A 57,671-nucleotide genomic window follows, 5' to 3' on the forward strand; every position below is an offset into this window, starting at 1 on the left:
AGATTTATGCTAACCAGTCATTGCCGTTTGTGCCACGTTATGGACACTTTTTTACTTTTACTGCGAGGGTGATCGACCGGCTGGGATTAGATAAGGAAACAGGCTACACTTCGCCTTTGAAAACTCATCATCACGATAAACATAGAGGCGAAGTCCAACGTGGCTCAATTCGTTTATACCATGCATCGTGTCGGCAAAGTTGTTCCGCCGAAACGTCATATTTTGAAAAACATCTCTCTGAGTTTCTTCCCTGGGGCAAAAATCGGCGTCCTGGGTCTGAACGGCGCCGGTAAATCTACCCTGCTGCGCATTATGGCGGGCATCGATAAAGACATCGAAGGCGAAGCGCGTCCGCAGCCGGATATCAAGATTGGTTATCTGCCGCAGGAACCGCAGCTGAACCCGGAACACACTGTGCGTGAGTCCATTGAAGAGGCGGTTTCTGAAGTGGTTAACGCCCTGAAACGTCTGGATGAAGTGTATGCGTTATACGCCGATCCGGATGCCGATTTTGACAAGCTGGCCGCTGAACAAGGCCGTCTGGAAGAGATCATTCAGGCTCACGACGGTCATAACCTGAACGTGCAACTGGAACGTGCAGCAGATGCGCTGCGTCTGCCGGACTGGGAGGCGAAAATCGCTAACCTCTCCGGTGGTGAGCGTCGTCGCGTGGCGTTGTGCCGCCTGCTGCTGGAAAAACCAGACATGCTGCTGCTCGACGAACCAACTAACCACCTGGATGCCGAATCCGTAGCGTGGCTGGAACGCTTCCTGCACGACTTCGAAGGCACCGTTGTGGCGATTACCCACGACCGTTACTTCCTCGATAACGTTGCGGGCTGGATCCTCGAACTTGACCGTGGCGAAGGTATTCCGTGGGAAGGTAACTACTCCTCCTGGCTGGAGCAGAAAGATCAGCGTCTGGCGCAGGAAGCTTCGCAAGAAGCAGCACGTCGTAAGTCGATTGAAAAAGAGCTGGAGTGGGTACGTCAGGGGACTAAAGGCCGTCAGTCGAAAGGTAAAGCACGTCTGGCGCGCTTTGAAGAGCTGAACAACACCGAATACCAGAAACGTAACGAAACCAACGAACTGTTTATTCCACCTGGACCGCGTCTGGGCGATAAAGTGTTGGAAGTCAGCAACCTGCGTAAATCCTACGGCGATCGCCTGCTGATTGACTCCCTGAGCTTCTCGATCCCGAAAGGGGCAATCGTCGGGATCATCGGGCCGAACGGTGCGGGTAAATCGACCCTGTTCCGTATGATCTCTGGTCAGGAACAGCCGGACAGCGGCACCATCACTTTAGGTGAAACGGTGAAACTGGCGTCTGTTGATCAGTTCCGTGACTCAATGGATAACAGCAAAACCGTTTGGGAAGAAGTTTCCGGCGGACTGGATATCATGAAGATCGGTAACACCGAGATGCCGAGCCGTGCCTACGTAGGCCGCTTTAACTTTAAAGGGGTTGATCAGGGTAAACGCGTTGGCGAACTTTCCGGTGGTGAGCGCGGTCGTCTGCATCTGGCGAAGCTGCTGCAGGTTGGCGGCAACATGCTGCTGCTCGACGAACCGACCAACGATCTGGATATCGAAACCCTGCGTGCGCTGGAAAACGCCCTGCTGGAGTTCCCGGGCTGCGCGATGGTTATCTCGCACGACCGTTGGTTCCTCGACCGTATCGCGACGCACATTCTGGATTACCAGGATGAAGGTAAAGTCGAGTTCTTCGAAGGTAACTTTACCGAGTACGAAGAGTACAAGAAACGCACGCTGGGCGCAGACGCGCTGGAGCCGAAGCGTATCAAGTACAAGCGTATTGCGAAGTAATGCGTAAAATGCCGGATGCGGCGTGAACGCCTTATCCGGCCTACAAGCCCAGCGATTTCAATAGGTTGCAAAACAGTAGGCCTGATAAGACGCGTCAGCGTCGCATCAGGCATTGGGTCTTAACCCTGCTCCCCCATCATCTCCCGCACCAGCTCCACGCAGCGCAGGAAACGGCTGTCGTAATCGTCCTCTTCAACCCGCACAAATTCGATATTGTTCTCTTCCAGCATTTCCACCAGCAGATTCTGGAACTCTTTACGATCCACCGAACTACCGAGGCTGCGTAAACCATCCGCCACCCACGGCGTGTTATTCTCCAGCAGGATCACCAGATCGAAACGGTATTCATCAATCAGCGCCTGCACAAACGGATGTTCGCGTCCTTCGTACTTTTTGCAGAACGCTTGGGTGGTCACGAAATCGGTGTCGATAAACGCCACTTTATTGGCATATTTAACTGCAAAATCAATATATTGTGCGTGACCCAGCGCGATTTTATCGTAGTCGGAATACTGCAACGCAATCTCATCTCCGCCAAGGTGTGAAAAGACATAATCACGACCAAACTCCCACGCACTGGTGGTGTTGAAGATGTTGGCGAGTTTATTTACCAGGGTAGATTTACCGCTCGACTCGCCGCCGAGGATCGCCACGGTGCGCACAAAGAACGGCTTCACTTCGGTAGGAATATATTCCCAGTAGCGGAACGGGTTTTCGCGGATCTGCGCACCGCTGATACTCATAAAGGTACGTTTCGGATCGATAAGCACCGTTTCGATCCCCAGATGCTCCAGGTACTGTGGTGCGTCGGTCTCTTCCGAGGTGTAGATCAAATCCGGCTGAATGCCTTTTTCAGCCATAAACTTTTTGATGCCGTTGCTCCACACATCCCAACCGTGCGGATACGGCTCCATGCCCTCTTCGTTGAAGGCATGAATGCGGATATTTTTCTGATATTTAAAGGTTTGCAATAACCAGCGCAGACGATCCGGCACCGTTGGCTGCTGCGACATGGCGCTGTCTTCAAATAACGCGCGGTCGCGAGTATCGTCAAAGCCCATAATGATATGCAGCTCGTCAACCTGGCTACAGGCGCGCTGGATAAGGTAGATATGTCCGGTATGCAGCGGGTAGAACTTACCGAATACCACACCAATGGTTTTCTTCTGTCGGGGAAACTCAAGCCCCAAAAAACGGTGCAACGCCTCCAGCTTTTGCGCGCTGGGGCTTTTAATTTTGGCATTCAGTAACTGGCTTAAATACCCTTTGGTCATACCGCTGGCATCAGCCACCTGCTGTAACGTGCAGCCCTGTTGCTTGATGGCAGTTTTCAGGTAATCAAATGACGACATATCTCCCTCCGTATCTCTCATTATAAGTCGTCGAACACGCTAAGCGCGTCGGAGAGTTTTTTAACGCCAAAAATCTGCATCCCTTCCGGCGCTTTTTTCGGCACGTTGGCTGCCGGAACAATCGCCCGGCGGAAACCGTGTTTCGCCGCTTCAGAGATTCGTTCCTGACCGCTGGGCACCGGGCGGATCTCCCCTGCCAGCCCCACTTCGCCAAACACCACCAGATCCTGCGGCAGCGGTCTGTCACGCAGGCTGGAAACCATCGCCAGCAGTAACGCTAAGTCGGCGCTGGTTTCCGTCACCTTCACGCCGCCGACCACGTTCACAAAGACATCCTGATCAGCCATTTGCAGACCGCCGTGACGGTGCAGCACCGCCAGCAGGATCGCCAGACGGTTTTGTTCCAGCCCGACCGCCACGCGGCGCGGATTCGCCATCATCGAATGATCGACCAGCGCCTGAATCTCCACCAGCAGCGGGCGCGTCCCTTCCCATACCACCATCACTGAACTGCCAGAGGTCACTTCATCGCCACGGCTTAAGAAGATTGCCGAAGGATTGCTGACTTCACGCAGTCCCTGTTCGGTCATCGCGAATACACCCAGCTCATTCACCGCGCCGAAGCGGTTTTTATGGCTGCGTAAGGTGCGAAAACGGGAGTCGGCGTCGCCGTCCAACAGCACCGAACAGTCAATACAGTGTTCCAGCACTTTCGGACCAGCCAGCGAGCCATCTTTGGTTACATGCCCGACCATGACAATCGCCACACCGCGCGTTTTGGCGAAACGCGTCAGATAAGCCGCCGTTTCACGCACCTGCGCCACGCTGCCTGGCGATGACTGAACATCCGCCATATGCATCACCTGGATCGAGTCAATTACCATCAGCTTCGGTTGCTCTTCTTCGGCAATCAGGCAGATCTGCTCGATGCTGGTTTCCGACAACATATTGAGATTGTCAGTCGGCAGGCCGAGACGATGAGCGCGCATTGCCACCTGTTGCAGCGACTCTTCGCCAGTGACATACAGCGTTTTCATCTGCTGCGCCAGTTTGCACAGCGTTTGCAGCAGCAGCGTGGATTTACCGGCACCAGGGTTACCGCCAATCAGAATGGCGCTTCCCGGCACCACCCCGCCGCCTAATACGCGGTCGAACTCTTTAAATCCGGTAGAAAAACGCGGCAATTCCTCAAGGCTGATATCGGAGAGTTTCTGGACTTTCGCCACTCCGGCGCTACCGGCATAGCCACTGAGACGCTCGTTACGCGCCACCGTTGGCGACGCAGCAAGACGCACCTCGGTGATGGTGTTCCAGGCATGACAGGCGCTGCACTGCCCTTGCCAGCGCGGATAATCTGCCCCGCATTCATTACAAACAAAGGCGCGTTTTGGAGCTTTTGCCACGGTGTACCTCGTTAATGCTGTGCCGCCCGCAGGATGACGGGCGTGCAATTACTTCTGATTCAGGCTGCCGGAGAGGATGCAGAACACCCCCATCAGGTCAGCGTGACGGATGGTGACTTCCGTCTTTTCATTCACTTTTGGCTTGGCATGGTAGGCAATCCCCAGCCCTGCCGCTTTGATCATCGGCAGGTCGTTGGCACCATCGCCAATCGCCACGGTCTGCGCCAGCGGGATTTCATACTCCTGTGCCAGTCGGGTCAGGGTATTAGCTTTGTACTGCGCGTCTACGATGTCGCCGATCACATTGCCGGTAAATTTACCGTCCATGATCTCCAGTTCATTAGCTACCACGGCGGTCAGGCGCAGCTTGTCGCGCAGGTATTCGGCAAAGAAGGTGAAGCCGCCGGAGGCAATCGCCACTTTCCAGCCCAGCGTTTCCAGTTTGAGTACCAGCTGCGTTAAGCCTGGCATCAGCGGCAGATTTTCACGTACCTGAAGCAAAATGTTCGCGTCAGCGCCTTTCAGCGTCGCCACGCGACTGCGCAGGCTGGCGGTAAAATCAAGTTCTCCACGCATCGCCCGTTCGGTTACTTCCGCCACCATCTCGCCCGTTCCGGCCAGTTTGGCAATTTCATCAATACATTCAATCTGGATAGCGGTGGAGTCCATGTCCATCACCAGCAAACCCGGCGTGCGCAGGTGCGGAATTTTCCCCAGCGGCGCGACATCCAGCTGCGCTTCGTGGGCCAGGCGTGTAGCCCGTGCGGTGAGTGAACCTGCCAGACGAATCACCTGATAATCTTCCACGCACCAGGCGGCAACAATCACCATCGCCGCACCCAGTTTGCTCTGGTATTGGGTCAGACGTTGTTTATCCAGCCCACGACCATACAGCAGCCAGCCGCTACGACCTGCGTGGTAATCCAGTGGCATCACTTCATCACCACTTAATGAAAGAGGCAGACCCGGCCATAAAGAGACATCTTCAGGCAGGTCGCACCAGGTAATGTTAGGCATTAAGGCTCCTGTAAAATCGTTCGAAGCAGGGAAAATAACGCATGAGGCTACCTTGTATCCATTGCTTCTGGCAACATTAAGTCTCAAATTTTCAAAGGGTGGAAGATGGCTCGCACAAAACTGAAATTCCGGCTGCATCGGGCAGTGATTGTCCTGTTCTGCCTCGCCTTGTTAGTGGCGCTGATGCAGGGGGCGTCATGGTTTAGTCAAAACCACCAGCGACAGCGTAATCCACAGCTGGAAGAACTGGCCCGTACCCTGGCGCGTCAGGTGACGCTGAACGTTGCACCGCTGATGCGTACCGACTCACCGGATGAAAAACGCATTCAGGCGATCCTCGATCAGTTAACGGATGAAAGCCGCATCCTCGACGCGGGTGTGTATGACGAACAAGGCGATCTTATCGCACGTTCTGGCGAAAGCGTCGAAGTGCGCGACCGGCTGGCGCTCGACGGTAAAAAAGCAGGCGGCTATTTTAACCAGCAGATTGTCGAGCCAATTGCGGGTAAAAACGGCCCGCTCGGCTATCTGCGCCTGACACTCGACACCCATACGCTCGCCACCGAAGCCCAACAGGTGGATAACACCACTAACATTTTACGCCTGATGTTGCTGCTCTCACTGGCAATCGGCGTAGTGCTGACCCGCACGTTGTTGCAGGGTAAGCGCACCCGCTGGCAGCAATCTCCCTTCCTGTTAACCGCCAGCAAACCGGTGCCGGAAGAGGAAGAAGGCGAGAAAAAAGAGTGACCCATTACTACAAGAAAGGAAATCGTTATGTCCACATTACGCCTGCTCATCTCTGACTCTTACGACCCGTGGTTTAACCTGGCGGTGGAGGAATGTATTTTTCGCCAGATGCCCGCCACGCAGCGCGTTCTGTTTCTCTGGCGCAATGCCGACACCGTGGTGATTGGTCGTGCACAGAACCCGTGGAAAGAGTGTAATACCCGGCGGATGGAAGAAGATAACGTCCGACTGGCGCGGCGCAGTAGCGGTGGCGGCGCGGTGTTCCACGATCTCGGCAATACCTGTTTTACCTTTATGGCTGGCAAGCCGGAGTACGATAAAACCATCTCCACATCAATTGTGCTCAATGCGCTGAACGCGCTCGGCGTCAGCGCCGAAGCGTCTGGACGTAACGATCTGGTGGTGAAAACCGCCGAAGGCGACCGCAAAGTCTCAGGCTCGGCCTATCGCGAAACCAAAGATCGTGGCTTCCACCACGGCACCTTGCTGCTTAATGCCGACCTTAGCCGCCTGGCAAACTATCTCAATCCGGATAAAAAGAAACTGGCGGCGAAAGGCATTACCTCAGTGCGTTCCCGCGTGACCAACCTCACCGAGCTGCTGCCGGGGATCACCCATGAGCAGGTTTGCGAGGCCATAACCGAGGCCTTTTTCGCCCATTATGGCGAGCGCGTGGAAGCGGAAATCATCTCCCCGGACAAAACGCCAGACTTGCCGAACTTCGCCGAAACCTTTGCCCGTCAGAGTAGCTGGGAGTGGAACTTCGGTCAGGCTCCGGCGTTCTCGCATCTGCTGGATGAACGCTTTACCTGGGGCGGCGTAGAACTGCATTTCGACGTTGAAAAAGGCCATATCACCCGCGCCCAGGTGTTTACCGACAGCCTCAACCCCGCGCCGCTGGAAGCCCTCGCCGGGCGACTGCAAGGCTGCCTGTACCGCGCGGATATGCTGCAACAAGAGTGCGAAGCTCTGTTGGTCGACTTCCCTGAACAGGAAAAAGAGCTACGGGAATTGTCAGCGTGGATGGCTGGGGCTGTGCGGTAACTTGCTGAGTAAAATACCAAAGGAAGCGAATATGAACGATATGGAAAAGCAGAAACGGGAGATTATCAACTTAATGTTCAGCCAGCGTATTTCCTGGCTAGCCGCTGTGCGTATCATGCATAAATTATCGCTTGCTGAATTAAGTAAAATGTTAGGTATCTCGATTAACTCTCTAAAACGGATAGAAAAGACGGAGCGGCTTAGCTCAAACATCAAAAACAAAATGGCAGGAATTTATGGTTGTCCACCAGAGTTGCTGATATGCCCTTCATGGATGACGGCTGAACATACATGAATAGATACTTGAATGGATTTTATTTTCTATCCACATGAAAAATAATAGTAAATCTATAAATCAGTCGCTATTAATGAATAGATACTAAAAAGCCGGAGCAGTCTCCCGCTCCGGCTTAACACGACAATCGCCTTTCAGCGAAAAACAATTACTCTTTATCGCCCAGCAGAACGGATTCCAGTGCGATTTTGATCATGTCGTTAAAGGTGGTCTGACGCTCTTCAGCAGTGGTCTGCTCGTGAGTGCGGATGTGGTCAGACACGGTGCAAATAGCCAGGGCTTTCGCGCCAAATTCTGCTGCTACGCCGTAGATACCAGCCGCTTCCATTTCTACGCCAAGGATGCCGTATTTTTCCATCACGTCGAACATTTCGCCGTCCGGAGAGTAGAACAGGTCAGCGGAGAACAGGTTACCAACGCGCGCATCCACGCCCAGAGCTTTAGCCGCGTCTACCGCGTTACGCACCATGTCAAAGTCAGCGATAGCGGCAAAGTCATGGTCTTTAAAACGGATGCGGTTAACTTTGGAATCGGTGCAGGCACCCATACCGATAACGACGTCGCGCAGTTTTACGTGTGGCAGAACAGCGCCACAGGAGCCTACGCGGATAATTTTCTTCACGCCGAAATCGGTGATCAGTTCTTTGGTGTAGATGGAGCAGGACGGGATACCCATACCGTGACCCATTACGGAAATTTTGCGGCCTTTGTAAGTACCGGTGAAGCCCAGCATACCGCGAACGTTGTTCACTTCACGGGCATCTTCAAGGAAAGTTTCAGCAATATACTTCGCACGCAGCGGGTCGCCTGGCATCAAAACTACGTCAGCGAAATCGCCCATTTCTGCATTAATGTGTGGGGTAGCCATTGTTTTATCCTTATCAACATGTTTTCACCCTCTCCCTGTGGGAGAGGGCCGGGGTGAGGGCATCAAGCCGCACCCATTATCAGAACATGGCTTTGCCATATTCCATATCAGAAGTACCAAAATATTTTGCCAGAGTCTGGCCGATATCCGCGAAGGTTTCACGGTGACCCAATGAACCCGGTTTTACTTTCGGGCCGTAAACCAGTACCGGAATGTGTTCACGCGTGTGGTCAGTACCGGTCCAGGTCGGATCACAACCGTGGTCAGCAGTGAGGATCAGGATGTCGTCATCGCGCAGCAAAGACATCAGCTCCGGCAGACGGCGGTCGAACAGTTCCAGACCCGCAGCATAACCTGCGACGTCGCGACGGTGACCCCAGGAAGAGTCGAAGTCAACAAAGTTAGTGAAGACGATGGTGTTATCACCCGCTTCTTTCATCTCTTTGATGGTGGCGTCAAACAGCGCGTCCAGGCCGGTCGCTTTCACTTTCTTGGTGATACCGCAGTTGGCGTAGATGTCTGCAATTTTACCGACAGAAACCACCTGACCGTGTTTTTCATCAACCAGTTTCTGCAGCACGGTTGGTGCTGGCGGCTCAACAGCCAGATCGTGACGGTTGCCGGTACGCTGGAAGTTACCGGCTTTGTCGCCGATAAACGGACGGGCGATAACGCGACCGATGTTGTAGCCGCCGTTGGTCAGCTCTTCACGGGCGATTTCGCACAGTTCGTAAAGTTTATCCAGGCCAAAGGTTTCTTCATGGCAGGCAATCTGGAACACGGAGTCAGCGGAGGTATAGAAAATCGGCTTGCCGGTTTTCATGTGCTCTTCGCCCAGTTGATCCAGGATGACCGTACCGGAAGAGTGGCAGTTACCCAGGTAACCCGGCAGATTAGCGCGTTCGACCAGTTTATCCAGCAGTTCTTGCGGGAAGCTGTTTTCATGATCGGAGAAGTATCCCCACTCAAACAGAACCGGTACACCGGCGATTTCCCAGTGACCAGACGGGGTATCTTTACCGGATGACATTTCGTGCGCCCATGCGTACGCGCCGATAACTTCAGCGTTGCCGTCCATTCCTGCCGGAATGAAACCGGTAGAACCTTCGTGTGCTTTCGCCAGCCCCAGACGGGTCAGATTTGGCAGATTCAGTGGCCCTTTACGACCATTATCAGCTTCGCCTTTAGCACAAGCTTCTGCGATATGACCCAGGGTGTCAGCCCCGACGTCACCAAAGCGTTCTGCATCTTCTGTAGCGCCGATGCCGAATGAGTCCAGCACCATAATAAATGCACGTTTCATATGTTCTCCGTACTCAGTGCTTCAAATTTAAATGATCAGATCAGTATACAATTATTCACTGATACGACGATAGACGGTTGGTGTGCTTTCTGGTGCTTTATCGGCAAGTTTAATTGCCGCTTTCACCGCTTTCGCCGCTTCCTGCCAGCTGTTTTCGTCTTTCGCGTGGACAACTGCCAGCGGACGCTGACCGTCTACCTGGTCGCCCAGACGCGCCATATCAGTAAAGCCGACGCTGTAATCGATGGTGTCAGATGCCTGACGGCGACCGCCGCCCATTGCAACCACTGCCATCCCCAGCGCGCGGGTATCCATTTCACTGACAAAACCTTCGGTATCAGCATAGACTGCTTTCGTCAGCATCGCTGTCGGCAGATACTTCGCGTAGTTCTCAACGAAGTCGGTTGGGCCTTTTTGTGCCGCCACCATACGACCAAAGACTTCTGCCGCTTTACCGTTGTCCAGCACCGCCTGCAATTTCGCGCGCGCTTCAGCGTCATCTTTCGCCAGTTTGCCGGAGATAAGCATCTCCACGCACAGTGCCATTGTGACATCAAACAGACGCGGGTTACGGTATTCACCAGTCAGGAACTGCACCGCTTCACGCACTTCAACCGCGTTACCGGCACTGGAGGCCAACACCTGATTCATGTCGGTGAGCAGCGCAGTGGTGCGCACGCCAGCGCCATTTGCCACGCCAACAATCGCTTCGGCAAGGGCTTCAGAGAGTTCGTAGGTCGGCATAAACGCGCCGCTACCGACTTTCACGTCCATCACCAACGCATCCAGCCCTTCCGCCAGTTTCTTAGCCAGAATAGAGGCAGTGATCAGCGGGATGGAGTCCACGGTTGCGGTGATATCACGGGTTGCGTAGAAACGTTTATCCGCCGGAGCCAGTGAGCTGGTCTGGCCGATAATCGCCACGCCGACGTCTTTAATAATTTCGCGGAAACGGTTGTCATCCGGGAAGATATCGAAACCAGGGATTGATTCCAGTTTGTCGAGCGTACCGCCAGTATGACCGAGGCCGCGACCGGAGATCATTGGAATGTAACCACCGCAGGCAGCGACCATTGGCCCTAACATCAGCGAAGTCACATCGCCGACGCCGCCGGTGGAGTGTTTATCAACAATCGGGCCATTCAGATGCAGGCTTTTCCAGTCGAGAACGGTTCCTGAATCTCGCATCGCCATCGTCAGCGAGACACGCTCCGGCATTGTCATATCGTGGAAGAAAATGGTCATCGCGAGGGCGGCAATTTGCCCTTCGGAGATAGTATTGTCGCGAATGCCGTTGATAAAGAAACGAATTTCTTCATCGCTCAGCGCATGACCATCACGTTTTTTACGAATAATTTCTTGTGCGAGAAACAAGGTAACCTCCCGTGGAATAAGTTTGAAGGCGTTGTTGCCAGATGGCGGATGTTGTTATTGCCTGATGCTGACCGCTTCTTATCATGCCTACACGGCACTCGCCCCGTAGGCCGGATAAGGCGTTCGCGCCGCATCCGGCATCACTGCTGACAGCCTGATGCAACGCTGACGCGTCTTATCAGGCCTACAGGGGCACCCGACCCGTAGCATCCGGCATCCGCCCTCTGGCAAAAGGCAGCTTAGTAGCTGCTGGCGCTCTTACCGTCGCCGTGGCCCAGAGCTTTCAGCAGGCTTGCCAGCAGGCTGGAAGCGCCAAAGCGATAGTGGCGTGCATCTGCCCAGTCAGCACCGAACAGTTCATCTGCAATCGCGAGATATTTCTGAGCATCTTCCGCAGTACGCACGCCACCCGCCGGTTTGAAACCAACGGTTTTTTCTACGCCCATGTCGCGGATGACTTCCATCATGATGCGCGCGCTTTCAGGCGTCGCATTCACCGCGACTTTACCGGTAGAGGTTTTGATAAAGTCAGCGCCCGCTTTGATGGAGATTTCAGATGCTTTGCGGATCAGGGCTTCGTCTTTCAGTTCACCGGTTTCGATGATCACTTTCAGCAGCACATTCGCCGCTGCACAAGCCTCTTTACAGGCTTTCACCAGGTCAAAACCAACCTGCTCGTTACCCGCCATCAGCGCACGGTACGGGAACACCACGTCAACTTCATCGGCACCGTAGGCGATTGCCGCACGGGTTTCTGCCAGTGCGATGTCAATGTCATCGTTACCGTGTGGGAAGTTAGTTACCGTAGCAATACGGATTTCCGGGGTGCCCTGCTCTTTCAGAGTCTTGCGAGCAATCGGGATAAAGCGAGGATAGATACAGATAGCGGCGGTATTGCCGACCGGAGTTTTAGCCTGATGACACAGGGCGATCACTTTCTCGTCAGTGTCGTCGTCATTCAGAGTGGTCAGGTCCATCAATTTCAGTGCACGCAGGCTGCTTGCTTTCAGATCAGTCATTTCATTCTCCTGGCTTGTCGCCAATAAAATTCACCTTGCGAGTTTGTTAGTATTCTAACATCGACTCCGCAACACACTTCGATATACATCACAATTAAGAAAATCTACTTACAAATTTGCATTATGGTAATGCGATCTGGATCAAATAATTCACTTTCAAATGAATGCGCCAGTGGTGGCAAACGCATCAGGATCAAAGTGAACATCACGAAACCTCTTACAATGGCGCATCACCTTCGGCATAAAAGGAAAAGAAGATGCCCACTTCTCATGAAATGGCACTGCAACAACGTTGCCAGCAAATTGTCACCAGTCCGGTACTTAGCCCGGAGCAGAAGCGCCATTTTCTGGCGCTGGAAGCAGAAAACAATCTGCCTTACCCACAGCTTCCTGCCGAAGCCCGCCGCGCGCTGGATGAAGGCGTAATCTGCGATATGTTTGAAGGTCATGCGCCGTACAAACCGCGCTATGTCTTACCCGATTACGCCCGTTTTCTGGCGAACGGTTCTGAATGGCTGGAGCTGGAAGGCGCGAAAGATCTTGATGATGCGCTCTCCCTGCTGACCATTCTTTATCACCATGTCCCGTCAGTCACATCAATGCCGGTCTACCTGGGGCAACTGGATGCGTTGTTGCAACCGTATGTTAAAATTCTAACACAAGACGAAATCGATATTCGAATAAAACGTTTCTGGCGTTATCTCGACAGAACCCTGCCAGACGCTTTTATGCATGCCAATATCGGCCCGTCCGATTCCCCCATCGCCCGTGCAATTTTACGCGCAGATGCTGAGCTGAAGCAGGTTTCTCCAAATCTGACCTTTATCTACGATCCTGAAATCACCCCTGATGATCTGCTGCTGGAAGTGGCAAAAAACATTTGTGAATGTAGCAAACCGCACATCGCCAACGGTCCGGTGCATGATAAAATTTTCACAAAAGGGGGCTACGGGATCGTGAGCTGTTACAACTCACTGCCGCTGGCTGGTGGTGGCAGCACGCTAGTACGCCTTAACCTGAAAGCCATTGCAGAGCGCAGTGAATCGCTGGATGACTTCTTTACGCGCACTCTACCGCACTACTGCCAGCAGCAGATCGCCATCATCGATGCGCGATGTGAATTTCTCTATCAACAATCACACTTCTTTGAGAATAGCTTCCTGGTCAAAGAAGGGTTGATTGATCCTGAACGTTTTGTGCCGATGTTTGGCATGTACGGGCTGGCGGAAGCGGTTAACTTGCTGTGCGAGAAAGAAGGGATTGCCGCGCGCTACGGTAAAGAAGCCGCCGCAAATGAAGTCGGTTATCGCATCAGCGTGCAACTGGCGGAGTTTGTCGCCAATACTCCCGTGAAATATGGCTGGCAAAAACGCGCCATGTTACACGCACAGTCGGGGATCAGTTCCGATATCGGCACCACGCCGGGGGCGCGATTGCCGTATGGCGATGAGCCAGATCCAATCACCCATCTGCAAACCGTCGCCCCGCATCATGCATATTATTACTCTGGGATCAGCGACATTCTGACGCTAGACGAAACCATCAAGCGTAATCCACAGGCGCTGGTACAGCTTTGCCTCGGTGCCTTTAAAGCCGGAATGCGTGAATTTACCGCCAATGTCAGCGGTAACGATCTGGTTCGCGTTACCGGTTATATGGTGCGTTTGTCGGATTTAGAAAAATATCGTGCCGAAGGTTCACGTACCAACACAACATGGCTGGGCGAAGAAGCTGCACGTAACACTCGTATTCTGGAACGCCAGCCGCGCGTGATAAGCCATGAACAGCAGATGCGCTTTAGTCAGTAAGATTATCCCCTTCTCCTGCGTTGACGGGCCAGGCAGTCGTCTGGCTCTGTTTTTACAAGGCTGCAATCTGCGCTGCAAAAACTGTCACAATCCGTGGACGATGGGACGCTGTAATAATTGCGCGGAATGCGTGCCACAGTGTCCGCATCAGGCGTTGCAGATTGTTGACAGCAAAGTGGTGTGGAACGTTGCAGTCTGCGAGCAGTGCGATACCTGCCTGAAGATGTGCCCGCAGAATGCCACGCCGATGGCGCAAACCATGAGCGTGGACGAGGTGCTTAGTCATATCCGCAAAGCGGTGTTGTTTATTGAAGGGATAACGGTGAGCGGTGGCGAAGCCACGACCCAACTGCCGTTTGTGGTGGCGCTGTTTACTGCTATCAAAAATGATCCACAATTGCGCCATCTCACCTGTCTGGTGGACAGCAACGGCATGTTGAGCGAAACCGGCTGGGAAAAATTGCTTCCGGTGTGCGACGGCGCAATGCTCGATCTCAAAGCGTGGGGGAGCGAATGTCATCAACAGTTAACCGGACGCGATAATCAACAGATTAAGCGCAGCATCAGTTTGCTTGCAGAGCGCGGCAAGCTGGCAGAACTGCGTTTACTGGTAATCCCCAATCAGGTGGATTATTTGCAACACATTGAAGAACTGGCGGCGTTTATCAAGGGACTTGGCGATGTTCCGGTACGCTTGAACGCGTTTCATGCCCACGGCGTGTATGGCGAAGCGCAAAGCTGGGCGAGCGCCACACCGGAAGACGTTGAGCAGTTGGCTGGTGCGTTACGGGAGCGCGGGGTAAGTCGATTGATATTTCCGGCGCTGTATTTGTGACATGCCAGAGATGTCGCAAAACTCAACATCAAGCACAATCAGTCCCCTCGCCCCTCTGGGGAGAGGGTTAGGGTGAGGGGAACAAGCAGCACCATTGTTCACTTACGGACGGCCTTACCAGCCATCGGGCACGTTAAACACCGCATACGTGTTATTAAGCAACACGTCGGCAATCTCATCTGCGGGTTCCGGGCGTAACTCGCACAGTACGGCAAATACCCGGGCAGCCTGCTCCGGGCGGTTGGGCTGCCCCTGAAAACCATTTAGCGGCATATCCGGCGCGTCGGTTTCCAGCAACAACGACGCCAGCGGTAATTTTGCGATGACATCGCGGGTTTTACTGGCGCGCGGATAGGTGATAGTTCCACCAACGCCAATTTTGTAGCCCAGTTGCACAAACCGCTCGGCCTGTTGCTGGCTGCCAGAAAAACCATGAACCACGCCAGCACGCGGCAAATTGTGGCGTTTAAGATGCATCGCCAGTTTGTCATGCGTGCGCCGTGAATGAAGGATCACCGGCAGATCGTAGCGTTTCGCCAGCTTAAGTTGTTCGTCGAGTAACCACTGCTGGCGATCAAATTGTGGATCGTCGCCAAAGAGATCCAGGCCTACCTCCCCTACCGCCACCACCTTCGGCGAGCGCCTTTCCAGTGCCTGCTGTAACTGCTCCAGCGACGCATCGCAATGTTTTTCCAACATCCCCGGATGCAACCCTAAGGCGGCATACAGCGGTTGATAATTTTCCGCTAACGCCTGCACGCGGGCAAAATTTGCCGCCTCAGTTGCCGGTACAATGATCTTGCCTACGCCCGCTTGTGCCGCGCGTTGCAGGCTGGCCTCTTCATCACCGCTAAACGGCGGAAAATCAAAATGGCAGTGGGTGTCGATAAAACGGCAAATCAAGCCAGATCCTCGTTGTTAAATGTCGGGTCATTCGCCTGCGGGGCGTCTATCACCTCGGTAACCAGCGTATCGTTGGCGACTGGCGCTGGCGGAATGACGATCGGTTCCGGCATCGCCACAGGCACCAGATGGCGAGTGAACGGTGCTTTTTCGGTTAGCATTTTACCGACCGTGGCCAGGAAATAGCGACCGCATAAACGCCCAAGTTTATAGTCATCACGTAGCGCCGGAAGCCGACTGCCAAGCGCGATGCTATGCAGCGGCTTCGGCGGATAAATTTCGAAAATGCGTAGCTTGCCTGGCGGTTTCTCAATAAATTGCTGGATGGCGCGATAGCTGGTTTCATGATGCTGCACCAGATTGACCAGCGGTTGTAGGCTACTGTCTCCCAGCCAGCGTTCCATGCGTTTGAACCACTGCGGCGTGTAGTACATTTGCGACGGCACGGTGCGGATTACCACCAGCGTTTTCGCCCCCTGTCTTGCCGCTTCTTTAACCGGAATCGCATCGCTGACGCCACCATCAAAATAGTTAATCCCATCAAGTGAAACCCCGGTGCGATAAAAACCTGGAATAGCACTGGAGGCGCGAATCAAATCCAGCCAGTTTTGTTTGGTTGGTAAAAAGTAATTTGGTGTGTAGTCATCCTGACGACAGGCACACATATAAAACGATTTGCCGCTATCGAACAACCGCGCGGCGGTATCCATCTGCAACGGCATCTGGCGTGCAGTCGCTTCCACCAGCCAGTCGAGATCGATAAGATTTCCTCCACGGACAAAGCGCACTGGATCGAAAAATTCGCGCTTTGTGGTATAGCGCATGATAACTTTACGCGCGTAACCGGGCTGATTACAAATATACGCCGAAAGGTTCTGCGCCCCGGCGGACGTGCCAAAATAGAGATCGAAAGGATTAAACTGCGCGCGCATAAACTCATCCAGCACGCCAGCCGTAAAGATTCCACGCTGCCCGCCGCCTTCGCACACCAACGCAATTCGTCCAGGCTGGAACGGCCTTAGCGACAACGGCGCAATATTACCAAGCGTTACAGGTATTCGCTGCCCCACCTCTGCCTTCCTGTTTTTGTTGTGAAAGAATGACAAAGTAACGCAATTTATTATTCGCTAAAACCGCAAAAGCCAGTCCGCTGGACTGGCTTTGTATAAAATTTTCTTAATCGTCTGAAATCTAGGGTCGTTTTCGGCCCATGAACAAACTCACCAGGAACAGAATAATCCCGACGACAAAGACAATTTTTGCAGCACCCGCTGCAGTACCGGCCAGACCACCAAACCCAAGAGCGGCGGCGATTAACGCGATAACCAGAAATATGATGCCCCAACGAAACATAAGCCTCTCCTTTACCATAGTTAATGTCACCGCTTGATATTCACTCAATGCGATATTTTTAGTGTGGTGCACATCGCGCCTCCCGACAAAGTTCGGGAGGACGAATTACGACGAATTACTTAGTTTTCAGATCATTTTTAACGCTTTTCACACCATCTACCGCTTTGGCGATACTTTCAGCACGGTCGCTTTGTGCCTGAGAATCTACGGTTCCGGAGAGCTGAACCACGCCATCGGTGGTTTCAACTTTCACTTTACGTGAAGGAACAATGTCGTCCGCCAGCAGTTTGGCTTTGATTTCACTGGTGGTGGCGGTGTCACCGGCGTAACCCTTCACGGAGCTTTCTTTAGCGTCGCGAACGTGCAGTTTGTCGCTGACGGAGGTCACGCCTTCAACGCCTTTCGCCACTTTCACTGCCTCTTCGGCCTGTGCCTGGCTTTCAACAAATCCGCTTAAAGTCACGACTTTTTGATCGGTTTTGACAGAGATATCAGTGCTCTTGATATTTTCATGATCCACCAGAGCCGCCTTCACTTTCGCTGTGATGGCGCTGTCATCCATGAAATTACCGACTTTATTCATAGAGCTATCGACTTTTTGCCCTGCGCTTTCATTGGTGGTCTGCGCGTTGTTTTCCGCGTAGGCAGAACCGGTCGCGACGGCAGAGGTCAGCATTACAGCCAGCAGAGTTTTCGAAATCTTCAGTCTTGTCATAGTCATCGATTTATTCCTGTATATTTGCTCGTAATTTGAGCCAGGCAACACGAGGTTGCATTGCTGAATAGGGAGAGACTTCACCCTCGACAGAAGTCAATGGTCGCCATCACAAAAGCGATAGGTGATGAATAACGACCGTTACAACTTCTTAATCAGTTATTAATATCAATCGAATGACAGTTAACGGTTTTAAATACTGTTACCTACTCACATAACGGTATTTAAAGCCGACACAAATGTCATTGCTTTGTTAAATATAGATCACAATTTTGAAACCGCCCGCCATATCGGCTAAAAAGCGAGCAAACATAAGCGAAAGCGAATGTTTTAAGAACATTCCGCAAGCGGCTAATAAGGAAGGGAAATTGACAGGGCGCAGCGGCTGCCGCGCCCTGGAGGCAAGAATTAATGCTCGCGGGTCTGGTGGAATTGAACGTCCGGATAACGCTCTTGCGCTAAGCGTAGGTTAACCATGCTGGTGGCGATGTAAGCGAGGTTATCGCCGCCATCGAGCGCCAGTTGACCTTCGTTCTTACGCTTGAACTCTTCGAATTTCTTTGCGTCCGCGCATTCTACCCAGCGGGCGGTGGCAACGTTGACTGACTCATACACTGCTTCAACGTTGTATTCGCTCTTCAGGCGCGATACCACCACATCAAACTGCAGCACACCAACCGCACCGACGATCAGGTCGTTATTGGAGATCGGACGGAACACTTGCACTGCGCCCTCTTCAGAAAGCTGTACCAGCCCTTTGAGCAGCTGTTTTTGCTTCAGCGGATCTTTCAGGCGGATACGACGGAACAGTTCCGGTGCGAAGTTCGGAATACCGGTGAACTTCATCATCTCACCCTGGGTAAAGGTGTCGCCGATCTGAATGGTGCCGTGGTTGTGCAGACCGAGGATATCGCCCGGATAAGCCTCTTCAACGTGCGAACGGTCACCCGCCATAAAGGTTAGCGCGTCGGAGATCACCACATCTTTCGCGGTGCGCACCTGGCGCAGCTTCATGCCTTTTTCATATTTACCGGATACCACGCGCATAAACGCCACACGGTCACGGTGTTTCGGGTCCATGTTGGCCTGAATTTTAAATACGAAGCCGGTAAATTTGTCTTCGCTCGCTTCTACGGTACGGGTGTCAGTCTGACGCGGCATCGGTGCAGGCGCCCACTCCACCAGACCATCCAGCATATGATCGACGCCGAAGTTACCCAGCGCAGTACCGAAGAATACCGGAGTAATTTCGCCCGCAAGGAACAATTCTTTGTCGAACTCGTTAGAGGCGCCTTTCACCAGCTCCAGTTCGTCACGCAGCTGCTGTGCCAGATCTTCACCGACCGCAGTGTCGAGATCCGGGTTGTTCAGCCCTTTAACGATACGCACTTCCTGAATGGTGTGGCCTTTACCGCTCTGGTAGAGATAGGTTTCATCTTTATAAAGGTGGTAAACGCCTTTAAACAGCTTGCCGCAGCCAATCGGCCAGGTGATCGGCGCACAGCCGATTTTCAGCTCGTTCTCAACTTCATCGAGCAATTCCATCGGGTCGCGGATATCACGGTCAAGTTTGTTCATAAAGGTGAGGATCGGCGTATCGCGCAGACGGGTAACTTCCATCAGCTTGCGGGTACGATCTTCAACACCTTTTGCAGCGTCGATAACCATCAGGCAGCAGTCCACCGCCGTCAGGGTACGATAGGTATCTTCCGAGAAGTCTTCGTGCCCCGGGGTGTCAAGCAGGTTAACCAGGCAGTCGTGATACGGAAACTGCATCACAGACGTGGTAATGGAGATCCCACGCTGCTTTTCCATCTCCATCCAGTCCGACTTAGCGTGCTGGTTGGAACCACGGCCTTTTACTGTACCGGCGGTCTGAATGGCCTGTCCGAACAGCAGCACCTTCTCGGTGATGGTGGTTTTACCGGCGTCCGGGTGAGAAATTATGGCAAAGGTGCGGCGCTTCGCCACCTCTTGCAAATAAGGAGACAACGTCATAATTCTTTCTTCTTGAGTAAGCGGCATCGCGCCGCGCTTGTTGAAAACGAAAAATTGCGGCTATTTTACCCATCAACGGGGGGGAGGCAATCAGTGTTTACACAGGAGTTGCTCCAGTTCGTGCAACGAAGAAACGGTCCAGGTGGGCGCAATGCCTTCTGGTTGCTCGCGATTGTGCGCATTCAGCCAGCAGGTAGCAAGCCCGGCGTTGATGCCACCGAGAATATCGGACTCAGCAGTGTCACCAACCATTAGCACGCGTGAACGGTCAGGATTGCCCGCCTGTTCCAGCGCATAATCGAAAATTTTCTTATTCGGTTTGGCAACGCCAACTTCTTCGGAAATCACCAGCAAATCGAAATAATCACGCAAACCCGTTCGTTCCAGACGCACTTGCTGCAAGGCACTAAAACCGTTGGTGATGATGCCGATTTTGGCATTGCCGCGAATGGCGTTAAGCAGGGAAACCGCGCCAGGCAGCGGTGTGCAGATTTCCGCCATCGCATTAATAAAGGCAGCGTTGAGTTTACCCGGCTCGACGTTCAGCCGTTCGGCCCAGCTTTCAAAACGCCCGTGCTGGAGCTGTAATGAAGTGATCGCGCCGTTTTGATAATCCACCCACAGTGGTTTGTTAACGGCCTGATAGTCCTGAAAATCTTCAGCGGTAAAGGTGACGCTGTAGTCAAGGAACATCCGCTGCAGGCCGGTGAACGAGTCAAAAGTAAACAGCGTTTCATCGGCATCAAAGAAAATCCAGTCCCACTTCATTATTCCACCTTGTCTTACATACTGATTGGCAACGCCATGATGATGGCGTCTTCGCGACCGTCCGTGGTGGGGTAGTAATTGCGGCGAATTGTCGCCTCGTTAAAGCCTAAACTTTCGTACAGAGCAATGGCAGCGGCGTTAGAGGCGCGGACTTCCAGCCATAGCGTCGCCACGCCGCGTTTTTCCAGCTCGTCGATCAGATGTTCCAGCAACGCCCTTCCCAGTCCCTGACGCTGATAGTCGGGATCGACCGCAATATTGAACAATGTAGCTTCATCCAGCACCACTTGCGTAATCGCAAACGCAGCCATTTTGCCGTCTTGTGTCAACTGAAAGTTGAGATAGCGTTCGCCCTGGTTGCTGGCAAAGGTTTTTTCACTCCACGGAAAGGCGTGGGCGCGTTGTTCAATGTGGAAAGCCGCAGGTAAATCAGTCGTTTCGAGGGAAGAAATCGTGTTCATATGTGCAAATTTGTTGCCATAACGCGGCGCGTGCCGTTGGGTTTGCCCGTAATTCGGTGAGCGCCGGTGATGTCACCTGAGCGCCCTCCAGTGACAGCGGTTCGTCAGTACCCAACCGCCAACTGTTGCATCGACTGCCTTGCGGCAGCATCGCGATCCTATCTGGCGTCAGTTGCAGCACCTGATCGGGGCTGACGGTTAATGCGCGCAGAACATCGCTCACCAGAGGATCGGTCAGGGCGGGAAGATCGTTTGCCACCATCACCAGACGGACGTGTGCCGGGATCGCAATGGCAATCTCCCCCTGCAACGCGCCAGGGCGACGCAGCGACCACTGGGTAATGCCCAGCTGCTGTAACTGCCAGTCTCGTCGGGATGTCATAGCGAATCGCTCCTGTTGTCAGGGGCGCAAATATAGCAAATTCGTCGATACCGCGCCAACATATGGCTATAATCGCCGCCAGTATCAATTGAGGAGCATTCCATGTCTGCATTTACCCCGGCAAGTGAAGTCTTGCTGCGCCACAGTGATGATTTCGAACAAAGCCGTATTCTGTTTGCCGGTGACTTACAGGATGACCTGCCCGCGCGTTTAGATACCGCGACCAGTCGTGCTCATACCCAGCAATTCCACCACTGGCAGGTGTTAAGCCGCCAGATGGGTGATAACGCCCGTTTTAGTCTGGTCGCCACGGCGGATGACATCGCAGATTGCGATACGCTGATTTACTACTGGCCGAAGAACAAACCGGAAGCTCAGTTCCAGTTGATGAATTTACTTTCTCTGCTGCCAGTGGGCACTGACATTTTCGTCGTTGGCGAAAACCGTAGCGGCGTGCGCAGCGCCGAGCAAATGCTGGCAGATTATGCGCCATTGAATAAGGTAGACAGCGCCCGTCGCTGCGGCCTCTATTTTGGTCGTCTGGAAAAACAGCCGGTATTTGATGCCGATAAATTCTGGGGCGAATACAGCGTCGATGGCCTGACGGTCAAAACGCTGCCTGGCGTGTTTAGCCGCGACGGTCTGGATGTCGGTAGCCAGTTGCTGCTCTCGACGTTAACCCCGCACACGAAAGGTAAAGTGCTGGATGTTGGCTGCGGTGCGGGCGTGCTTTCAGTTGCCTTTGCGCGCCATTCACCGAAGATTCGCCTCACTCTGTGCGATGTTTCTGCACCAGCGGTAGAAGCCAGCCGCGCAACGCTTGCTGCTAACGGTGTTGAAGGTGAAGTCTTTGCCAGCAACGTCTTTTCTGAGGTGAAAGGTCGTTTTGATATGATCATCTCCAACCCGCCGTTCCACGATGGGATGCAAACCAGCCTGGATGCCGCGCAAACGCTGATTCGCGGCGCGGTGCGTCATCTTAATAGCGGCGGCGAGCTGCGAATTGTAGCGAACGCCTTCCTGCCTTATCCGGACGTGCTGGATGAGACATTTGGCTTCCACGAAGTTATCGCGCAAACCGGGCGTTTCAAGGTGTATCGCGCCATTATGACCCGCCAGGCGAAGAAAGGTTAAGTCTCTCGCCGCAAGCCTTGTTGGATGCGGCGTGAACGCCTTATCCAACCTACAAAAACTGCACATTAGCCCTTCATAGGCCAGATAAGACGCGCCAGCGTCGCATCTGGCATCTGCACCCACATACCATGTCGGATGCGGCGTGAACGCCTTATCCGACATACAAAACCTGCACGTTAGCCTCCTGATGACCATTTTTCCAGCAATTACACATCAGGCGATAATTAACTATTGACGAAAAGCTGAAAACCACTAGAATGCGCCTCCGTGGTAGCAATTCTTTTTAAGAATTGATGGTATGCGAAGGTGGCGGAATTGGTAGACGCGCTAGCTTCAGGTGTTAGTGTCCTTACGGACGTGGGGGTTCAAGTCCCCCCCCTCGCACCAAAAACCACGTTGATATTGCTCGCACTGGGCGAAGGTGGCGGAATTGGTAGACGCGCTAGCTTCAGGTGTTAGTGTTCTTACGGACGTGGGGGTTCAAGTCCCCCCCCTCGCACCAAACGAGGCGATATCAAAAAAGTAAGATGACTGTGCGAAGGTGGCGGAATTGGTAGACGCGCTAGCTTCAGGTGTTAGTGTCCTTACGGACGTGGGGGTTCAAGTCCCCCCCCTCGCACCAATTATCTTTACTTCCTCTCTTGTTTCTTCCCTGCTTTTTCATCCCTGATTCCACTTTATTATCATTAACATGACGCCAGAAATAAGCGCCAGGCACGATGGTAGTAAAACGTAATGCCGTAACTGTTTGTGATATAGCATCAGCGGCGTCAACACTAATCCCATCAGAATGACAATCCGCCACTGATCCGGCGATAAATCCGCATACGTCATCCCTGCAATCAGCAATCCCGGCAGCAACACTCCCCAACCACTGCCCAGCATACGTTGCAACATGGTTTAATCTCTCAAAGCGATAATGATAACCAATATCATATGATAATTTTTATCATTTGCAAGCCAGAGAAATCCCTTGCTATCGGGCAAACCTATCGCTAGGATTAGCAATCATTATCATTTAGATTACTATCACGATTATGGCCTATCGTTCTGCACCGCTCTATGAAGATGTTATCTGGCGAACGCATCTCCAGCCGCAGGATGCTGGGCTTGCGGAATCAGTACGGGCGACGATCGCCGAACATCGTGAACATTTGCTGGAGTTTATCCGTCTGGATGAACCCGCCCCGCTTAACGCCATGACACTGGCGCAATGGTCATCACTGAATGCGCTACGTTCTCTACTGGCGGTCTATTCCGATCATATCTACCGTAATCAACCGATGATGATCCGTGAGAACAAACCGCTGATCTCACTCTGGGCGCAATGGTATATCGGCCTGATGGTGCCACCCTTAATGCTGGCGCTGCTGACGCAGGAAAAAGCGTTAGACCTTTCCCCAGAACATTTCCACGTTGAGTTTCACGAAACCGGGCGCGCAGCCTGTTTCTGGGTCGATGTATGTGAAGATAAAAACGCAACAACGCATTCTCCACAACAACGAATGGAAACGTTAATCAGCCAGGCGCTTGTCCCGGTAGTGCAGGCATTAGAAGCAACTGGAGAGATCAACGGCAAACTCATCTGGAGTAATACCGGTTATTTGATCAACTGGTATCTGACAGAGATGAAGCAGTTGCTCGGCGAGGCAGCGGTTGAATCGCTGCGTCATGCCCTGTTTTTTGAGAAAACGCTCACTACAGGTGAAGATAATCCACTCTGGCGTACAGTAGTGCTACGCGATGGTCTGCTGGTACGCCGTACCTGCTGCCAGCGTTATCGCCTACCGGATGTGCAGCAATGTGGTGACTGTACGCTGAAATAAAAACTTTGCCGGGACGATAACCCGGCATTAAGCATATTAAAAGGGATGCAACACGTTACTTGTTTCGCAATGCCGCATACATAACAGAATATCTGCGGCCTCCAACAACCCCGCATCAGAACTGACGCCCAGTTTCGACATCACATTAAATTTATGCGCCCGGATCGTTTTAATATTGCGTTTAAGCTGCTCGGCAATTTGTGTCATTGAGTAGCCACGCGACATAAAACGCAATATTTCTCTCTCCGTTGGGCTTAACGTCCGGCTTTGGTTAATGTACCACTGATTATTCAGCCGATCGGTCGCCTGACGCACACCATTTAATGACAGAAACAACTCCTGATGAAAAACTTCCAGCGTCGATGCTTTACTTAATACTCCGTCCAGCGGAGATGGAGATAATGAACCGATCAACCGTGCTTCAATATCATCATCTGCAATAACCAAACGTCGGGTACGCGGAAATTTAATCGCCAGCTCAGTCAGGCAAGATAATCCTTCTCTGCGCTCACTTCTCATGGCAGAAAAAGAAAAAATGACCGCCGCGAACGAGATCCGCGACATTGCATTCTGAAACGACTCCTGACTGGTATAGGTGTGGAGCTTATAAGGGTTACCCGCAAACTTTCTGAATAAACTCTCAATACCGATACTGCTCATGACGCATTTTTCTACGAGTGCGACATTTCTCTTCTTAATTCGGCTGTGTTCCATTCTGCGGCATCTCCATAAACAGAAGGCAAGTTAAGTTCTCTTGCACCCTGTGCGCTATTTATCCATGCATACATCTCAGCATTGCTGTGAATTGCCAGCCGACGCATCGCACTGTTTTTTTGTGCGCTGATAGTTTTATTACTTTTCTTGAGCAATGAAGCTATCTGGTTAATGCCCCATCCTTTGCCTAACAGCCGCAGTACCTTACGCTCTGAAAGCGTCAGAACGACGGTGCGATAGCTAAAATCCTGAGTTTCAGCCATTGTCGGAGAGGTCAGCATCGCGCTGATACGATCCGCATACGCATTACCGGAACGAACTGTTTTAACCAGATTCTCAATGGGTTCAATATCCGACAGTAACGTCGCTGTTGGACACATTAGCAGTTCTACTGCCGGGGAGTACCAGGCACGCGAAACCATGAAAACCCAATGTATTTCCCGGTATTGTGAGATCAATGAATAGTAATGTTCACAAACGGAACGCGGGTCTTCCGTTTCGCCGGATAAATCGGCAACCACTAACCCAGCACGACGTAATTGTAATAAGGTTAACTCCTCCGCAGAGGCGCTACTCGTTATTTCATATTCAGGTAGATGGGTCCTCATGACCTCTTTTAATCCTGCCTGCATAACGGGTATTTTACTGATAACAATTCCATTTTTGCAGCATCCTGGCAACATATATCCTCCATATCCACTCTCTATAAATCATGATGGTTAATTCAGAATATTCATCCCCTAAATTAATCCAACAAATTAATAGCTCTAGCGAATAAATTATCCTTAGCATTCACTTCCATATCAGTTTACCCCTGACACACCAAAAATCCTTTGTATGTTTCAGGAGGCTAGCATCAAATAATAACCTGGTAAAATACCTCTGACACATTTAAAATATCTAAATTATGTTGTTAGAAATACTTAATCAAAAACCACAAATCCAATCAGTTTACGATATCATTCAAAATAATGGTCAAAGGCGAAACTCAAGACCTTTAGACCGAAAGAGCAACAAAAAAATCAATAAAAACTGAAAGATATTTCTTATCCAGATTCGAAAAATTGATTTTCCCTGCTATTAGCCAAACGAGTAAAAACAAAACTATAAATTCATTTCAGTGATAATATTCATGAGGATATTTATTTGACCTCTGACGCAGATCGCTTCCTGTCGCCATAACCAGAATTAATCAGCGCAATTTTGATCTTAACCAACCCCAAAACAACCGCGCTTCATGATACAAATGGGGTCTCATTATTTGAACAATACGCAGCGCGTCTATGACAAAGGGCGAGTTATGCAAACTGAGCAACAGCGAGCCGTAACACGGTTATGTATCCAGTGCGGATTATTTCTTTTGCAGCACGGGGCGGAAAGCGCACTGGTGGATGAGCTTTCTTCAAGACTTGGGCGCGCGCTGGGGATGGACTGCGTTGAAAGCTCCATCTCTTCCAACGCAATTGTGCTAACCACCATTAAAGATGGTCAATGTTTAACCTCGACACGTAAAAATCAGGATCGCGGCATTAATATGCATGTGGTTACTGAAGTACAACACATTGTGATTCTGGCGGAACACAAATTGCTGGATTACAAAGGTGTGGAGAAGCGTTTTAGCCAAATACATCCTCTGCGCTATCCGCGTTGGCTGGTAGCCTTGATGGTAGGACTTTCTTGCGCCTGTTTCTGCAAACTGAATAACGGTGGCTGGGACGGCGCGCTGATTACGTTCTTCGCCAGCATGATTGCTATGTACATCCGCCAACTGCTGGCACAACGCCATCTTCACCCACAGATAAACTTTTGCATTACCGCATTTGCCGCCACCACGATTTCCGGCCTCCTTTTACAACTTCCGACATTCAGTCATACGCCTACCATCGCGATGGCGGCCAGCGTTCTATTGCTGGTGCCGGGCTTTCCGTTGATTAATGCCGTCGCCGATATGTTTAAAGGCCACATCAATACCGGGCTGGCACGCTGGGCGATTGCCAGCCTGTTGACGTTGGCTACCTGCGTTGGCGTGGTGATGGCACTGACGATTTGGGGGCTACGTGGATGGGTATAATCGAATTTCTCATAGCGTTGGTGCAGGATATGCTCCTCGCGGCAATTCCTGCCGTCGGATTTGCGATGGTATTCAACGTTCCGGTTCGGGCATTACGCTGGTGTGCGCTGCTTGGCGCGATTGGTCATGGTTCACGAATGATCTTAATGACTACCGGGCTGAATATTGAGTGGTCAACCTTTATGGCCTCTATGCTGGTCGGCACCATTGGAATTCAATGGTCGCGCTGGTACCTGGCGCATCCAAAAGTCTTTACCGTGGCGGCCGTTATCCCTATGTTCCCTGGCATCTCTGCTTATACAGCAATGATTTCAGCTGTAAAAATCAGTCAGTTAGGTTACAGCGAGCCGTTGATGATTACCCTGTTAACCAACTTTCTTACGGCGTCATCAATTGTTGGAGCATTATCCATCGGCCTTTCCATTCCTGGATTATGGTTGTACCGCAAGCGCCCTCGCGTATAAAATTGCCTCGCTTAAAGCACACGGATGAGAGACCGCCTCCTTTCATCCGTGTGTTACTATAAAAGTAATCTCCCTTCTCGTTCATCGTTCCATATTGAGAAACAGTATGTCTTCCAGAGTTTTGACCCCGGACGTCGTTGGTATTGACGCCCTGGTACACGATCACCAGACCGTTCTGGCAAAAGCTGAAGGCGGAATGGTTGCCGTATTTGCTAACAACGCTCCGGCGTTTTATGCCGTCACGCCCGCGCGTCTTGCTGAACTGCTGGCGCTGGAAGAAAAGCTGGCACGTCCGGGAAGCGATATCGCTCTGGACGATCAACTCTATCAGGAACCGCAAACTGCCCCCGTTGCCGTACCGATGGGGAAATTTGCCATGTACCCAGACTGGCGACCCGATGCCGACTTTACCCGCCAGGCCGCGTTATGGGGCGTGGCACTAAGAGAACCCGCTACCGCCGAAGAACTGGCCTCATTCATTGCCTACTGGCAGGCGGAAGGTAAAGTTTTTCACCATGTGCAGTGGCAGCAAAAACTGGCGCGCAGTCTGCAAATTGGCCGCGCCAGCAACGGCGGACTAGCCAAACGAGATGTGAACACGGTCAGCGAACCTGACAGCCAAATTCCACCAGGATTCAGAGGGTAACGATGAAAAACGTTGGCGACCTGATGCAACGCCTGCAAAAAATGATGCCTGCCCATATCAAACCCGCCTTCAAAACGGGTGAAGAACTTCTGGCGTGGCAGAAAGAACAAGGGGCGCTCCGCTCCGCCGCTCTGGAGCGCGAGAATCGGGCGATGAAAATGCAGCGCACCTTTAACCGCTCCGGCATTCGTCCGCTGCATCAGAACTGTTCCTTTGAGAACTATCGTGTTGAATGCGAAGGGCAGATGAATGCGTTGAGCAAAGCGCGTCAATATGTCGAAGAGTTCGACGGCAACATCGCCAGCTTTATCTTTTCTGGCAAGCCGGGCACCGGTAAAAACCATCTGGCGGCGGCAATCTGCAACGAACTACTGCTGCGCGGCAAATCGGTATTGATTATTACTGTTGCCGATATTATGTCGGCGATGAAAGATACCTTCAGAAATAGCGGCGTCAGTGAAGAACAACTGCTCAACGATCTGAGCAACGTTGATCTATTGGTGATCGACGAGATCGGCGTGCAGACCGAATCTAAATACGAAAAAGTGATCATCAATCAGATCGTCGATCGTCGTTCTTCTTCCAAGCGCCCAACCGGAATGCTGACGAACAGCAATATGGAAGAAATGACGAAGTTGCTGGGCGAGCGTGTTATGGATCGTATGCGCCTGGGTAACAGTCTGTGGGTGATCTTCAACTGGGACAGTTATCGTAGTCGGGTAACGGGTAAAGAGTATTAATCCCCATTCCCGGCGTTATACTGCGACACAATTCCACCTTGAGTAATGATGATGAAAACTGTTAAACACCTTCTGTGCTGTGCAATTACCGCCAGCGCATTAATTTCCACCGGGGTAAATGCCGCTTCCTGGAAAGATGCGCTCTCCAGTGCCGCCAGCGAGTTAAGCAATCAAAACAGCACTACACAGGAAGGCGGCTGGTCGCTCGCTTCATTAACTAACCTGCTTAGTAGCGGCAACCAGGCATTAAGCGCAGATAACATGAACAATGCCGCAGGCATTCTGCAATACTGCGCGAAGCAAAAGCTGGCTTCGGTGACCGATGCAGAAAACATCAAAAACCAGGTGCTGGAAAAGTTAGGTCTGAACAGCGAAGAGCAGAAAGAAGACACCAACTATCTGGACGGTATTCAGGGTTTGCTGAAAACCAAAGATGGCCAGCAGCTTAATCTGGATAACATCGGTACGACTCCGCTGGCGGAGAAAGTGAAAACCAAAGCCTGCGATCTGGTATTAAAGCAAGGTCTGAACTTTATCTCTTGATCCGCATAACGCCGCGTTTTAGCTGTTAATCGGCTGGCGCGGCAATCCCCTTCTCTTTTTCCCGCTTCTGACGCTTTCATCCCCTGCTATGCGGGAAACAACCCCGATCAAAAAAGTCTGTTTATAAACTAATTCCTAACAACATCGCATTTTTTTGACACTAGAATTGCAGCAATATGGCAGCGCCATTACATTGTGTTTCTCAAAAAATCTTAAGCATCGGCTACACAGCCTGGTTTAGTGAGGATCGCCCGTTGTCAGAACTACTCTCATTTGCCTTGTTTCTCGCCTCTGTGCTGATCTACGCATGGAAAGCGGGACGTAACACCTGGTGGTTTGCCGCCACATTAACGGTGCTAGGGCTATTTGTCGTTTTAAATATCACCCTTTTTGCCAGTGACTACTTTACTGGCGATGGCATTAACGACGCGGTTCTCTATACCTTAACCAACAGCCTGACCGGTGCAGGCGTCAGCAAATATATCCTGCCAGGTATTGGCATTGTACTGGCACTGGCAGTCGTTTTCGGTGCACTGGGCTGGATCCTGCGCCGCCGCCGTCATCATCCGCACCATTTTGGTTACAGCCTTTTGGCGCTCTTGCTGGCACTGGCTTCTGTCGATGCCAGCCCGGCGTTTCGTCAGATAACGGAACTGGTGAAATCACAGTCACGCGACGGCGATCCGGACTTTGCGGCTTATTATAAAGAACCGTCGAAAACCATTCCTGACCCGAAACTCAACCTGGTTTATATCTACGGAGAAAGCCTCGAGCGCACCTATTTTGACAACGATGCTTTCCCGGATCTCACGCCTGAATTGGGCGCGCTGAAAAATGAAAGTCTGGATTTCAGCCACACGCAGCAGTTGCCGGGAACGGACTACACGATTGCGGGCATGGTGGCTTCCCAGTGTGGCATTCCGCTTTTTGCTCCATTTGAAGGCAACGCTTCTGCATCCGTTTCCAGCTTCTTCCCGCAGAACATCTGTCTGGGCGATATTCTGAAAAACTCGGGTTATCAGAACTATTTCGTACAGGGAGCCAATCTGCGTTTTGCTGGTAAAGATGTGTTCCTGAAATCACACGGTTTCGACCATTTGTACGGCTCGGAAGAGCTGAAAAGCGTGGTCGCAGACCCACATTATCGCAACGACTGGGGATTCTACGACGATACCGTGCTGGATGAAGCATGGAAAAAATTTGAGGAGCTGTCTCGCTCCGGTCAACGGTTCTCACTGTTTACCCTGACGGTCGATACCCATCACCCGGATGGTTTCATCTCTCGTACCTGTAATCGCAAAAAATATGATTTTGACGGTAAACCGAACCAGTCATTCAGCGCGGTAAGTTGCAGCCAGGAGAACATTGCGGCGTTTATCAATAAAATCAAAGCCTCTCCGTGGTTTAAAGATACCGTCATTGTCGTCTCTTCCGACCATCTGGCGATGAACAACACGGCATGGAAATACCTCAATAAGCAGGATCGCAATAACCTGTTTTTTGTCATCCGTGGCGACAAACCGCAGCAAGAGACGCTGGCGGTGAAGCGCAACACGATGGATAACGGCGCTACGGTACTGGATATCCTTGGTGGTGATAATTTTATCGGCCTCGGACGCAGTAGCCTTTCTGGTCAGTCAATGTCAGAAGTGTTCCTCAACATGAAAGAGAAGGTACTGGCGTGGAAACCGGATATCATTCGTCTGTGGAAATTCCCCACCGAGATAAAAGAATTTACCATCAATCAGAATAAAAACATGATCGCCTTCTCAGGTAGTCATTTCCGTTTGCCGCTGCTGTTGCGGGTTTCAGACAAACGAGTGGAACCACTGCCAGAAAGTGAATACTCCGCGCCACTGCGTTTCCAACTGGCCGATTTCGCCCCACGTGATAATTTCATCTGGGTTGACCGCTGCTACAAAATGGGGCAGTTGTGGGCGCCGGAACTGGCGCTTTCTACCGACTGGTGTGTTTCACAGGGGCAACTTGGCGGGAAACAAACAGTGCAACATGTCGATAAGCCAGAATGGAAAGGTAAAACGGCATTTAAGGACACGGTCATCGACATGGAACGCTACAAAGGCAATGTCGATACACTGAAGATTGTCGATAACGATATTCGCTACAAAGCAGACAGTTTCATCTTTAACGTCGCGGGTGCGCCGGAAGAGGTAAAACAGTTTAGCGGGATTTCCCGTCCGGAGTCGTGGGGTCGCTGGTCCAACGCACAGCTTGGCGATGAAGTGAAAATCGAGTACAAGCATCCGCTGCCGAAGAAATTTGATCTGGTGATTACCGCCAAAGCCTACGGTAATAACGCCAGCCGCCCCATTCCGGTACGCGTTGGCAATGAAGAACAAACCATCGTGCTGGGCAACGAAGTAACCACCACTACGCTGCATTTCGAGAACCCAACCGATGCCGACACCCTGGTGATTGTGCCGCCGGAACCCGTCGCAACCAACGAAGGGAATATTCTCGGTCACTCGCCGCGTAAACTCGGTATCGGGATGGTGGAAATTAAAGTGGTGGAGCGAGAAGGGTAATCACTGACTGATTTACAGGTCGGATAAGACGCGTAAACGTCTTATCCGACCAACAAAACATTATTGATAAATAAAAATAGTGTCCAACACTGCATAGCCACTTTACCAGTCACTCATTCTCAGAAAGTAACCACGCCCTTAATCAACTCACGATTGTTAATCACATCGCGCTCATAGGTTTCTGCCAGCGTGGCGAACGGATAGCGATGGGTTAACATCATGTCAGCAGTGATTTTCCCTTCCGCCATCAGCCGCCAGACTTTCGCAAAATCTTCCGGCGTAGCGTTACGGCTACCCATTATTGTGGTCTCTTTTTTGTGGAATTCTGGATCAGAGATTTGCAAATCGCCTTTAAACAGGCCGACAAAGACTACCGTGCCACCGTGGCGAATCAGATTAACAGTGTTATTCATCGCATGTTGATTACCTGTCGCGTCGATCACTTTCTGCGCCAGAGAGCCGCCAAATTGCGCACGTAGTTGGTCATCAAAATCTTCTGCGAACGGATCAAGCACGGGCAGCTCCAGACGCCTTATCACATGCTCACGCCGCGCCGGACTGGTATCCACCACCACCACATGTGCGCCATCAACTTTAGCGATTGCCGCAGCTCCCAAACCGATTGGCCCCGCCCCGACCACCAGCACTTGCTCACCAGGCGCAACTGCCGCGCGACGTACCGCATGAGCACTAATGGCGAAGGGTTCAATCAACGCTGCCGCCTGCGGGTCAATGCCATCTGCGGGCAAAATGTTCGCCTCTGGCACGCTTAAATACTCACTAAAACCGCCATCCTGATGAACGCCAATGACCGAAATGCTTTCACAGCAGTTGGTGCGACCACTTTTACACGCCGGGCATTTCTGGCAGGCAATATAAGGGATCACGGCAACTTGCTGACCATTTTTGAGATCAGCAATATCTTTACCTAATTCAACAATCTCGCCACATATTTCATGGCCTAACACACGTGGATAACTAAAAAATGGTTGATTCCCACCCCAGGCATGAATATCAGTACCACAAATTCCGACAGACTTAATCTTTATCAATACTTCATCACCACCGGGAATAGGCATTTCATATTGTTTCCAGACTAATTCTTTCGGTTTCTGGCAAATTAATGTATTTATCTTAGGCATAATTCTGCTCTCCATTTTTTGTTATCTTAGATATCAATGGAAATGAAAAATGCCAGTGAAATAGAAAATCTATTTTGTGAAAATACACGCATAAAAATGTTTTAAATCGGGTTTTAATAGCGCGACAAGGAGAAAAATATGAGTCGCTCACAAAATTTACGCCATAATGTAGTTAACCAGTTTATTGATGAGATGGTATGTGGTCATATCCCTTCCCCACTCCCATCGCAAAGCTCACTAGCGGAAATGTACAACGTCAGTCGCACCACGGTGCGTCATGTTCTCAGCCACTTACGCGAATGCGGTGTCCTGACGCAGGTCGGAAATGACCACGTCATCACGCGTAAACCTGATCACAACGACGGTTTTGCCTGTCCCGCAGCTTCGATAAGTGAGCAGGATAAAGTATTTGAGCAGTTTTTTTTCACGATGATAAATCAGCGTCAGTTGTTGCCTGGTGAAACTTTTTCTGAGCTGCAACTGGCGCGAGCGGCAGGTGTCAGCTCGATTACCGCAAGAAAATATCTTTTAAAATTATGGTGCTACAACCTCACCCAAAGCGAAAAACGCGGTCAGTGGAGGATAAAGCATTTCGATCAATCCTACGCCGAGCAGCTTTTTGAACTGCGCGAAATGTTGGAAACGCGCTCAATCCAGCGTTTTCTCACTCTGCCTGATAATGATCCGCGCTGGTTTCAGGTGAAAACCATGCTCGAACGCCACCGAATGCTGCGTGACAACATCGGCAGTAATTTCCACACCTTCTCGCAACTGGACAGAGAGTTCCATGCCTTATTGCTTTCAGCCACTGACAATATCTTTTTCAATCAATCCATTGATATTATCTCCGTCATCTTCCACTTCCACTATCAATGGGACGAAAACGATCGCAGGCAGCGCAATATTATTGCCATAGATGAGCATATGACTATTCTCAGTGCTTTGGTTTGCCGCAGCTATGTGGATGCAACGCTTGCACTACGTAACCATTTGAATTCAGCTAAACAAGCGATGATTCGTTCCATCAAGAAGAACAAGCGGTACGTTTATTAAATACAGATTAAAAACAGCAAACTATTAGATTGTGCACGGTTTTATCAAAATATAAACGCCCGAAATTTCCGGCTTACCTATGCTCGCAACCAGTCGACTATAAATGTTTTTTTGTGAGCGGTAGTGAAATCCTAAAAATTTCATCTGCCATTAATATTAACCCTGCGCAATACATAATTACGCAATAATTAAAATATTATAAATACAGGAGTTCGGCGTGGAAAAAGAAAATATTACCCTCGATCCGCATTCGTCCTTTCGCTCATCGTCGTCGGTAGATATCCCCGTGCCACCAAATGGATTAATTCAACGTAGTCCCCGAATTAAACACATTCAAACCACCGCCATGTTGTTATTATTTATTGCTGCGGTAATAAATTTTCTCGATCGCAGTTCGCTGTCGGTAGCAAATGTAACTATTCGTGGAGAGCTGGGGTTAAACGCCACCGAGATGGGCGCTTTACTCTCCGTGTTCTCGCTCTCTTATGGGATTGCGCAATTGCCCGCAGGCATACTGCTGGACCGCAAAGGCCCACGCCTGATGCTGGGGCTAGGGATGATCGTCTGGTCGCTGTTCCAGGCAATGTCTGGCATGGTGCACAGCCTGGCGCAGTTCGTGCTGATGCGCATAGGTATGGGGATCGGTGAGGCTCCCATGAACCCGTGCGGTGTTAAAGTGATTAACGACTGGTACAACATCAAAGAACGTGGACGCCCGATGGGCTTTTTCAACGCGGCCTCCGTCATTGGTATTGCCATAAGCCCGCCGATTCTGGCGGCGATAATGCTGGCCATCGGCTGGCGTGGGATGTTTATAACCATCGGCTTACTGGGCATTTTTCTCGCCATCGCCTGGTTTATGTTCTATCGCAACCGCGAGCAGGTGGTGCTGACCGCCGCTGAACAAACCTATCTCAACGCCGGTAGCGTCAATACCCGCCGCGACCCACTCACTTTTGCCGAATGGCGCAGCCTGTTTCGTAACCGCACAATGTGGGGAATGATGCTCGGTTTCAGTGGTATGAACTATGCGGGGTGGTTGTACATTGCCTGGTTGCCAGGTTACCTGCAAACAGTCTATCACCTGGATTTAAAAAGCACGGGCTTGATGGCAGCAATACCTTTCCTGTTTGGTGGGATCGGGATGCTACTCAACGGATATGTGACCGACTGGCTGGTCAAAGGCGGGATGAAGCCGATTAAGAACCGTAAGCTCTGTATTGTTACCGGGATGTTCATTTCAGCCGCCTTTACTCTGGTAGTACCACAAGCGACAACCCCCATGAGTGCGGTTCTGCTGATTGGCATGGCGCTGTTCTGCCTTCACTTTGCTGGAACCTCCTGCTGGGGGCTGGTTCACGTAGCGGTCGCTTCTCGCATGGCTGCGTCAGTGGGCAGTATCCAGAACTTTGCCAGCTTCATGTGTGCCTCATTAGCACCGATTATTACCGGTTTTATTGTCGATACCACTCACTCATTCCGTCTGGCGCTGCTCATCTGCGGTTGCGTCACCGCAGCAGGCGCGCTGGCGTACATCTTCATGGTACATCAACCCATTAGCGATCCGCATAAAGAGTAATCTCCCCTTGCCCGATAAGTCATCGCTTATCGGGCATTTTTTGTGGCAATTAAAACGTTTCCCAGTTATCCCCGCCATCAGCCACTACCGCTTTACGCGGCACAACCGGCGTCACCGTTTTTACCGCCAACGCTTCGCGCTGACGCTGTTGCTCTTGCTGAATACGAAATACAGCCACAGCTTCAGTCAGGCGGCTGGCCTGCTCTTCCAGCGCGGCAGCAGCAGCGGCTGACTCTTCCACCAGCGCAGCGTTCTGTTGCGTTACCCGGTCCATCTCAACAACCGCTAAACCAACCTGATCGATACCGCGACTCTGCTCATCAGAAGCGGAGGCAATTTCGCCCATGATATCGGTCACGCGGGTCACGGCGCTGACAATCTCCGCCATAGTTTCCCCGGCGCTTTCGACGAGTGTCGATCCGACATCCACTTTGCCAACCGAATCTTCAATCAGACTTTTAATTTCACGCGCCGCCTGGGCGCTACGCTGAGCCAGATTACGCACTTCTCCCGCGACCACCGCAAAACCACGCCCTTGTTCACCCGCACGCGCTGCTTCGACCGCCGCATTCAAGGCCAGAATATTAGTCTGGAAAGCAATGCCGTCGATAACGCTGATAATATCGGCGATTTTCTGCGAACTGGTAGAGATATCGCGCATAGTTTGTACCACGCTATCGACCACATTACCGCCACGTTGTGCCGTTTCGGAAGCACTTAACGCCAGATGGCTTGCCTGTCGCGCGTTCTCGGCATTCTGTTTCACTGTCGCAGTCAATTGCTCCATGCTGGCTGCCGTCTCTTCTAACGAAGCGGCTTGCTGCTCAGTGCGTGAAGAGAGATCGTTATTACCGGTAGCGATTTCGCTGGCTCCGCTATAGATGGCATTTGCACCATTACGCACATCACCCACGGTACGTACCAGTTCACTTTGCATATGGCGCAAACTCTCTGCCAGTTGCCCCACTTCATTGGAGCCATCTACCTCGATCGGTTTCACCAGATCGCCGCCAGCAATATGACGAATGTTGTCGATCAGGCGATTCATCGGCGCTACCAGCGACGTTTTAATACCAAACCAGACGACGAAGATGACCGCCAGTACGACGATCAGAACACCCGCCAGCACCCACATTGCCTGGTTAAAGGCAGCATTATTATCAGCGACGGCGATGTCATAGAGACGATCGTTTTGCTGCATGTACGCCATATACTGCTTCTCGAAACCGTCCTGATATCCCTGAGTAGGTTGGTCAAAAAACTCGTTGATTTTGCCCGCCCCTAACAACTGGATCAGCTCCGCCAGTGCATTGTGATAGATATCGTAATTACGTTTGATCTCCGTAGCAGCCGCTGTGCTCTGATGCAAGTTACGCGGTAGTGCTTCGTAATCTGCCCAGTCTTTTTCCGCGTGTTTCAACGAAATAGTGGCACTCTGCATCAGCTCGGCGACGGTTGAACCGCTGCCAATATTGTTCTGATCCATCATGTAGCGGATACCCGCACGGTTGAGGGTGTTACGCGTCTGCAACAACGCAACCCAACTGCCATTTAGCGTAGATTGCTGCTGGCGAATGGTTTGTAAGACGGAGAGATTTTCTTTGTCCTTTTTTAAAGCGTTAAAGAACAGGCTGCCTGATGTCAGTTGCAAAAGGCCGAAAACGGCCAAAACCAGCAGTAAGCTGGTCACGATCCTGATACGTTTTAACATGGTTTCTCTTTTCCTGTTGACCGATAGCAGAATTTTCGGCCTGGAATGAGAAAACTTTATAGGTAGCGACCTGAAATTGATTAAATTTACCTCACTTTTTTATTTTTGTTCAAAAATACAATAACCACGTATTGATATATTTTTCTTTCTTATTTTTCACATTAGCTGTATCTATTTTGAACGTGAGGATATTTGCCAATAGATTAATATTATTGGCCAAAATAATATTATCAGTGAGGAAATGGGGTTTTAATATATATAGCATGAATATAATTTTTATATGAGTAACACAACTGAGGGCTAAAAATCGCTTCGGTTGTGATCAATATCACATAAATAGCCTTCATAAACCTTGCTCAATACCGCTCAACCGCAAAACTGACCGCTTACGTCCCTAATTTAACCACTCAGTTATTTACCTTACTTTACGCGCGCGTAACTCTGGCAACATCACTGCAGGATAGCGGTCAATTTACCTCCTCAAACGCAACGCAAACCTAGAACGGCTTCGGCCAACTATTAATCAATACATGCCAGGTTTTACTATGGATACTAAAAAGATATTCAAGCACATACCCTGGGTGATTCTTGGAATCATCGGTGCATTCTGCCTCGCGGTAGTTGCATTACGTCGGGGGGAGCACGTCAGCGCCCTATGGATCGTGGTCGCCTCTGTGTCGGTGTATCTGGTGGCTTATCGCTACTACAGCCTATACATCGCCCAGAAAGTGATGAAACTCGACCCCACGCGCGCGACGCCTGCGGTTATTAACAACGACGGTCTGAACTACGTTCCGACCAACCGTTACGTGTTGTTTGGTCACCACTTCGCCGCTATCGCCGGTGCCGGTCCGCTGGTTGGTCCGGTTCTCGCCGCGCAGATGGGCTACCTGCCAGGTACGCTGTGGCTGCTGGCGGGGGTGGTGCTGGCCGGTGCGGTTCAGGACTTTATGGTGCTGTTTATCTCCTCTCGCCGTAACGGCGCATCTCTCGGTGAGATGATTAAAGAAGAGATGGGGCCAGTACCGGGGACTATCGCGCTGTTTGGCTGTTTCTTAATCATGATCATCATCCTTGCCGTCCTGGCGCTGATTGTGGTTAAAGCCCTGGCCGAAAGTCCGTGGGGTGTCTTCACCGTTTGCTCAACCGTACCGATTGCGCTGTTTATGGGTATCTACATGCGCTTTATCCGTCCGGGGCGTGTGGGTGAAGTCTCTGTCATTGGTATCGTGCTGCTGGTTGCCTCTATCTACTTCGGTGGCGTGATTGCTCACGATCCGTACTGGGGTCCGGCACTGACCTTTAAAGACACCACCATTACCTTCGCGCTGATAGGCTATGCGTTTGTTTCCGCACTGCTGCCGGTGTGGCTGATCCTCGCACCGCGCGACTATCTGGCAACCTTCCTGAAAATTGGCGTTATCGTCGGCCTGGCGCTGGGTATCGTGGTACTGAACCCGGAACTGAAAATGCCTGCGATGACCCAGTACATTGACGGTACTGGCCCGCTGTGGAAAGGCGCTCTGTTCCCGTTCCTGTTCATCACCATCGCCTGTGGTGCGGTATCTGGCTTCCACGCACTGATCTCTTCCGGTACGACGCCGAAACTGCTGGCTAACGAAACCGACGCGCGTTTCATTGGCTACGGCGCAATGCTGATGGAGTCCTTCGTGGCGATTATGGCGCTGGTTGCTGCGTCCATCATCGAACCGGGTCTTTACTTCGCGATGAATACCCCGCCTGCGGGTCTCGGCATCACCATGCCTAACCTGCATGAAATGGGGGGCGAGAACGCGCCGATCATCATGGCGCAGCTGAAAGACGTTACCGCACACGCGGCAGCAACCGTCAGCTCCTGGGGCTTCGTGATTTCGCCAGAGCAGATCCTGCAAACCGCGAAAGACATTGGTGAACCTTCTGTCCTGAACCGTGCAGGTGGTGCGCCGACGCTGGCGGTAGGTATCGCTCACGTGTTCCACAAAGTGCTGCCGATGGCTGACATGGGCTTCTGGTATCACTTCGGTATTCTGTTCGAAGCACTGTTCATCCTGACCGCGCTGGATGCCGGTACGCGTTCTGGCCGCTTTATGCTGCAAGACCTGATGGGTAACTTCATCCCGTTCCTGAAAAAAACCGACTCTCTGGTTGCCGGTATCATCGGTACAGCGGGCTGTGTGGGTCTGTGGGGCTACCTGCTGTATCAGGGCGTGGTCGATCCGCTGGGCGGCGTTAAGAGCCTGTGGCCGCTGTTCGGTATCTCCAACCAGATGCTGGCAGCCGTGGCGCTGGTACTGGGCACCGTTGTGCTGATTAAGATGAAGCGCACCCAATACATCTGGGTAACTGTTGTTCCGGCGGTATGGCTGCTTATCTGCACCACCTGGGCGCTGGGCCTGAAACTGTTCAGCACCAACCCGCAGATGGAAGGCTTCTTCTACATGGCAAGCCAGTACAAAGAGAAGATTGCTAACGGTACTGACCTGACGGCGCAGCAGATTGCCAACATGAACCACATCGTTGTGAACAACTACACCAACGCGGGTCTGAGTATTCTGTTCCTGATTGTGGTGTACAGCATCATCTTCTACGGTTTCAAAACCTGGCTGAAGGTGCGTAACAGCGACAAACGTACTGACAAAGAAACGCCGTACGTTCCAATCCCGGAAGGCGGCGTGAAGATCTCTTCGCACCACTAACCGTGTTTAGCCCCGCTTCGGCGGGGCTCAGGCTGATGACAAAGCCAGGCAAGCGCACGGATTGTCCCCTCGCCCCTTCGGGGAGAGGGTTAGGGTGAGGGGAACAGGCCAGCGTCGGTGTATATAAAGACTCTACCCTGGCCCTCTCGCCTTCCAGGGAAAGGGAGATAACAGTGACCGTATTGACCTGTAAGCGAGTTTGTCAGCAATCTCAGCCCCGCTTCGGCGGGGCTTTGTTCTTATCAGAGTGAACTATGTTTGGTAACTTAGGACAGGCAAAAAAATATCTCGGCCAGGCGGCGAAGATGTTGATTGGCATTCCAGACTACGACAACTACGTCGAGCATATGAAGACCAACCATCCCGACAAGCCGTACATGAGCTATGAAGAATTCTTCCGCGAACGCCAGAACGCACGCTACGGCGGCGATGGTAAAGGCGGTATGCGCTGTTGTTAATGGAGAGAGCATGAACCCGATTGCAGTTACCCTACTCACCGGTTTTTTAGGCGCGGGCAAAACCACCCTGCTGCGCCATATTCTTAACGAACAACACGGCTACAAGATTGCCGTGATTGAAAACGAATTCGGCGAAGTCTCCGTTGACGATCAATTAATTGGCGACCGCGCCACGCAGATCAAAACGCTGACCAACGGCTGCATCTGCTGTTCGCGCTCCAACGAGCTGGAAGACGCGCTACTCGACCTGCTGGATAATCTCGACAAGGGCAATATTCAGTTCGACCGTCTGGTGATTGAATGCACCGGCATGGCCGATCCCGGCCCGATTATTCAGACCTTTTTCTCCCATGAGATTTTATGCCAGCGTTACCTGCTGGACGGCGTGATTGCGCTGGTGGATGCGGTACATGCCGATGAGCAGATGAACCAGTTCACCATCGCCCAGTCACAGGTTGGCTACGCTGACCGTATTCTGCTGACCAAAACCGACGTCGCTGGCGAAGCAGAAAAACTGCGTGAACGTCTGGCGCGCATCAACGCCCGCGCACCGGTCTACACCGTCACCCACGGCGACATCGACCTGGGCCTGCTGTTCAACACCAACGGTTTTATGCTGGAAGAGAACGTCGTCAGCACCAAGCCACGTTTTCACTTTATCGCGGATAAACAAAACGATATTTCGTCGATTGTGGTGGAACTGGATTACCCGGTAGATATCAGCGAAGTTTCCCGGGTGATGGAAAACCTGCTGCTGGAGTCGGCGGATAAACTGCTGCGTTACAAAGGGATGCTATGGATTGACGGCGAACCTAACCGCCTGCTGTTCCAGGGCGTCCAGCGCCTCTACAGCGCCGACTGGGACCGCCCGTGGGGCGATGAAAAACCGCATAGCACGATGGTGTTTATCGGGATTCAGCTGCCGGAGGATGAGATTCGGGCAGCGTTTGCGGGGTTGAGGAAGTCTGCGTGAAAGGTTGAGTGTAAAGCAGTTCAATGCCCCATTTAGCAGTGAGGGGGAAGCAGAACGACGAGCTCCCCTCCGCTAAGTTTTATTGCGCGTGAATACCTGGATTTGGCAAAAAATTGCCGCGTTTGGCGTCAGCCCATGCATCGCTACCAGACGCAGGAATATCGCTGTAATCAATATAATCGTCGGATTTATTAACCAAAGCCTTGAGTTCAGCTTCTTGCTGCACATCAAGTGTGTAGAGTGTGCCCCGTTTATGTTTAACCATGCTCATTTATGTCCAGAACCTTTACGATTTAATTATAAAGATAACTTATTTCAACCATCCTGGCACGTTATATTCTGAGACATTCTCAATGGAATATGCATCTCTCCTGTCAGAACCTTTCTTACATTTCAACTCATTGAACCCCCATTTACCCTCTCTATTGGAATAAAATACAGTATATTTATCGGTATTAAACCCGAAATACCTTTCATCCGGATGTGAAATATTCAACTGTCCACATTTAACCTGACTGCGCCATTCAAAATCTATAGTACTTTTTAAAACGTAGTACGAAATACTCTCTACGTTTTTTGAAGCAAAAACCACTAAAATAGTAGATGCTATAAATGCTCCGGCAAGTATAAACAACCTGTACACACTTAATTTAGCCCACAGAGTTAAAAAAGTAAAATAGATAATAAGTTGCATTAACATGAAGAAAAGAAACAAAAAAGCCATCCCTTTCCAGAAATACTCAACCCATGGTGATAGTGTGATATTTAGATTACTCAAACTTAAAAATAAACTGGAAGAAAAACTACTTGAGAATAAATATATAATTGGTATGACAGCTAAAGTCATAGACCTAATAATCATTAATTTTTTATTATTTTTAAATTCCAACTCTAATATAATAAAAACACCTCCCAGAAAAACAAATACTGAAAAAGCACTAAAAACGTATACAGAGACACTGACTGGAAAAATATTAATTGAAAGCACAAAAAACAAAAATATAAACCATGCAATAAGTGAACACCAGGCAGCACAACTATTCAAACTGTTTTTATTACTGAACTTGACAAAATACCCCATATATTCTGTAATGCGATTTTCTTCCACTAATGCATAAAGAAGAATACCAACAAAGCACAGAGATAAAATAATATCTTTCCACAGATATTTATAAGGGAGAAGTATAAAACCAAGGAGTAGATAAATTAGCAGAATGACATCTAATGCCTTAGTACAAAAATATTGTTTCACTCCTTGCAAGAACCGAACATTCTCCATATGAATCCTTATCCTACTATTGATGAAACTCAAGAATACCTTTAAAACAGTGACTTAACGCTGATAATACTCTTTGAACAGATGAATTCATCTATTTTTCTGTGTAGAATTTGCGCATCGCATTTAGATGAGAACACCCCATGGCGGAACTGAACCTAAGTAACCTGACGGAAGCAGACATCATTACCAAATGCGTTATGCCAGCCATTCTCAATGCAGGCTGGGACAACACAACGCAAATCAGACAGGAGGTCAAACTCCGGGACGGTAAAGTCATCGTACGTGGTAAAGTTGCGGCACGCAGAACGGTAAAATCTGCTGACATCGTGCTGTACCACAAGCCAGGCATTCCCTTAGCCGTGATTGAAGCAAAAGCCAACAAACATGAAATTGGCAAAGGGATGCAACAGGGCATTGAATATGCGCGCCTGCTGGACGTTCCTTTTGTTTTTGCCACCAATGGTGATGGCTTTATCTTCCGCGATGCCACCGCAGCCGAAGGTGAATGCCTTGAAAAGCAAATAACGCTGGATGACTTCCCCTCCCCCGCTGAACTCTGGCAAAAATTCTGCCTCTGGAAAGGATACACACAAGCTCAGCTTCCGGTGATTACTCAGGACTATTACGACGATGGCAGCGGTAAATCGCCACGTTATTACCAGCTTCAGGCAATCAACAAAACCATAGAAGCCGTCTCCAACGGACAAAACCGCGTTCTGCTGGTAATGGCGACCGGAACAGGGAAAACCTATACCGCATTCCAGATCATCTGGCGCCTGTGGAAATCAAAAAATAAAAAACGCATTCTGTTCCTTGCCGATCGCAACATTCTGGTCGACCAAACCAAAAATAATGATTTCCAGCCATTTGGTACGGCAATGACCAAAGTCAGCGGACGCACCATTGATCCCGCTTATGAAATACACCTCGCGCTCTATCAGGCTATAACTGGCCCGGAGGAAAACCAAAAAGCGTTTAAACAAGTCGCACCAGATTTCTTCGATCTGATCGTGATCGACGAATGCCATCGCGGCAGCGCATCCGAAGATAGCGCCTGGCGAGAGATCCTTGATTATTTCAGTTCAGCCACCCAAATTGGCTTAACCGCCACGCCAAAAGAGACGCATGAAGTCTCCAGCACGGATTACTTCGGCGATCCGGTTTACGTCTACTCGCTAAAAGAAGGGATCGAAGACGGCTTCCTCGCCCCGTATAAAGTTGTCCGTGTTGATATTGATGTCGATCTGCAAGGCTGGCGCCCAACCAAAGGGCAAACTGACTTAAACGGCGAAGTGATCGACGATCGTATCTATAACCAGAAAGATTTCGATCGCACAATGGTAATCGACGAACGCACAGAACTGGTTGCCAGAACCATTACCGACTACCTCAAGCGCACCAACCCGATGGATAAAACCATCGTCTTCTGTAACGACATCGATCATGCAGAACGTATGCGCCGCGCCCTGGTTAATCTCAACCCGGAGCAGGTGAAAAAGAACGACAAATACGTCATGAAAATCACCGGCGATGATGAAATTGGCAAAGCTCAGTTGGATAACTTCATCAACCCGAAAAAACCGTACCCGGTTATCGCGACCACTTCAGAGCTGATGACCACCGGTGTGGATGCTAAAACCTGCAAACTGGTAGTACTGGATCAGAACATCCAGTCGATGACCAAATTCAAGCAGATTATCGGTCGTGGTACACGCATCGACGAACGTTACGGCAAACTCTGGTTTACCATCCTCGACTTTAAAAAAGCCACCGAACTGTTTGCCGATGAGCGTTTCGATGGCATTCCCGAAAAAGTCATGGATACCACACCAGAGGATATCGCCGATCCAGAATCTGATTTTGAAGAGAAACTCGAAGAAATCAGCGAACATGACGACGAACAGGTAACAGGCGTTGATGAACCGCCTGCGCCACCATACCAGGTTACCGATACCGATGATGTTGGCCCACTTCCGGAAGAAGACGAGAAGAAAATCCGCAAGTTTCACGTCAACGGTGTAGCGGTGGGTGTTATTGCGCAGCGTGTTCAGTATTACGATGCCGACGGTAAACTGGTTACCGAATCTTTTAAAGATTACACCCGCAAAACACTGCTCAAAGAATATGCCTCGCTGGATGACTTTACCCGCAAGTGGCAGGACGCCGATCGCAAAGAAGCGATCATTCACGAGCTGGAGCAACAGGGGATCATCTGGGAAGTACTGGCAGAAGAAGTCGGTAAAGATCTCGACCCGTTCGACATGCTTTGCCACGTAGTGTATGGTCAGCCGCCGTTAACCCGCAAAGAGCGCGCCGAGAACGTGCGCAAGCGGAACTACTTCACAAAATACTCTGAAGCAGCGCAAGCCGTGCTCGATAATCTGCTGGATAAATACGCCGATGCGGGCGTACAGGAGATCGAAAGTATTCAGGTGCTGAAACTTAAACCATTCGACAGCATGGGCACCTTACCGGAGATTATTAAAACCGGATTTGGCGACCGTAACGGGTATAATCAGGCGCTCAGCGAGCTGGAAAACGAAATCTACCAATTACCGCCCCGCTCTGCTTAACAACTCACTTTTGTGCCTTCTGCAACCAACATGTTGCAGAAGGCCTTGTTTTTCATGGAATACAACATGTCTATCAGTTCAGTAATCAAATCATTACAAGATATTATGCGCAAAGATGCCGGTGTGGACGGCGATGCGCAGCGTCTCGGTCAGCTCTCCTGGCTGCTGTTTTTGAAAATCTTCGATGCCCAGGAAGAGGCGCTGGAACTGGAGCAGGATAACTATCAATATCCGATCCCACAGCGTTATTTGTGGCGCAGTTGGGCCGCCAACGCGCAGGGCATTACCGGTGATTCCCTGCTGGAATTCGTTAATGATGATCTGTTTCCGGCGTTGAAAAACCTCACTGCGCCTATCGATAAAAACCCACGTGGCTACGTGGTGAAGCAGGCGTTCAGCGATGCCTATAACTATATGAAAAACGGTACGCTACTGCGCCAGGTGATCAACAAGCTGAACGAAATTGACTTTACCAGCGCCAGCGAACGCCATCTGTTTGGTGATATTTACGAACAGATCCTTAAAGATCTGCAATCTGCGGGCAATGCTGGCGAATTCTATACTCCACGCGCCGTCACTCGCTTTATGGTGGATCGCGTTGATCCGAAACTCGGCGAATCCATTATGGACCCGGCCTGCGGTACGGGCGGTTTTCTTGCCTGCGCATTTGATCATGTAAAGAACAAATACGTGAAGAGCGTCGCCGATCATCAGACGCTGCAACAACAGATCCACGGTGTTGAGAAAAAACAGCTTCCGCACCTGTTGGCGACCACCAATATGCTGCTGCACGGCATTGAAGTACCGGTACAAATTCGTCACGACAACACCCTGAATAAACCGCTTTCCTCCTGGGATGAGCAACTGGATGTGATTGTTACCAACCCGCCATTTGGTGGCACGGAAGAAGACGGTATTGAGAAGAACTTTCCGGCAGAGATGCAAACCCGCGAAACGGCGGATCTGTTCCTGCAACTGATTGTGGAAGTACTGGCGAAAAACGGTCGTGCGGCGGTGGTATTGCCGGATGGCACACTATTTGGCGAAGGCGTTAAAACCAAAATCAAAAAGCTACTTACCGAAGAGTGCAACCTACATACCATCGTGCGCTTACCGAATGGTGTGTTTAACCCCTATACCGGCATTAAAACCAACCTGTTGTTCTTTACCAAAGGCCAGCCAACCAAAGAGATTTGGTTCTATGAGCATCCGTATCCGGCGGGCGTGAAAAACTACAGCAAAACCAAGCCGATGAAGTTTGAAGAGTTTCAGGCGGAGATCGACTGGTGGGGTAACGAGGCCGATGGTTTTGCCACCCGCGTCGAGAATGAGCAGGCGTGGAAAGTCAGCATTGATGACGTGATTGCGCGCAACTTCAATCTGGATATTAAAAACCCACATCAGGCGGAAACCGTTAGCCATGATCCGGACGAACTGTTAGCGCAGTATGCAAAACAGCAGGCGGAGATCCAGACGCTGCGTAATCAACTGCGCGATATTCTCGGCGCTGCGCTGTCTGGCAAGGAGGTTAACTGATGAGTGTGGAAAAGCTGATCGTTGATCATATGGAAACCTGGACCTCGGCGTTGCAAACCCGTTCCACCGCCGGGCGCGGCAGTTCCGGTAAAATTGATTTGTATGGCATTAAGAAATTGCGTGAGCTGATTCTGGAACTGGCTGTGCGCGGTAAACTGGTGCCGCAGGATCCGAATGATGAACCCGCGTCGGAGCTGCTGAAGCGTATTGCGGCAGAAAAAGCAGAGCTGGTGAAGCAAGGCAAAATTAAAAAGCAAAAACCACTGCCGGAAATTAGCGAGGAAGAGAAGCCGTTTGAATTGCCGCAGGGATGGGAGTGGGTGCGGTTGGGGGATATTGCTGAAATTATCCGTGGCGTGACATATGGGAAATCTCAATCGTCGGAAATAAAGAAAGACGGAATGCTCCCCCTTCTTAGGGCGAATAATATCCAATCTGAAATTTTACTTGAGCCGATTGTCTATGTTGATGAAGAATTAGTTTCCCCTGAACAATACTTACGTATGGGGGATGTATTAATAGCTATGTCTAGTGGTTCGGAGTCACTTGTTGGAAAAGCCGCTCAATTTTTTGAGAATGGAAATTACACATTCGGTGCTTTCTGCGGTGTTGTCAGAACATACTCTAAAATAATCGATGAGTTCATCGGATTCTTTCTCAAAACACCATTGTACAGAAGGCAAACACAATCTTCAGGTAAAGGTATTGGAATTAAGAATTTAAACAAATCAAATTTGGAAATGCTATTAGTAGCTATGCCCTCCAAGAGAAACTGTGCTCAATTATTGGAAGAGGCTACTTTTTTATTATCTTTGTGCGACCAACTGGAACAACAATCCCTGACCAGTCTGGACGCACATCAGCAACTGGTTGAAACCCTGTTGGGAACGCTTACAGACAGTCAAAACGCCGAGGAACTGGCTGAAAACTGGGCGCGTATTAGCGAGCATTTCGACACACTTTTTACCACCGAAGCCAGCGTGGATACGTTAAAACAGACCATTCTGCAACTGGCCGTAATGGGTAAACTTGTGCCGCAGGATCCGAATGACGAACCAGCCTCTGAACTGCTCAAACGTATTGCGCAGGAAAAAGCTCAACTGGTGAAAGAAGGGAAAATAAAAAAACAAAAACCGTTGCCCCCGATTAGAGATGAGGAAAAACCGTTTGAACTACCGAAAGGGTGGGAGTGGTGTCGTTTAGGTGATTTAGCTCTAAAGTCCGAGGCAGGCTGGAGTCCACAATGTGAGAATGAACCAAGATCTGGAAATCAATGGGGCGTACTGAAAATTAGTGCTGTAACTTGGGGAGAATATCGACCACAAGAAAACAAAGCATTACCCGCACATTTATTACCAAGGCAAGAATATGAAGTTAAAGAAAATGATTTTTTAATTTCCAGAGCAAACACTTCAGAGCTAGTTGCTCGATCTGTTGTTGTACCTGAAAATCCACCAATAAATCTAATGCTTAGTGATAAGATCATTAGATTTGAATTTTCCTCATTTGCAAACCCTTATTATATTAACTTAGTTAATAATTCAGTGTTTTCGCGAAAATATTATAAGGACGTAGCGGGAGGAACAAGTTCATCTATGAAAAATGTATCCAGAAACCAAGTTTCAGAGTTAGTTATTGCATTGCCTTGCTATAAAGAGCAATTAAAAATCACTGAAACATTAAAACAATACATGAAAATATGTGAAGAGCTTAGTTCTCAAATCCAATCCGCCCAGCAAACCCAACTGCACCTTGCAGACGCACTCACTGACGCGGCGATAAACTAATTTCCTCGCACTCAAAAAACCAATAAAGCGGCTAAATGGCCGCTTTATTCACATCACCAAAAATTATATTTCACGTTAATTTTCATCTTATTTTCATTAATTTTTAGCTGGACTTCCCCAGTATTTACTGATGATATATCCAGGTATTTAGCGCGGTGCGGATGTGCGCCAACACACCCGCACCGCTAATCACAATCCCTATTTCTAAGGAATAGTAATCATGACTGACACGCATTCTATTGCACAACCGTTCGAAGCAGAAGTCTCCCCGGCAAATAACCGTCAATTAACCGTGAGTTATGCGAGCCGCTACCCGGATTACAACCGTATTCCCGCCATCACCCTGAAAGGTCAGTGGCTGGAAGCCGCCGGTTTTGCTACCGGCACGGCGGTAAATGTCAAAGTGATGGAAGGCTGTATTGTCCTCACCGCCCAACCACCCGCCGTCGAAGAGAGCGAACTGATGCAGTCGCTGCGCCAGGCGTGCAAGCTGTCGGCGCGTAAACAAAAGCAGGTGCAGGAGTTTATTGGGGTGATTGCGGGTAAACAGAAAGTTGCCTGATACATTGACCCGGTAGCACCAGTGCTACCGGGTATTATTCGCCGCGTTATACCAACGCGCTCTCCATCTGTTTTTCAAATGCCTGACGAATTAATCCCATAACGTAAGGAAGTTGTGCGAGGTCGCTAAAACCAATTTCTACATCGCCATTGCCCCAGCGCCCAACATTTGTCACATCTTTGGCAATACCTTTCGGATCGACCAGTTCATGAAACTGCATATTAAGCGACAATCGCAGTCGGCTTTTTTGCGGCACAACATCAACAAAATTCGTTTCCGCTTTAAACGCAATATACAGCTTTAAAACTTCCTGTGTGATCCCTGCGTCCAGGCGCATAACTTCATCGCGAAGATGATCGAATAACACCCGGCTATGCGAACCATCAGCAAGGAAAGGATAATCACTCAGGCTGTAACTGGTTTTGTTCTCCGGCTGACCCCGATAAACAGCTAATACCTCTTCAGGAAGAGAAGGCGCTTGCCAGACCTGAACCGCGAGATCGGCCAGACGATCGGCTCGGGCGCGAATGGCGGCTTCATCCCATTTTTCGCACTGTCCAAGACCGATATTCAAATAGAGCGGGCTATGCTTAAAGCCGTCTTCAATATCGCGTTTTTCCGCGAAAGGTCTGTCACTGTAGCGGGAGTTATAGCGCGTTAAAGTGAGATTCCCCAACGTATGCAACAATTCTTTATGAATACGCTGCCAGTCGCTTCCCAGCTCTTCGCGCCATTTAGCCGACAGGTTTTCGTTCTGCGGCATAATGTGCTCAATCGTAAACTCTTCCACGCGCTCTCTGCGTTTATCGTTTTCTAGTCGTCGTAACCAGTAGCTGCGACTGCGGAAGTTATAGAGATCGCGAACTTTTAATTCCCGTTTAAATTCATCATCGTTGGGGAAACGACGATACGAAGGCAGGTTCATAAAATGCACCTGAATGCTTTCCAGATAATTTTCTTTATTAATGATCTTATAAAAAGTGGCAAACGTCTTGTTCAAAGAATTCGTCGGAATTGCACACACTGCACGGCGGAAAACATAAGATTCAATTAAACGAATTATGCTCAGGAAATCTTCGTGAGACAAAACGCCATTTTTATAGTCATGATAAAGCGCCAGTAAGAAAGGATACGCCACATCGACCTTTAACTCGCGCAAATCCTGAAAAGCCGTGGCAAGCGATTTGTCACTTTCCTTACCCAATGCCATTGCACAGTAATACTCCGCGTAGATGTGTATATCTTCAACCAGCCGATCTACGCCTTTTTCAGCAACACTCTGGCTGCGGGCATGTAGTTTAAATGCCTCATAGACTTCATCTGTCCGAGGGATCTCCCCCGTTTTTACCGTCAGATAATGACGCATAAAACTGTCAAAATATTCGCTGTAACCTTGCTGACCAAAAGCGATTTCCATTGGACGCCAGTGATCTTCATACAACCGTGTTTGATGCTCTGGTTCGAGGCCCATCAGAATAAAATTGCGCACCAGATCGGCCTGACTTAACGCCTTACCGGTGGAGTTCATACTTTCAAAAATCAGTTGCGGATTATCCTGACCACGATTAAGCGCCACATCGACAATTAATAGCTTTGCTAACCCACGACATAAGGGGATCAAGTCATCACCGAGTTTGGTAATTTGCTCATCAAAGAAACTAAAATTTTCCATTATTCGATGGGAATAGTTTTCTGGCATTGGTCTTTGTTTTATTAACGCCAGCAAACTGTCTTTATCGGTCTCGGTCAGCAGTAATTTAAATCCTTTCTCACCAGACTCATAAGGGTTGAGTAAATAATAATTACGCAATTTCATTGCCGAAAAGCCATCAAAAACTTCTTCTTCGCCAAGATGGCGCGATAAAGCCTCAATCAGCAACATTGCGGTCGTCAGCCGCTGTTGACCATCAATGACCAGCAACGGAGAAATACCGGAAACCTGATACAACCCCTGCTCTATATAAACAACCGAACCGATAAAATGCGCTGATATATCATCACGCTTTCCGGCACGAATGATGTCGTCCCAAAGTTGCCGACATTGTTGCTCTGTCCATGAATAGGTGCGTTGATAAATGGGAATAACAAACTGCTGCGAACGTTTTAAAAAATCGAGTAAACGGGCTTCTGTTGCTTTCATTCTGACGTCTTTCCGTGAAGCGATGATTTCACAATAATAAACACTTCCTTGTGAAGGTTATAGAGAAATCCTGTTTATCCGCGACGAACAGCCCCTCACTCCACATCCTCCCTGCGTAACCCAATATCCCTCAACCGTTCATCACTCATCTGCTGTAACACCCGCCGGGTCTGTTTTTTCAGCCACCAGCTTCTCACTGCCTGCCAGAGTTGTACGAAGCCAGTAAACGGCGCTTTAGCTTTGTTTTCATGAAATTCCATCTGCTGCCTCCTCATCTTTCAGAGGCTTAATCATCCGCCTTCTGGCAGTTCACAATACAGATGCAAATATTACTTTTATTTAACATACAGGCAGGTTAAAACAGCATCTGCATCCGGTTTTTTAGCCTCATCTGTACCGGTTTTTCTCTCTGTATGCTCCAAATAAGGAATACAGCATGACGCGTTATCAACATCTGGCGACTCTGCTTGCCGAACGGATTGAGCAAGGGCTGTATCGTCACGGGGAGAAATTGCCGTCGGTGCGCAGCTTAAGTCAGGAGCACGGCGTCAGTATCAGCACCGTGCAGCAGGCGTATCAGACGCTGGAAACGATGAAGCTCATCACTCCGCAGCCGCGTTCGGGTTATTTTGTCGCGCAACATAAAGCCCAGCCACCAGTGCCGCCAATGACGCGTCCGGTGCAGCGCCCGGTAGAGATTACCCAGTGGGATCAGGTGCTGGATATGCTGAAAGCGCATAGCGATAGTTCTGTTATTCCGTTCAGTAAAAGCACGCCGGATGTCGAAGCGCCCAGCCTGAAACCGCTCTGGCGGGAGCTAAGCCGGGTGGTGCAGCATAATCTGCAAATCGTTCTCGGTTATGACTCATTAGCCGGTCAGCGGGTATTGCGCGAGCAGATTGCCCGTCTGATGCTCGACAGCGGCTCGGTGGTCACTGCCGATGACATCATTATCACCAGCGGCTGCCATAACTCGATGTCGCTGGCGTTAATGGCGGTGTGTAAACCGGGCGATATTGTCGCGGTCGAATCCCCGTGTTATTACGGTTCAATGCAGATGCTTCGCGGTATGGGCGTGAAAGTGATTGAAATCCCAACCGATCCAGAAACCGGTATCAGCGTTGAAGCTCTGGAACTGGCGCTGGAACAGTGGCCGATTAAAGGCATCATTCTGGTGCCAAACTGCAATAATCCGCTGGGATTTATTATGCCGGACGCCCGCAAACGAGCCGTTCTCTCTCTCGCTCAGCGTCATGATATTGTGATTTTTGAAGATGATGTCTACGGCGAACTGGCAACGGAGTATCCACGCCCGCGTACTATTCATTCATGGGATATCGATGGTCGGGTGCTGCTGTGCAGTTCGTTCAGTAAAAGCATTGCGCCAGGCCTGCGCGTGGGCTGGGTCGCGCCGGGGCGATATCACGATAAACTGCTGCATATGAAATACGCCACCAGCAGCTTTAATGTACCGTCCACGCAAATGGCGGCGGCGACGTTTGTGCAGGAAGGTCACTATCATCGCCATATCCGGCGGATGCGGCAGAATTATCAGCGCAATATGGCGCTTTATACCTGCTGGATACGGGAATATTTTCCCTGCGAAATCTGTATTACGCGCCCGAAAGGCGGATTTTTACTGTGGATAGAATTGCCTGAACAGGTCGATATGGTCTGCGTCGCGCGGCAATTGTGCCGCATGAAAATCCAGGTGGCGGCAGGCTCGATTTTCTCAGCTTCCGGTAAATACCGTAATTGCCTGCGCATCAACTGCGCTTTGCCGCTCAGCGAAACCTACCGCGAAGCACTGAAGCAAATTGGCGAGGCCGTGTATCGGGCAATGGAATAAATACGGCATCGTGACGACGCGCCTGAATTTCCTCTGACGAATAGCTTGTGGCTCGTTTTGTCTCTATAGCAACATCTCTACGTTCCAGCATGGCTTAGGCAAAAAGCGTTTTGTTCATGCCGGATGCAGCGCGAGCGCCTTATCCGGCATACAGAATATTGCAAATTCAATATATGGCATGGGCTATGTAAGCCTGATAAGCGTAGCGCATCAGGAAGTTTGGCGTTTGTCATCAGTCTCTGATTATTATTCGATCCCTGAATCGCGGTAACTGTCAGGCAAAGACTGACCTAATGCCTGTATTTGCTCTGATGAATGTCCGGTAATCTTTTGTATCCATTCAGGATCTGCACCATTTTGCAAAAATAATCGGAGAAGGCGCTGTTCCCCTTCTTCTTTACCTTCTTCTTTGCCTTCGATCCTCCCTTCTTCCCTTCCCAACAGCCATCCCGCATTATGAATTCGCTCTGCAATCGTCATGATTCGCTCCCTGTGTTGTGGCATTCGCCTGGTAAGTTCGCTGATAAACTCCTTAAAACTCGCTTCATCACCAGCCAGTAAAATGTAATTTAACAGCGCGGTTATCTGGCTGTCATTAGCGCACTCTGTAACCAGTAATGCTACCAGTTGATCAATCAGCCCCATCATATTGCGCTGGCGAATATGCTTTTGGATCAACTCCAGCAGGGCGACTCTGCGATGCTGAACAATCTCGTCGTCCGGCACCACAGTGATATCCACCAGCGGGAACGCAGCGGTATAAAGTTTCCGAGCGGTAATCGGGTCGGCAAATTCGTCCAGCCAGCACAAAGACCAGGGGTAAGGACTACGACTGCCGTGATAAAACAGCATCGGAATGACCAGCGGTAGTGGTCGGCGTTTATCATGCTCTATATGACGCTGCATCACCGCCATGGAATATCGCATCAGGCGAAAGGCCATATGAATATCCTCGCGGCTCTGATGTTCAATCACCACATAGATATAACCATCGCCTTCGCGGGTCTTTACCGACCATAAAATATCGGAGTGCAGCGCCCGCAATTTTTCATCGACAAAGCTGGCTGATTCCAGTTTTAAGGTGTCGAGATCGCACAGTTCACGTAAACCTTTTGGTAAGTGGATCTTCATAAAATCCCGCGCGGTGTCAGGATGCGTGAGGAAGGATTTAAATAATGCGTCATGCGGCGTACTGGTGGTGAAGTTTGTCATGGCGATCCGTCACCTGTTGAAGAGATAGTCCGACTTTAGCGATTCCTAATTCCGCTCACACCCGGCAATATCTCATTCCCCGAGGCGCTTTCCAGGCTATTTTTGTTCTCCTGCAAGCGATACATTTTTCTGGAAGGCATCTCGATTTTTGCGTGAACCTGCCGTCAGGCTCTATTCTTACGATATGAATAAAATCATTGAACTCCGACGCGCCAAAATGCTGGCGCTCTCTTTACTGCTCGTTGCTGCCGCGACTTTTATCGTTACGCTGTTTTTGCCCCGCAATTTTTGGGTGAGCGGCGTGAAGGCGATTGCGGAGGCGGCAATGGTCGGCGCTCTGGCTGACTGGTTTGCGGTGGTGGCGCTGTTTCGCCGCGTGCCGATTCCGATTATTTCTCGCCATACGGCGATTATCCCGCGTAATAAAGACCGGATTGGCGAAAATCTCGGTCAGTTCGTACAGGAAAAATTTCTCGATACCCAATCCCTGGTGGCGTTAATTCGTCGTCATGAACCGGCGTTGTTAATCGGTAACTGGTTTAGTCAGCCAGAAAACGCCCGCCGCGTTGGGCAGCATCTTTTGCAGATCATGAGTGGTTTTCTCGAACTTACCGATGATGCACGTATTCAGCGTCTGCTTAAGCGCGCGGTGCATCGGGCGATTGATAAAGTGGATCTTTCCGGCACCAGTGCGTTAATGCTGGAAAGCATGACCAAAAACGATCGTCATCAGGTGCTGCTGGATACTCTGATCGCACAACTGATCGCCCTGCTCCAGCGCGATAAATCACGCAAATTTATCGCCCAACAGATCGTCCGCTGGCTGGAGAGCGAGCATCCGCTGAAAGCGAAAATTTTGCCGACTGAATGGCTGGGTGAACACAGTGCGGAGCTGGTTTCTGATGCGGTAAACTCTTTGCTTGATGATATCAGCCGCGATCGCGCGCATCAGATCCGCCATGCGTTTGATCGCGCTACCTTTGCGCTGATCGATAAGCTGAAAAACGATCCGGAAATGGCGGCGCGCGCCGACAATATCAAAGCGTATCTGAAAGAAGATGAAGCGTTTAACCGCTATCTCGGTGAATTGTGGGGGGATTTGCGGGAATGGTTGAAGGCCGATATCAATAGCGAAGATTCTCGCGTGAAGGAACGTATCGCGCGGGCGGGTCAATGGTTTGGCGAGACGTTAATTGCCGATGATGCCTTGCGGGCGTCGTTAAATGGTCATCTCGAACAGGCTGCACACCGCGTCGCACCAGAGTTTTCGGCATTCCTGACACGCCACATTACTGACACGGTGAAAAGCTGGGATGCGCGGGATATGTCGCGGCAAATCGAGTTAAATATCGGCAAAGATCTCCAGTTTATCCGCGTCAACGGTACGCTGGTTGGTGGTTGTATTGGATTGATACTGTATCTTTTATCGCAAATCCCGACTTTGTTACCCCTCGGCAATTTTTAACCGCGAGAGAGAACAAATAAAGCAAACTCAAATCATGGTAATAATGCGGCCTTTTTCATTGTCTCCCGTGTACGGGGAAGGAAAATCATTCCATTTGTCGCCATTTTCGAGCAGTTCTCCGAAATGCGGCATTCCGCTGGTCGGCACTTACTGCACGTTTATGCCGCAGAAGATGCTAACGGCCTGCGATGCGGTTGCTCCACCTCAACTGAAACTCTCGAAGAAGCAGAGAAAGAGCCTGCGCAATCTTTGTCATTGCGCAACGAGCTGAATGCGATATCTGCCTGCATTCGTCAGTAACAGGAAGAAAGACAGCGACAGGAAATGCATTGCGCATTACGCTCTGGCTCCGCGTTAAGGATTCATTAAGATCACTACGTATACTTATCGATATCTTATTGATTTTGTTGGATGGATATGCCATGACAAAAAGGTTTTCGTTAAGTAAACGTATCAGCATTATTATTCTTTTTGCCATTGTGGCAGTGTGTGCTTTCTTCGTGCAATCTTGCGCTCGCAAAAGCAGTTATCCCGCAGGGTTTCAAAATTACCACGTGACTATTGATGGCAAAGAGATTGCAGGTGTAACGAATAATATCTCCTCACTGACCTGGTCTGCGCAGAGTAATACCCTGTTTAGCACTATCAATAAACCTGCGGCGATTGTTGAAATGACCACGAATGGGGATTTAGTCCGCACCATTCCTCTGGATTTTGTGAAAGATCTCGAGACTATCGAATATATTGGTGATAATAAATTCGTCATCAGTGATGAACGCGATTATGCCATTTATGTGATTTCACTTAATGAAAAGTCAGAAGTAAAAATCCTCAAAAAAATAAAAATTCCGTTACAGGAAACGCCAACCAATAGTGGTTTTGAAGGGCTGGCTTATTCTCGCCAGGATCACACCTTCTGGTTTTTTAAAGAGAAAGATCCTATCGAAGTCTACAAAGTTACCGGGTTATTACGCAGCGATGAGCTACATATTAGCAAAGACCAGACATTACAAAACCAGTTTACTTTAGATGATGTGTCTGGCGCAGAATTTAACCCTCAAAAAAATACGTTGCTGGTACTGTCTCATGAGTCACGCGTACTGCAGGAAGTGACCGCCACTGGGGAAGTGATCGGTGAGATGTCACTTACCAAAGGCAGTCGGGGTTTGTCACATAACATCAAACAGGCTGAAGGGATTGCGATGGATGCCTCTGGCAATATTTATATCGTTGGCGAACCGAATCGTTTTTATCGCTTTACCCCTACATCATCACATTAACAGACTGGCATGTTTCACCTTTTTGTTATTAACTTGTTAACAACAAAAAGACAAGCAAGGTAAAACATGTCCCCGTCATCGCATCCCGTAGAACGCTTTTCCTTCAGCACCGCGCTTTTCGGGATGCTGGTTCTGACCTTAGGTATGGGGTTAGGTCGCTTTCTTTATACGCCGATGCTGCCAGTTATGCTGGCGGAGGGGCACTTTTCATTTAACG

At 50.3% G+C, this 57,671-nt stretch carries 52 protein-coding genes, 3 tRNA genes and 2 pseudogenes (1 of these 57 running past the window's edge); 31 read left to right on the forward strand and 26 right to left on the reverse strand.

Annotated features, from left to right (window positions below; all coding sequences use genetic code 11):
* Positions 1 to 159: 159 nt before the first annotated feature.
* A complete protein-coding gene (ettA, locus tag A7Z06_RS04970) occupies positions 160 to 1,827 on the forward strand; it encodes an energy-dependent translational throttle protein EttA (protein WP_000046760.1) in 1,668 nt (555 codons plus the stop codon).
* 119 nt (positions 1,828 to 1,946) lie between these two features.
* Here the strand turns inward: ettA and nadR are convergent, their stop codons facing one another.
* The 3 genes from nadR to serB are packed head-to-tail and all read right to left on the reverse strand — an operon-like array spanning position 1,947 to position 5,599.
* A complete protein-coding gene (gene nadR / locus A7Z06_RS04975) occupies positions 1,947 to 3,179 on the reverse strand; it encodes a multifunctional transcriptional regulator/nicotinamide-nucleotide adenylyltransferase/ribosylnicotinamide kinase NadR (protein WP_000093819.1) in 1,233 nt (410 codons plus the stop codon).
* 20 nt (positions 3,180 to 3,199) lie between these two features.
* The gene (gene radA, locus A7Z06_RS04980; protein WP_001029698.1) at positions 3,200 to 4,582 is read right to left on the reverse strand and encodes a DNA repair protein RadA; all 1,383 of its coding nucleotides are present in this window, start codon (positions 4,580 to 4,582) and stop codon (positions 3,200 to 3,202) included.
* A 48-nt stretch (positions 4,583 to 4,630) separates the two neighbouring features.
* Positions 4,631 to 5,599 (reverse strand): phosphoserine phosphatase, encoded by a 969-nt coding sequence (serB, locus tag A7Z06_RS04985; protein WP_001132952.1) that lies wholly within the window; start codon positions 5,597 to 5,599, stop codon positions 4,631 to 4,633.
* Between the two features lie 105 nt (positions 5,600 to 5,704).
* Between serB and A7Z06_RS04990 the strand changes: the two genes are divergently transcribed.
* The 3 genes from A7Z06_RS04990 to A7Z06_RS05000 are packed head-to-tail and all read left to right on the forward strand — an operon-like array spanning position 5,705 to position 7,688.
* The gene (locus A7Z06_RS04990) at positions 5,705 to 6,349 is read left to right on the forward strand and encodes a YtjB family periplasmic protein (RefSeq protein ID WP_000124613.1); all 645 of its coding nucleotides are present in this window, start codon (positions 5,705 to 5,707) and stop codon (positions 6,347 to 6,349) included.
* A 27-nt stretch (positions 6,350 to 6,376) separates the two neighbouring features.
* Positions 6,377 to 7,393 carry a lipoate--protein ligase LplA gene (gene lplA, locus A7Z06_RS04995; RefSeq protein ID WP_000105850.1) on the forward strand — a complete coding sequence of 339 codons (1,017 nt, stop codon included), beginning with the start codon at positions 6,377 to 6,379 and terminating at the stop codon, positions 7,391 to 7,393.
* Positions 7,394 to 7,424: 31 nt separating this feature from the next.
* Positions 7,425 to 7,688, forward strand: a complete 264-nt coding sequence (locus A7Z06_RS05000) for a helix-turn-helix domain-containing protein (protein WP_000999212.1) — start codon at positions 7,425 to 7,427, stop codon at positions 7,686 to 7,688.
* A 148-nt stretch (positions 7,689 to 7,836) separates the two neighbouring features.
* On the opposite strand, the gene deoD is transcribed toward A7Z06_RS05000, so the two are convergent.
* The 4 genes from deoD to deoC form a co-directional block, all read right to left on the reverse strand.
* Entirely contained in the window at positions 7,837 to 8,556 is a 720-nt protein-coding gene (gene deoD, locus A7Z06_RS05005) for a purine-nucleoside phosphorylase (protein ID WP_000224878.1), read from the reverse strand.
* A 79-nt stretch (positions 8,557 to 8,635) separates the two neighbouring features.
* Positions 8,636 to 9,859, reverse strand: coding sequence for a phosphopentomutase (gene deoB, locus A7Z06_RS05010; RefSeq protein WP_000816471.1), 1,224 nt, complete (start codon positions 9,857 to 9,859; stop codon positions 8,636 to 8,638).
* Positions 9,860 to 9,910: 51 nt separating this feature from the next.
* Positions 9,911 to 11,233: a thymidine phosphorylase gene (gene deoA, locus A7Z06_RS05015; RefSeq protein ID WP_000477816.1), complete on the reverse strand. Its 1,323-nt coding sequence runs from the start codon at positions 11,231 to 11,233 to the stop codon at positions 9,911 to 9,913.
* Positions 11,234 to 11,472: 239 nt separating this feature from the next.
* The gene (deoC, locus tag A7Z06_RS05020; RefSeq protein WP_001298497.1) at positions 11,473 to 12,252 is read right to left on the reverse strand and encodes a deoxyribose-phosphate aldolase; all 780 of its coding nucleotides are present in this window, start codon (positions 12,250 to 12,252) and stop codon (positions 11,473 to 11,475) included.
* Positions 12,253 to 12,509: 257 nt separating this feature from the next.
* Between deoC and A7Z06_RS05025 the strand changes: the two genes are divergently transcribed.
* Positions 12,510 to 14,060, forward strand: a complete 1,551-nt coding sequence (locus A7Z06_RS05025) for a YjjI family glycine radical enzyme (RefSeq protein ID WP_001143201.1) — start codon at positions 12,510 to 12,512, stop codon at positions 14,058 to 14,060.
* Positions 14,032 to 14,895, forward strand: a complete 864-nt coding sequence (locus tag A7Z06_RS05030; RefSeq protein ID WP_001088440.1) for a YjjW family glycine radical enzyme activase — start codon at positions 14,032 to 14,034, stop codon at positions 14,893 to 14,895. The genes A7Z06_RS05025 and A7Z06_RS05030 overlap by 29 nt, the downstream gene beginning before the upstream one ends.
* A gap of 114 nt (positions 14,896 to 15,009) precedes the next feature.
* On the opposite strand, the gene A7Z06_RS05035 is transcribed toward A7Z06_RS05030, so the two are convergent.
* From A7Z06_RS05035 to holD, 8 genes are all read right to left on the reverse strand, one after another.
* Positions 15,010 to 15,798, reverse strand: coding sequence for a metal-dependent hydrolase (locus A7Z06_RS05035; RefSeq protein ID WP_000563036.1), 789 nt, complete (start codon positions 15,796 to 15,798; stop codon positions 15,010 to 15,012).
* Positions 15,795 to 16,868, reverse strand: coding sequence for a patatin-like phospholipase family protein (locus tag A7Z06_RS05040; protein WP_010345506.1), 1,074 nt, complete (start codon positions 16,866 to 16,868; stop codon positions 15,795 to 15,797). The genes A7Z06_RS05035 and A7Z06_RS05040 overlap by 4 nt, the downstream gene beginning before the upstream one ends.
* Positions 16,869 to 16,989: 121 nt before the next feature.
* Complete coding sequence (locus A7Z06_RS05045; protein WP_000490275.1) at positions 16,990 to 17,151, reverse strand: DUF1328 domain-containing protein; 162 nt, start codon at positions 17,149 to 17,151, stop codon at positions 16,990 to 16,992.
* 115 nt (positions 17,152 to 17,266) lie between these two features.
* Positions 17,267 to 17,872 carry a molecular chaperone OsmY gene (osmY, locus tag A7Z06_RS05050; protein WP_032224325.1) on the reverse strand — a complete coding sequence of 202 codons (606 nt, stop codon included), beginning with the start codon at positions 17,870 to 17,872 and terminating at the stop codon, positions 17,267 to 17,269.
* A gap of 402 nt (positions 17,873 to 18,274) precedes the next feature.
* Positions 18,275 to 19,864: a peptide chain release factor 3 gene (gene prfC, locus A7Z06_RS05055; RefSeq protein WP_000175955.1), complete on the reverse strand. Its 1,590-nt coding sequence runs from the start codon at positions 19,862 to 19,864 to the stop codon at positions 18,275 to 18,277.
* Positions 19,865 to 19,954: 90 nt separating this feature from the next.
* Entirely contained in the window at positions 19,955 to 20,632 is a 678-nt protein-coding gene (gene yjjG, locus A7Z06_RS05060) for a pyrimidine 5'-nucleotidase (protein ID WP_000870704.1), read from the reverse strand.
* A gap of 14 nt (positions 20,633 to 20,646) precedes the next feature.
* Entirely contained in the window at positions 20,647 to 21,093 is a 447-nt protein-coding gene (gene rimI, locus A7Z06_RS05065; protein WP_001092448.1) for a ribosomal protein S18-alanine N-acetyltransferase, read from the reverse strand.
* Positions 21,062 to 21,475 carry a DNA polymerase III subunit psi gene (gene holD / locus A7Z06_RS05070; protein WP_000204010.1) on the reverse strand — a complete coding sequence of 138 codons (414 nt, stop codon included), beginning with the start codon at positions 21,473 to 21,475 and terminating at the stop codon, positions 21,062 to 21,064. Before holD ends, rimI begins: the two co-directional genes overlap by 32 nt.
* A 102-nt stretch (positions 21,476 to 21,577) precedes the next feature.
* Here holD and rsmC point away from each other — a divergent pair, with 102 nt between their 5' ends.
* From rsmC to A7Z06_RS05090, 4 genes are all read left to right on the forward strand, one after another.
* A complete protein-coding gene (rsmC, locus tag A7Z06_RS05075) occupies positions 21,578 to 22,609 on the forward strand; it encodes a 16S rRNA (guanine(1207)-N(2))-methyltransferase RsmC (RefSeq protein WP_001272352.1) in 1,032 nt (343 codons plus the stop codon).
* Positions 22,610 to 22,909: 300 nt separating this feature from the next.
* Positions 22,910 to 22,996: transfer RNA gene (locus tag A7Z06_RS05080), tRNA-Leu, on the forward strand.
* Positions 22,997 to 23,024: 28 nt separating this feature from the next.
* Positions 23,025 to 23,111: transfer RNA gene (locus tag A7Z06_RS05085), tRNA-Leu, on the forward strand.
* A gap of 33 nt (positions 23,112 to 23,144) precedes the next feature.
* Positions 23,145 to 23,231, forward strand: a tRNA-Leu gene (locus A7Z06_RS05090).
* A gap of 38 nt (positions 23,232 to 23,269) precedes the next feature.
* On the opposite strand, the gene A7Z06_RS05095 is transcribed toward A7Z06_RS05090, so the two are convergent.
* Positions 23,270 to 23,506, reverse strand: a complete 237-nt coding sequence (locus tag A7Z06_RS05095) for a DUF1435 domain-containing protein (RefSeq protein WP_000941740.1) — start codon at positions 23,504 to 23,506, stop codon at positions 23,270 to 23,272.
* A gap of 140 nt (positions 23,507 to 23,646) precedes the next feature.
* On the opposite strand from A7Z06_RS05095, the gene fhuF reads away from it, so the two are divergent.
* Complete coding sequence (fhuF, locus tag A7Z06_RS05100; RefSeq protein ID WP_000331569.1) at positions 23,647 to 24,435, forward strand: siderophore-iron reductase FhuF; 789 nt, start codon at positions 23,647 to 23,649, stop codon at positions 24,433 to 24,435.
* Between the two features lie 36 nt (positions 24,436 to 24,471).
* Here fhuF and bglJ read toward each other — a convergent pair whose 3' ends face one another.
* The gene (bglJ, locus tag A7Z06_RS05105; protein ID WP_024165170.1) at positions 24,472 to 25,149 is read right to left on the reverse strand and encodes a DNA-binding transcriptional activator BglJ; all 678 of its coding nucleotides are present in this window, start codon (positions 25,147 to 25,149) and stop codon (positions 24,472 to 24,474) included.
* On the reverse strand, positions 25,107 to 25,832 hold the full coding sequence (locus A7Z06_RS05110) for a helix-turn-helix domain-containing protein (protein ID WP_000936647.1): 726 nt from the start codon (positions 25,830 to 25,832) through the stop codon (positions 25,107 to 25,109). Before A7Z06_RS05110 ends, bglJ begins: the two co-directional genes overlap by 43 nt.
* 617 nt (positions 25,833 to 26,449) lie before the next feature.
* On the opposite strand from A7Z06_RS05110, the gene A7Z06_RS05115 reads away from it, so the two are divergent.
* From A7Z06_RS05115 to opgB, 6 genes are all read left to right on the forward strand, one after another.
* Entirely contained in the window at positions 26,450 to 27,220 is a 771-nt protein-coding gene (locus tag A7Z06_RS05115) for a threonine/serine ThrE exporter family protein (RefSeq protein ID WP_010346629.1), read from the forward strand.
* Entirely contained in the window at positions 27,211 to 27,684 is a 474-nt protein-coding gene (locus A7Z06_RS05120) for a threonine/serine exporter (RefSeq protein ID WP_000511337.1), read from the forward strand. Before A7Z06_RS05115 ends, A7Z06_RS05120 begins: the two co-directional genes overlap by 10 nt.
* Positions 27,685 to 27,790: 106 nt before the next feature.
* Entirely contained in the window at positions 27,791 to 28,330 is a 540-nt protein-coding gene (gene dnaT / locus A7Z06_RS05125) for a primosomal protein DnaT (RefSeq protein ID WP_010346632.1), read from the forward strand.
* Positions 28,331 to 28,332: 2 nt separating this feature from the next.
* The gene (gene dnaC / locus A7Z06_RS05130) at positions 28,333 to 29,070 is read left to right on the forward strand and encodes a DNA replication protein DnaC (RefSeq protein ID WP_000799918.1); all 738 of its coding nucleotides are present in this window, start codon (positions 28,333 to 28,335) and stop codon (positions 29,068 to 29,070) included.
* A gap of 48 nt (positions 29,071 to 29,118) precedes the next feature.
* Positions 29,119 to 29,613 (forward strand): DUF2501 domain-containing protein YjjA, encoded by a 495-nt coding sequence (gene yjjA, locus A7Z06_RS05135; RefSeq protein WP_077629660.1) that lies wholly within the window; start codon positions 29,119 to 29,121, stop codon positions 29,611 to 29,613.
* Positions 29,614 to 29,867: 254 nt separating this feature from the next.
* Positions 29,868 to 32,159, forward strand: coding sequence for a phosphatidylglycerol--membrane-oligosaccharide glycerophosphotransferase (gene opgB / locus A7Z06_RS05140; RefSeq protein ID WP_024212504.1), 2,292 nt, complete (start codon positions 29,868 to 29,870; stop codon positions 32,157 to 32,159).
* A 119-nt stretch (positions 32,160 to 32,278) separates the two neighbouring features.
* Here the strand turns inward: opgB and A7Z06_RS05145 are convergent, their stop codons facing one another.
* Positions 32,279 to 33,301, reverse strand: coding sequence for a zinc-binding alcohol dehydrogenase family protein (locus A7Z06_RS05145; protein WP_001124254.1), 1,023 nt, complete (start codon positions 33,299 to 33,301; stop codon positions 32,279 to 32,281).
* 138 nt (positions 33,302 to 33,439) lie between these two features.
* On the opposite strand from A7Z06_RS05145, the gene A7Z06_RS05150 reads away from it, so the two are divergent.
* Both A7Z06_RS05150 and A7Z06_RS05155 read left to right on the forward strand, forming a co-directional pair.
* Entirely contained in the window at positions 33,440 to 34,354 is a 915-nt protein-coding gene (locus A7Z06_RS05150; protein WP_000091591.1) for a GntR family transcriptional regulator, read from the forward strand.
* A gap of 217 nt (positions 34,355 to 34,571) precedes the next feature.
* Positions 34,572 to 35,933 (forward strand): MFS transporter, encoded by a 1,362-nt coding sequence (locus A7Z06_RS05155; protein WP_085460289.1) that lies wholly within the window; start codon positions 34,572 to 34,574, stop codon positions 35,931 to 35,933.
* 49 nt (positions 35,934 to 35,982) lie between these two features.
* Here the strand turns inward: A7Z06_RS05155 and tsr are convergent, their stop codons facing one another.
* Positions 35,983 to 37,644 carry a methyl-accepting chemotaxis protein gene (gene tsr / locus A7Z06_RS05160; RefSeq protein ID WP_000919636.1) on the reverse strand — a complete coding sequence of 554 codons (1,662 nt, stop codon included), beginning with the start codon at positions 37,642 to 37,644 and terminating at the stop codon, positions 35,983 to 35,985.
* 545 nt (positions 37,645 to 38,189) lie between these two features.
* Between tsr and btsT the strand changes: the two genes are divergently transcribed.
* The 3 genes from btsT to yjiA all read left to right on the forward strand — a co-directional run bounded on the left by btsT (position 38,190) and on the right by yjiA (position 41,771).
* The gene (gene btsT, locus A7Z06_RS05170; RefSeq protein ID WP_105279358.1) at positions 38,190 to 40,340 is read left to right on the forward strand and encodes a pyruvate/proton symporter BtsT; all 2,151 of its coding nucleotides are present in this window, start codon (positions 38,190 to 38,192) and stop codon (positions 40,338 to 40,340) included.
* A 254-nt stretch (positions 40,341 to 40,594) separates the two neighbouring features.
* Complete coding sequence (locus tag A7Z06_RS05175; RefSeq protein ID WP_000467859.1) at positions 40,595 to 40,798, forward strand: YbdD/YjiX family protein; 204 nt, start codon at positions 40,595 to 40,597, stop codon at positions 40,796 to 40,798.
* Positions 40,799 to 40,808: 10 nt separating this feature from the next.
* A complete protein-coding gene (yjiA, locus tag A7Z06_RS05180; protein ID WP_001068090.1) occupies positions 40,809 to 41,771 on the forward strand; it encodes a GTPase in 963 nt (320 codons plus the stop codon).
* A 79-nt stretch (positions 41,772 to 41,850) separates the two neighbouring features.
* Here the strand turns inward: yjiA and A7Z06_RS05185 are convergent, their stop codons facing one another.
* Together A7Z06_RS05185 and A7Z06_RS05190 are read right to left on the reverse strand one after the other, a co-directional pair.
* Positions 41,851 to 42,042, reverse strand: a complete 192-nt coding sequence (locus A7Z06_RS05185) for a hypothetical protein (protein ID WP_010346640.1) — start codon at positions 42,040 to 42,042, stop codon at positions 41,851 to 41,853.
* Positions 42,043 to 42,081: 39 nt separating this feature from the next.
* Positions 42,082 to 43,050, reverse strand: coding sequence for a hypothetical protein (locus A7Z06_RS05190; RefSeq protein WP_000432645.1), 969 nt, complete (start codon positions 43,048 to 43,050; stop codon positions 42,082 to 42,084).
* 140 nt (positions 43,051 to 43,190) lie between these two features.
* Here A7Z06_RS05190 and hsdR point away from each other — a divergent pair, with 140 nt between their 5' ends.
* From hsdR to symE, 4 genes are all read left to right on the forward strand, one after another.
* The gene (gene hsdR / locus A7Z06_RS05195; protein ID WP_000819027.1) at positions 43,191 to 45,623 is read left to right on the forward strand and encodes an EcoAI/FtnUII family type I restriction enzme subunit R; all 2,433 of its coding nucleotides are present in this window, start codon (positions 43,191 to 43,193) and stop codon (positions 45,621 to 45,623) included.
* A 66-nt stretch (positions 45,624 to 45,689) separates the two neighbouring features.
* On the forward strand, positions 45,690 to 47,159 hold the full coding sequence (locus tag A7Z06_RS05200) for a type I restriction-modification system subunit M (RefSeq protein WP_010346641.1): 1,470 nt from the start codon (positions 45,690 to 45,692) through the stop codon (positions 47,157 to 47,159).
* Positions 47,159 to 48,946: a restriction endonuclease subunit S gene (locus A7Z06_RS05205; RefSeq protein ID WP_000110088.1), complete on the forward strand. Its 1,788-nt coding sequence runs from the start codon at positions 47,159 to 47,161 to the stop codon at positions 48,944 to 48,946. Before A7Z06_RS05200 ends, A7Z06_RS05205 begins: the two co-directional genes overlap by 1 nt.
* A 220-nt stretch (positions 48,947 to 49,166) precedes the next feature.
* Positions 49,167 to 49,508: an endoribonuclease SymE gene (gene symE / locus A7Z06_RS05210; protein WP_000132608.1), complete on the forward strand. Its 342-nt coding sequence runs from the start codon at positions 49,167 to 49,169 to the stop codon at positions 49,506 to 49,508.
* A gap of 46 nt (positions 49,509 to 49,554) precedes the next feature.
* Here symE and A7Z06_RS21960 read toward each other — a convergent pair whose 3' ends face one another.
* The 3 genes and pseudogenes from A7Z06_RS21960 to A7Z06_RS22375 all read right to left on the reverse strand — a co-directional run bounded on the left by A7Z06_RS21960 (position 49,555) and on the right by A7Z06_RS22375 (position 51,908).
* On the reverse strand, positions 49,555 to 50,718 hold the full coding sequence (locus A7Z06_RS21960) for a GmrSD restriction endonuclease domain-containing protein (RefSeq protein ID WP_236582708.1): 1,164 nt from the start codon (positions 50,716 to 50,718) through the stop codon (positions 49,555 to 49,557).
* A gap of 276 nt (positions 50,719 to 50,994) precedes the next feature.
* Positions 50,995 to 51,648, reverse strand: a pseudogene (locus A7Z06_RS21965) (DUF262 domain-containing protein); the annotation flags it as partial.
* Positions 51,649 to 51,743: 95 nt separating this feature from the next.
* Positions 51,744 to 51,908, reverse strand: coding sequence for a DUF1127 domain-containing protein (locus A7Z06_RS22375; RefSeq protein ID WP_000394265.1), 165 nt, complete (start codon positions 51,906 to 51,908; stop codon positions 51,744 to 51,746).
* Positions 51,909 to 52,084: 176 nt separating this feature from the next.
* Between A7Z06_RS22375 and A7Z06_RS05225 the strand changes: the two genes are divergently transcribed.
* On the forward strand, positions 52,085 to 53,497 hold the full coding sequence (locus tag A7Z06_RS05225) for an aminotransferase-like domain-containing protein (RefSeq protein WP_000199290.1): 1,413 nt from the start codon (positions 52,085 to 52,087) through the stop codon (positions 53,495 to 53,497).
* Positions 53,498 to 53,743: 246 nt separating this feature from the next.
* Here the strand turns inward: A7Z06_RS05225 and A7Z06_RS05230 are convergent, their stop codons facing one another.
* The gene (locus tag A7Z06_RS05230) at positions 53,744 to 54,709 is read right to left on the reverse strand and encodes an Rpn family recombination-promoting nuclease/putative transposase (protein ID WP_000181190.1); all 966 of its coding nucleotides are present in this window, start codon (positions 54,707 to 54,709) and stop codon (positions 53,744 to 53,746) included.
* A 184-nt stretch (positions 54,710 to 54,893) separates the two neighbouring features.
* Between A7Z06_RS05230 and A7Z06_RS05235 the strand changes: the two genes are divergently transcribed.
* The 4 genes and pseudogenes from A7Z06_RS05235 to A7Z06_RS05245 form a co-directional block, all read left to right on the forward strand.
* Positions 54,894 to 56,174: a DUF445 domain-containing protein gene (locus tag A7Z06_RS05235; RefSeq protein WP_010346645.1), complete on the forward strand. Its 1,281-nt coding sequence runs from the start codon at positions 54,894 to 54,896 to the stop codon at positions 56,172 to 56,174.
* Positions 56,175 to 56,301: 127 nt separating this feature from the next.
* Positions 56,302 to 56,426 (forward strand): annotated as a pseudogene (locus A7Z06_RS21855) (double-cubane-cluster-containing anaerobic reductase); the annotation flags it as partial.
* Positions 56,427 to 56,596: 170 nt separating this feature from the next.
* Entirely contained in the window at positions 56,597 to 57,454 is an 858-nt protein-coding gene (locus A7Z06_RS05240; RefSeq protein WP_105279359.1) for an SdiA-regulated domain-containing protein, read from the forward strand.
* A 66-nt stretch (positions 57,455 to 57,520) separates the two neighbouring features.
* Positions 57,521 to 57,671, forward strand: the start of a protein-coding gene (locus A7Z06_RS05245; protein ID WP_000075228.1) for an MFS transporter. 1,028 nt of this gene lie beyond the right edge of the window; the window shows 151 of its 1,179 coding nt (coding positions 1-151); it begins with the start codon at positions 57,521 to 57,523; its stop codon lies beyond the right edge, outside the window.

The organism is Escherichia sp. MOD1-EC6819 (genome assembly GCF_002965765.1).
In the GTDB taxonomy this organism is placed as follows: Bacteria; Pseudomonadota; Gammaproteobacteria; order Enterobacterales; family Enterobacteriaceae; genus Escherichia; species Escherichia ruysiae.

Excerpts from the sequence above, each read along its gene's own strand:
- A7Z06_RS05190 (WP_000432645.1), bottom strand. The coding sequence starts at position 43,050 with ATGGAGAATGTTCGGTTCTTGCAAGGAGTGAAACAATATTTTTGTACT.
- A7Z06_RS05230 (WP_000181190.1), bottom strand. The coding sequence starts at position 54,709 with ATGACAAACTTCACCACCAGTACGCCGCATGACGCATTATTTAAATCC.
- bglJ (WP_024165170.1), bottom strand. The coding sequence starts at position 25,149 with ATGGAACACAGCCGAATTAAGAAGAGAAATGTCGCACTCGTAGAAAAA.
- dnaC (WP_000799918.1), top strand. The coding sequence starts at position 28,333 with ATGAAAAACGTTGGCGACCTGATGCAACGCCTGCAAAAAATGATGCCT.
- yjiA (WP_001068090.1), top strand. The coding sequence starts at position 40,809 with ATGAACCCGATTGCAGTTACCCTACTCACCGGTTTTTTAGGCGCGGGC.
- A7Z06_RS05205 (WP_000110088.1), top strand. The coding sequence starts at position 47,159 with ATGAGTGTGGAAAAGCTGATCGTTGATCATATGGAAACCTGGACCTCG.
- serB (WP_001132952.1), bottom strand. The coding sequence starts at position 5,599 with ATGCCTAACATTACCTGGTGCGACCTGCCTGAAGATGTCTCTTTATGG.
- hsdR (WP_000819027.1), top strand. The coding sequence starts at position 43,191 with ATGGCGGAACTGAACCTAAGTAACCTGACGGAAGCAGACATCATTACC.
- nadR (WP_000093819.1), bottom strand. The coding sequence starts at position 3,179 with ATGTCGTCATTTGATTACCTGAAAACTGCCATCAAGCAACAGGGCTGC.
- A7Z06_RS22375 (WP_000394265.1), bottom strand. The coding sequence starts at position 51,908 with ATGGAATTTCATGAAAACAAAGCTAAAGCGCCGTTTACTGGCTTCGTA.
- prfC (WP_000175955.1), bottom strand. The coding sequence starts at position 19,864 with ATGACGTTGTCTCCTTATTTGCAAGAGGTGGCGAAGCGCCGCACCTTT.
- A7Z06_RS05225 (WP_000199290.1), top strand. The coding sequence starts at position 52,085 with ATGACGCGTTATCAACATCTGGCGACTCTGCTTGCCGAACGGATTGAG.
- A7Z06_RS05145 (WP_001124254.1), bottom strand. The coding sequence starts at position 33,301 with ATGCCTAAGATAAATACATTAATTTGCCAGAAACCGAAAGAATTAGTC.
- dnaT (WP_010346632.1), top strand. The coding sequence starts at position 27,791 with ATGTCTTCCAGAGTTTTGACCCCGGACGTCGTTGGTATTGACGCCCTG.
- A7Z06_RS05200 (WP_010346641.1), top strand. The coding sequence starts at position 45,690 with ATGTCTATCAGTTCAGTAATCAAATCATTACAAGATATTATGCGCAAA.
- A7Z06_RS05110 (WP_000936647.1), bottom strand. The coding sequence starts at position 25,832 with ATGTTGCCAGGATGCTGCAAAAATGGAATTGTTATCAGTAAAATACCC.
- A7Z06_RS05115 (WP_010346629.1), top strand. The coding sequence starts at position 26,450 with ATGCAAACTGAGCAACAGCGAGCCGTAACACGGTTATGTATCCAGTGC.
- lplA (WP_000105850.1), top strand. The coding sequence starts at position 6,377 with ATGTCCACATTACGCCTGCTCATCTCTGACTCTTACGACCCGTGGTTT.
- A7Z06_RS05120 (WP_000511337.1), top strand. The coding sequence starts at position 27,211 with ATGGGTATAATCGAATTTCTCATAGCGTTGGTGCAGGATATGCTCCTC.
- A7Z06_RS05045 (WP_000490275.1), bottom strand. The coding sequence starts at position 17,151 with ATGTTTCGTTGGGGCATCATATTTCTGGTTATCGCGTTAATCGCCGCC.
- tsr (WP_000919636.1), bottom strand. The coding sequence starts at position 37,644 with ATGTTAAAACGTATCAGGATCGTGACCAGCTTACTGCTGGTTTTGGCC.
- A7Z06_RS05240 (WP_105279359.1), top strand. The coding sequence starts at position 56,597 with ATGACAAAAAGGTTTTCGTTAAGTAAACGTATCAGCATTATTATTCTT.
- fhuF (WP_000331569.1), top strand. The coding sequence starts at position 23,647 with ATGGCCTATCGTTCTGCACCGCTCTATGAAGATGTTATCTGGCGAACG.
- osmY (WP_032224325.1), bottom strand. The coding sequence starts at position 17,872 with ATGACTATGACAAGACTGAAGATTTCGAAAACTCTGCTGGCTGTAATG.
- deoB (WP_000816471.1), bottom strand. The coding sequence starts at position 9,859 with ATGAAACGTGCATTTATTATGGTGCTGGACTCATTCGGCATCGGCGCT.
- A7Z06_RS21960 (WP_236582708.1), bottom strand. The coding sequence starts at position 50,718 with ATGGCATTGGGTAAGGAAAGTGACAAATCGCTTGCCACGGCTTTTCAG.
- deoD (WP_000224878.1), bottom strand. The coding sequence starts at position 8,556 with ATGGCTACCCCACACATTAATGCAGAAATGGGCGATTTCGCTGACGTA.
- A7Z06_RS05030 (WP_001088440.1), top strand. The coding sequence starts at position 14,032 with ATGAACAGCAGATGCGCTTTAGTCAGTAAGATTATCCCCTTCTCCTGC.
- yjjA (WP_077629660.1), top strand. The coding sequence starts at position 29,119 with ATGATGAAAACTGTTAAACACCTTCTGTGCTGTGCAATTACCGCCAGC.
- rimI (WP_001092448.1), bottom strand. The coding sequence starts at position 21,093 with ATGAACACGATTTCTTCCCTCGAAACGACTGATTTACCTGCGGCTTTC.
- A7Z06_RS05235 (WP_010346645.1), top strand. The coding sequence starts at position 54,894 with ATGAATAAAATCATTGAACTCCGACGCGCCAAAATGCTGGCGCTCTCT.
- A7Z06_RS04990 (WP_000124613.1), top strand. The coding sequence starts at position 5,705 with ATGGCTCGCACAAAACTGAAATTCCGGCTGCATCGGGCAGTGATTGTC.
- symE (WP_000132608.1), top strand. The coding sequence starts at position 49,167 with ATGACTGACACGCATTCTATTGCACAACCGTTCGAAGCAGAAGTCTCC.
- yjjG (WP_000870704.1), bottom strand. The coding sequence starts at position 20,632 with ATGAAGTGGGACTGGATTTTCTTTGATGCCGATGAAACGCTGTTTACT.
- A7Z06_RS05000 (WP_000999212.1), top strand. The coding sequence starts at position 7,425 with ATGAACGATATGGAAAAGCAGAAACGGGAGATTATCAACTTAATGTTC.
- rsmC (WP_001272352.1), top strand. The coding sequence starts at position 21,578 with ATGTCTGCATTTACCCCGGCAAGTGAAGTCTTGCTGCGCCACAGTGAT.
- A7Z06_RS05095 (WP_000941740.1), bottom strand. The coding sequence starts at position 23,506 with ATGTTGCAACGTATGCTGGGCAGTGGTTGGGGAGTGTTGCTGCCGGGA.
- A7Z06_RS05185 (WP_010346640.1), bottom strand. The coding sequence starts at position 42,042 with ATGAGCATGGTTAAACATAAACGGGGCACACTCTACACACTTGATGTG.
- holD (WP_000204010.1), bottom strand. The coding sequence starts at position 21,475 with ATGACATCCCGACGAGACTGGCAGTTACAGCAGCTGGGCATTACCCAG.
- btsT (WP_105279358.1), top strand. The coding sequence starts at position 38,190 with ATGGATACTAAAAAGATATTCAAGCACATACCCTGGGTGATTCTTGGA.
- A7Z06_RS05175 (WP_000467859.1), top strand. The coding sequence starts at position 40,595 with ATGTTTGGTAACTTAGGACAGGCAAAAAAATATCTCGGCCAGGCGGCG.
- A7Z06_RS05150 (WP_000091591.1), top strand. The coding sequence starts at position 33,440 with ATGAGTCGCTCACAAAATTTACGCCATAATGTAGTTAACCAGTTTATT.
- A7Z06_RS05025 (WP_001143201.1), top strand. The coding sequence starts at position 12,510 with ATGCCCACTTCTCATGAAATGGCACTGCAACAACGTTGCCAGCAAATT.
- deoC (WP_001298497.1), bottom strand. The coding sequence starts at position 12,252 with ATGACTGATCTGAAAGCAAGCAGCCTGCGTGCACTGAAATTGATGGAC.